Origin of the sequence: Pontibacter silvestris (assembly GCF_020907275.1) — a bacterium.
GTDB classification, from domain to species: Bacteria; Bacteroidota; Bacteroidia; order Cytophagales; family Hymenobacteraceae; genus Pontibacter; species Pontibacter silvestris.
This window is the reverse complement of record NZ_JAJJWI010000009.1, coordinates 57,672-115,342: the sequence shown is the minus strand read 5'-3', so window position 1 is coordinate 115,342 and position 57,671 is coordinate 57,672. Positions and strand designations below refer to the sequence as shown.

The 57,671-nt window shown below is 44.1% G+C and carries 43 protein-coding genes, 1 other RNA gene and 1 pseudogene (1 of these 45 only partly in view); 29 read left to right on the top strand and 16 right to left on the bottom strand.

Annotated features, from left to right (window positions below):
* Together LN995_RS10165 and LN995_RS10160 are read left to right on the top strand one after the other, a co-directional pair.
* Positions 1–622: the 3' portion of a dienelactone hydrolase family protein gene (locus LN995_RS10165; protein ID WP_229960921.1), read on the top strand. It extends 59 nt beyond the left edge of the window; the window shows 622 of its 681 coding nt (coding positions 60–681); its start codon lies beyond the left edge, outside the window; the stop codon is at positions 620–622.
* Positions 623–1,340: 718 nt separating this feature from the next.
* Entirely contained in the window at positions 1,341–3,569 is a 2,229-nt protein-coding gene (locus tag LN995_RS10160) for an NADP-dependent isocitrate dehydrogenase (protein WP_229960919.1), read from the top strand.
* A gap of 352 nt (positions 3,570–3,921) precedes the next feature.
* On the opposite strand, the gene LN995_RS10155 is transcribed toward LN995_RS10160, so the two are convergent.
* From LN995_RS10155 to LN995_RS10135, 5 genes are all read right to left on the bottom strand, one after another.
* On the bottom strand, positions 3,922–6,891 hold the full coding sequence (locus LN995_RS10155; protein ID WP_229960917.1) for a M16 family metallopeptidase: 2,970 nt from the start codon (positions 6,889–6,891) through the stop codon (positions 3,922–3,924).
* Between the two features lie 52 nt (positions 6,892–6,943).
* Positions 6,944–8,833, bottom strand: a complete 1,890-nt coding sequence (locus tag LN995_RS10150) for a DNA polymerase III subunit gamma/tau (RefSeq protein ID WP_229960915.1) — start codon at positions 8,831–8,833, stop codon at positions 6,944–6,946.
* Between the two features lie 321 nt (positions 8,834–9,154).
* A complete protein-coding gene (locus tag LN995_RS22035) occupies positions 9,155–9,919 on the bottom strand; it encodes a sensor histidine kinase (RefSeq protein ID WP_229960913.1) in 765 nt (254 codons plus the stop codon).
* Positions 9,849–10,502 carry a PAS domain-containing protein gene (locus tag LN995_RS10140; RefSeq protein WP_229960911.1) on the bottom strand — a complete coding sequence of 218 codons (654 nt, stop codon included), beginning with the start codon at positions 10,500–10,502 and terminating at the stop codon, positions 9,849–9,851. The genes LN995_RS22035 and LN995_RS10140 overlap by 71 nt, the downstream gene beginning before the upstream one ends.
* 2 nt (positions 10,503–10,504) lie before the next feature.
* On the bottom strand, positions 10,505–10,687 hold the full coding sequence (locus tag LN995_RS10135; RefSeq protein WP_229960909.1) for a helix-turn-helix domain-containing protein: 183 nt from the start codon (positions 10,685–10,687) through the stop codon (positions 10,505–10,507).
* A gap of 20 nt (positions 10,688–10,707) precedes the next feature.
* On the opposite strand from LN995_RS10135, the gene LN995_RS10130 reads away from it, so the two are divergent.
* Both LN995_RS10130 and LN995_RS10125 read left to right on the top strand, forming a co-directional pair.
* Positions 10,708–11,469 carry an ABC transporter permease gene (locus LN995_RS10130; protein WP_229960907.1) on the top strand — a complete coding sequence of 254 codons (762 nt, stop codon included), beginning with the start codon at positions 10,708–10,710 and terminating at the stop codon, positions 11,467–11,469.
* Positions 11,470–11,479: 10 nt separating this feature from the next.
* Positions 11,480–11,869 (top strand): ABC transporter permease, encoded by a 390-nt coding sequence (locus LN995_RS10125; RefSeq protein ID WP_229960905.1) that lies wholly within the window; start codon positions 11,480–11,482, stop codon positions 11,867–11,869.
* A 24-nt stretch (positions 11,870–11,893) separates the two neighbouring features.
* On the opposite strand, the gene LN995_RS10120 is transcribed toward LN995_RS10125, so the two are convergent.
* Entirely contained in the window at positions 11,894–12,142 is a 249-nt protein-coding gene (locus LN995_RS10120; protein ID WP_229960903.1) for a hypothetical protein, read from the bottom strand.
* Between the two features lie 4 nt (positions 12,143–12,146).
* Here LN995_RS10120 and LN995_RS10115 point away from each other — a divergent pair, with 4 nt between their 5' ends.
* From LN995_RS10115 to LN995_RS10090, 6 genes are all read left to right on the top strand, one after another.
* Positions 12,147–12,626, top strand: a complete 480-nt coding sequence (locus tag LN995_RS10115) for an ABC transporter permease (protein ID WP_229960901.1) — start codon at positions 12,147–12,149, stop codon at positions 12,624–12,626.
* Between the two features lie 137 nt (positions 12,627–12,763).
* Positions 12,764–13,045 carry a hypothetical protein gene (locus LN995_RS10110; RefSeq protein WP_229960899.1) on the top strand — a complete coding sequence of 94 codons (282 nt, stop codon included), beginning with the start codon at positions 12,764–12,766 and terminating at the stop codon, positions 13,043–13,045.
* The gene (locus LN995_RS10105) at positions 13,042–13,584 is read left to right on the top strand and encodes a hypothetical protein (RefSeq protein ID WP_229960897.1); all 543 of its coding nucleotides are present in this window, start codon (positions 13,042–13,044) and stop codon (positions 13,582–13,584) included. The genes LN995_RS10110 and LN995_RS10105 overlap by 4 nt, the downstream gene beginning before the upstream one ends.
* Before the next feature lie 159 nt (positions 13,585–13,743).
* Positions 13,744–14,661, top strand: a complete 918-nt coding sequence (locus tag LN995_RS10100) for a retropepsin-like aspartic protease (RefSeq protein WP_229960895.1) — start codon at positions 13,744–13,746, stop codon at positions 14,659–14,661.
* Between the two features lie 221 nt (positions 14,662–14,882).
* Positions 14,883–15,255, top strand: a transfer-messenger RNA (tmRNA) gene (gene ssrA, locus LN995_RS10095).
* Positions 15,256–15,650: 395 nt separating this feature from the next.
* Positions 15,651–15,932: a hypothetical protein gene (locus LN995_RS10090; RefSeq protein ID WP_229960893.1), complete on the top strand. Its 282-nt coding sequence runs from the start codon at positions 15,651–15,653 to the stop codon at positions 15,930–15,932.
* Here LN995_RS10090 and LN995_RS10085 read toward each other — a convergent pair.
* Positions 15,929–19,225 (bottom strand): TonB-dependent receptor, encoded by a 3,297-nt coding sequence (locus LN995_RS10085; RefSeq protein ID WP_229960891.1) that lies wholly within the window; start codon positions 19,223–19,225, stop codon positions 15,929–15,931. The two genes, LN995_RS10090 and LN995_RS10085, sit on opposite strands and share 4 nt — an antisense overlap.
* A gap of 526 nt (positions 19,226–19,751) precedes the next feature.
* Between LN995_RS10085 and LN995_RS10080 the strand changes: the two genes are divergently transcribed.
* Complete coding sequence (locus tag LN995_RS10080) at positions 19,752–20,537, top strand: S1/P1 nuclease (RefSeq protein WP_229960889.1); 786 nt, start codon at positions 19,752–19,754, stop codon at positions 20,535–20,537.
* On the opposite strand, the gene LN995_RS22175 is transcribed toward LN995_RS10080, so the two are convergent.
* From LN995_RS22175 to LN995_RS10070, 4 genes and pseudogenes are all read right to left on the bottom strand, one after another.
* Entirely contained in the window at positions 20,534–20,629 is a 96-nt protein-coding gene (locus LN995_RS22175) for an IS3 family transposase (protein WP_377469786.1), read from the bottom strand. The two genes, LN995_RS10080 and LN995_RS22175, sit on opposite strands and share 4 nt — an antisense overlap.
* Positions 20,616–20,822, bottom strand: coding sequence for a hypothetical protein (locus LN995_RS22170; RefSeq protein WP_394801831.1), 207 nt, complete (start codon positions 20,820–20,822; stop codon positions 20,616–20,618). Before LN995_RS22170 ends, LN995_RS22175 begins: the two co-directional genes overlap by 14 nt.
* Before the next feature lie 10 nt (positions 20,823–20,832).
* Positions 20,833–21,111: pseudogene (locus LN995_RS10075) on the bottom strand (IS3 family transposase); the annotation flags it as partial.
* Positions 21,112–21,399: 288 nt separating this feature from the next.
* Positions 21,400–21,690, bottom strand: coding sequence for a transposase (locus tag LN995_RS10070; RefSeq protein ID WP_229960886.1), 291 nt, complete (start codon positions 21,688–21,690; stop codon positions 21,400–21,402).
* A gap of 447 nt (positions 21,691–22,137) precedes the next feature.
* Here LN995_RS10070 and LN995_RS10065 point away from each other — a divergent pair, with 447 nt between their 5' ends.
* The 4 genes from LN995_RS10065 (at position 22,138) to LN995_RS10050 (ending at position 27,622) form a co-directional block, all read left to right on the top strand.
* Complete coding sequence (locus tag LN995_RS10065; protein WP_229960884.1) at positions 22,138–24,345, top strand: acylase; 2,208 nt, start codon at positions 22,138–22,140, stop codon at positions 24,343–24,345.
* A gap of 108 nt (positions 24,346–24,453) precedes the next feature.
* The gene (locus LN995_RS10060; RefSeq protein WP_229960882.1) at positions 24,454–24,861 is read left to right on the top strand and encodes a GNAT family N-acetyltransferase; all 408 of its coding nucleotides are present in this window, start codon (positions 24,454–24,456) and stop codon (positions 24,859–24,861) included.
* Between the two features lie 1,355 nt (positions 24,862–26,216).
* Positions 26,217–26,609, top strand: coding sequence for a hypothetical protein (locus LN995_RS10055; RefSeq protein WP_229960880.1), 393 nt, complete (start codon positions 26,217–26,219; stop codon positions 26,607–26,609).
* Positions 26,609–27,622 (top strand): CBS domain-containing protein, encoded by a 1,014-nt coding sequence (locus LN995_RS10050; RefSeq protein ID WP_229960878.1) that lies wholly within the window; start codon positions 26,609–26,611, stop codon positions 27,620–27,622. The genes LN995_RS10055 and LN995_RS10050 overlap by 1 nt, the downstream gene beginning before the upstream one ends.
* Positions 27,623–28,051: 429 nt before the next feature.
* Here LN995_RS10050 and LN995_RS10045 read toward each other — a convergent pair whose 3' ends face one another.
* The 3 genes from LN995_RS10045 to LN995_RS10035 all read right to left on the bottom strand — a co-directional run bounded on the left by LN995_RS10045 (position 28,052) and on the right by LN995_RS10035 (position 32,106).
* The gene (locus LN995_RS10045; RefSeq protein ID WP_229960876.1) at positions 28,052–28,735 is read right to left on the bottom strand and encodes a carbonic anhydrase family protein; all 684 of its coding nucleotides are present in this window, start codon (positions 28,733–28,735) and stop codon (positions 28,052–28,054) included.
* A gap of 232 nt (positions 28,736–28,967) precedes the next feature.
* Entirely contained in the window at positions 28,968–31,541 is a 2,574-nt protein-coding gene (gene uvrA / locus LN995_RS10040) for an excinuclease ABC subunit UvrA (RefSeq protein WP_229960874.1), read from the bottom strand.
* A 193-nt stretch (positions 31,542–31,734) separates the two neighbouring features.
* On the bottom strand, positions 31,735–32,106 hold the full coding sequence (locus tag LN995_RS10035; RefSeq protein ID WP_229960872.1) for a spore germination protein GerW family protein: 372 nt from the start codon (positions 32,104–32,106) through the stop codon (positions 31,735–31,737).
* A gap of 415 nt (positions 32,107–32,521) precedes the next feature.
* On the opposite strand from LN995_RS10035, the gene LN995_RS10030 reads away from it, so the two are divergent.
* Positions 32,522–34,270, top strand: coding sequence for an ABC transporter ATP-binding protein (locus tag LN995_RS10030; protein ID WP_229960870.1), 1,749 nt, complete (start codon positions 32,522–32,524; stop codon positions 34,268–34,270).
* A 256-nt stretch (positions 34,271–34,526) separates the two neighbouring features.
* Here LN995_RS10030 and LN995_RS22165 read toward each other — a convergent pair whose 3' ends face one another.
* On the bottom strand, positions 34,527–35,618 hold the full coding sequence (locus LN995_RS22165; protein ID WP_377469756.1) for an acyltransferase family protein: 1,092 nt from the start codon (positions 35,616–35,618) through the stop codon (positions 34,527–34,529).
* 807 nt (positions 35,619–36,425) lie between these two features.
* On the opposite strand from LN995_RS22165, the gene LN995_RS10025 reads away from it, so the two are divergent.
* From LN995_RS10025 to LN995_RS10005, 5 genes are all read left to right on the top strand, one after another.
* Positions 36,426–37,607: a hypothetical protein gene (locus LN995_RS10025; RefSeq protein ID WP_229960868.1), complete on the top strand. Its 1,182-nt coding sequence runs from the start codon at positions 36,426–36,428 to the stop codon at positions 37,605–37,607.
* A gap of 2 nt (positions 37,608–37,609) precedes the next feature.
* Positions 37,610–39,478 carry an OmpA family protein gene (locus tag LN995_RS10020; RefSeq protein ID WP_229960866.1) on the top strand — a complete coding sequence of 623 codons (1,869 nt, stop codon included), beginning with the start codon at positions 37,610–37,612 and terminating at the stop codon, positions 39,476–39,478.
* A gap of 220 nt (positions 39,479–39,698) precedes the next feature.
* Positions 39,699–40,244, top strand: a complete 546-nt coding sequence (gene mug / locus LN995_RS10015) for a G/U mismatch-specific DNA glycosylase (RefSeq protein ID WP_229960864.1) — start codon at positions 39,699–39,701, stop codon at positions 40,242–40,244.
* A gap of 638 nt (positions 40,245–40,882) precedes the next feature.
* Entirely contained in the window at positions 40,883–41,695 is an 813-nt protein-coding gene (gene murQ, locus LN995_RS10010) for an N-acetylmuramic acid 6-phosphate etherase (RefSeq protein WP_229960862.1), read from the top strand.
* Between the two features lie 113 nt (positions 41,696–41,808).
* Positions 41,809–43,332: a sodium:solute symporter gene (locus LN995_RS10005; protein ID WP_229960861.1), complete on the top strand. Its 1,524-nt coding sequence runs from the start codon at positions 41,809–41,811 to the stop codon at positions 43,330–43,332.
* Between the two features lie 51 nt (positions 43,333–43,383).
* On the opposite strand, the gene LN995_RS10000 is transcribed toward LN995_RS10005, so the two are convergent.
* Positions 43,384–44,334 carry an N-acetylmuramoyl-L-alanine amidase gene (locus LN995_RS10000; RefSeq protein ID WP_229960859.1) on the bottom strand — a complete coding sequence of 317 codons (951 nt, stop codon included), beginning with the start codon at positions 44,332–44,334 and terminating at the stop codon, positions 43,384–43,386.
* Positions 44,335–44,607: 273 nt separating this feature from the next.
* Between LN995_RS10000 and LN995_RS09995 the strand changes: the two genes are divergently transcribed.
* The 8 genes from LN995_RS09995 to LN995_RS09960 all read left to right on the top strand — a co-directional run bounded on the left by LN995_RS09995 (position 44,608) and on the right by LN995_RS09960 (position 57,511).
* Positions 44,608–47,658 carry a SusC/RagA family TonB-linked outer membrane protein gene (locus tag LN995_RS09995; protein WP_229960857.1) on the top strand — a complete coding sequence of 1,017 codons (3,051 nt, stop codon included), beginning with the start codon at positions 44,608–44,610 and terminating at the stop codon, positions 47,656–47,658.
* A 14-nt stretch (positions 47,659–47,672) separates the two neighbouring features.
* Positions 47,673–49,235: a SusD/RagB family nutrient-binding outer membrane lipoprotein gene (locus tag LN995_RS09990; protein ID WP_229960855.1), complete on the top strand. Its 1,563-nt coding sequence runs from the start codon at positions 47,673–47,675 to the stop codon at positions 49,233–49,235.
* Between the two features lie 70 nt (positions 49,236–49,305).
* Entirely contained in the window at positions 49,306–50,226 is a 921-nt protein-coding gene (locus tag LN995_RS09985; RefSeq protein ID WP_229960853.1) for a serine hydrolase, read from the top strand.
* A gap of 91 nt (positions 50,227–50,317) precedes the next feature.
* The gene (locus LN995_RS09980; RefSeq protein WP_229960852.1) at positions 50,318–51,316 is read left to right on the top strand and encodes an N-acetylmuramoyl-L-alanine amidase family protein; all 999 of its coding nucleotides are present in this window, start codon (positions 50,318–50,320) and stop codon (positions 51,314–51,316) included.
* A gap of 17 nt (positions 51,317–51,333) precedes the next feature.
* Positions 51,334–52,050: an N-acetylmuramoyl-L-alanine amidase gene (locus LN995_RS09975; protein WP_229960850.1), complete on the top strand. Its 717-nt coding sequence runs from the start codon at positions 51,334–51,336 to the stop codon at positions 52,048–52,050.
* A gap of 154 nt (positions 52,051–52,204) precedes the next feature.
* Positions 52,205–55,231 carry a glycoside hydrolase family 3 N-terminal domain-containing protein gene (locus tag LN995_RS09970; RefSeq protein ID WP_262910458.1) on the top strand — a complete coding sequence of 1,009 codons (3,027 nt, stop codon included), beginning with the start codon at positions 52,205–52,207 and terminating at the stop codon, positions 55,229–55,231.
* Between the two features lie 130 nt (positions 55,232–55,361).
* Positions 55,362–56,537, top strand: a complete 1,176-nt coding sequence (locus LN995_RS09965; RefSeq protein ID WP_229960848.1) for an acyltransferase family protein — start codon at positions 55,362–55,364, stop codon at positions 56,535–56,537.
* A gap of 230 nt (positions 56,538–56,767) precedes the next feature.
* A complete protein-coding gene (locus tag LN995_RS09960) occupies positions 56,768–57,511 on the top strand; it encodes a DeoR/GlpR family DNA-binding transcription regulator (RefSeq protein ID WP_229960847.1) in 744 nt (247 codons plus the stop codon).
* Positions 57,512–57,671: the final 160 nt, after the last annotated feature.

The window sequence follows — 57,671 nt, the reverse complement described above, 5'->3', positions numbered from 1 at the left end:
AGGGGATCTGATGATTCCTGAGAATGCAAAAGGTCTGGTGGTTTTTGCCCACGGTAGCGACAGCCGCAGACTGGGCAAGACAAACCGTTTTGTGGCAGAGCACCTGCATCGCTTTGGTTTCGCCACTTTGCTCTTCGATTTATTGACTGAAGAGGAAGAAGAGGAGTTTAAGAACACCCGCGATATTCCGAAGCTGGCACAGCGCCTGATTGATACCGTGTATTGGATTCAGAAAGATGATGCTACTAAAGACTATAACATCGGTTTCTTAGGGTTTGATACAGGAACTGCCGCCGCGTTAGGGGCGGCTGCAGCGCTTGGAGAAATTGCCGATGCCGTAGTAGGAGTTGGGGGCCGTCCTGACTTATCAGATACAGTGTTGGCCGATGTGCATTCGCCTGTGCTGTTTATAGTTGGCGGCAAAGATGAAAAAGTCCTGGAGATGAACATCCAGGCGCAGAACCAGCTGCTAGGTATAAAAGATGTTGAGATTGTGCCTGATGCCACACACCTTTTCGAAGAGCCAGGCGCTTTAGAAATGGCTGCTCAACTGGCTACGGATTGGTTCAGGAAATACCTTGGCCCTAATAAGCAGCAGCCGCTCAGCCAGGACAAGCCTTAAGTTCTTCTTAATAAAATGATTTCCTGTTAAGCGATTTGTCGGCTGATAGTTCAGTTAATAAATCGCTGTTTACTTCCCTGCGTGCTTATGATGTCATTCTTGGTGTTTATGCGTCAAGCTCCAGAAGAGTTTAACCGAATATATTTTGAGGAGATTATAGCTTCTATAGGAGAAATTGTATGCGGGTTGTTCTAAAATTTGTGTAAAGCTGGAACAGGGTAAATATCACATAAGAGGCTGCTTAACTTAATTGGGCAGCTTCTTCTTTGTGACCCAACTGAATTAATTCCTTTTGGTCTAGTTTCAAAAAGAGTAAGCGTGGCAGGACTGGCAGTTAAGCTAAATCCGATTACATAATTAAAACAAAGGTGCCCTTACGTGTGGTAGGAAAGTTAGACGCTTGATTAGCCTATATCAAAAAGACTCTTATATTTGTTATTTCAACAAGCTGAAATAAGCAATGGGATTTTTAACTTGCTCAACAGGAAGAAGAATATCTCTGTACATGATTAACGTTGAAGCTTGTTAGGGCTGAGTCTTTTGCAGGGTATTGTGTGTTGTTTTTAAGCATTTATTATCTTAAAGATTTACCTTGATCAAAATAAGGACCCTTAAGAACCGGATTATAAAACCACATTACTAAAACTTAAATTAGCAATTATAAATTGTGTTTACTACCTCCGTTGGTAGTGTATAACTCATAAAACTAAAAGAACAAATGGCGACAGAAGCATCAAAAATTGTTTACACCATAACCGATGAAGCCCCTGCGCTGGCAACGTATTCTTTTTTGCCAATCGTACAGACTTTCACGAAAGCAGCAGGTATTGCTGTTGAAACAAGAGATATTTCACTGGCAGGCAGAATTCTGGCAACTTTCCCGGAGAACCTGACAGAAGAGCAAAAGCAAAGCGATGACCTGGCTTACCTAGGAGATTTAGCAAAGACGCCAGAGGCAAACATCATCAAGCTACCTAATATCAGTGCCTCTATTCCGCAATTAACGGCGGCCATTAAAGAACTTAAATCTCAGGGATACAACATTCCCGATTATCCGTCAGAGCCTAAAAACGATGCGGAAAAAGAAACAAAAGCACGTTACGCAAAGGTGCTTGGTAGCGCCGTAAACCCGGTGCTAAGAGAAGGAAACTCTGATCGCCGTGTGGCAGAAGCTGTAAAGCAGTACGCTAAAAAGAACCCGCACTCCATGGGCGAGTGGAGTTCAGACTCTAAAACACACGTAGCGCACATGACGGAAGGCGATTTCTACGGCAGCGAGAAGTCTTTGGTGATGGAGCAGGCTGGCAGTGTGAAGATCGAGTTTGTAGGTGCTGACGGCTCAACAAAAACGCTAAAAGATAACCTGGCGCTGAAAGCAGGTGAAGTGATTGATGCTTCTGTGATGAGCAAAAAAGCCTTGCGCGCCTTCTTCGAGAAGGAAATTGCAGACGCGAAAGAGGAAGGCGTACTGCTGTCGCTGCACCTGAAAGCTACTATGATGAAGGTTTCTGACCCTATCATGTTCGGCCATGCCGTTACTGTTTTCTTCAAAGATGTGTTCGATAAGCACGCCGCTACGTTCAAGGAAATTGGCGTAGACCCTAACAACGGTTTGGGCGATGTTTACAACAAAATCCAAAGCTTACCGGAAGATAAGCGTGCCGAAATTGAAGCTGATATAAAAGCTGAATACGAGAAGCGCCCTGAGTTGGCGATGGTGAATTCTGACAAAGGCATCACCAACCTGCACGTGCCAAGTGATGTGATTATTGATGCCTCTATGCCTGCTGCTATCCGTTCTTCAGGCAAAATGTGGGGACCAGACGGCAAGCTTCACGATACGAAAGCCATTATTCCAGATCGATCTTATGCGGGTATTTATCAGGAAGTAATCAAATTTCACAAAGAGAACGGTGCTTTCGATGTAACGACAATGGGTACTGTACCGAACATCGGTTTGATGGCACAGAAAGCAGAAGAGTATGGCTCGCATGACAAAACTTTCCAGATTGCGGAAAGCGGAACAGTGCGAGTGGTAGATGCTGCTGGCAATGCCCTGATGGAGCATAAAGTAGAAGAAGGCGATATCTGGAGAATGTGCCAGACGAAAGACGTAGCTATTCAGGACTGGGTGAAGCTGGCGGTAACAAGAGCAAGAATCACAGACACGCCTGCTATCTTTTGGCTAGATCCGCAAAGAGCACACGACTCCAACCTGATTAAAAAGGTTGAACGTTACCTGCAGGACCACGATACCAACGGCCTTGAAATTAAAATCATGTCTCCGGTAGAGGCCATGCGCTATACCTGCGAGCGTGCGAAAGCGGGCAAAGACACTATCTCTGTAACTGGTAACGTACTTCGTGATTACCTGACGGACTTGTTCCCGATTATAGAGCTTGGTACTAGCGCCAAAATGCTTTCTATCGTTCCGCTTTTAGATGGTGGTGGCTTGTTTGAAACAGGTGCAGGTGGCTCGGCTCCTAAGCACGTGCAACAGCTGATGGAAGAGAACTACCTGCGTTGGGATTCCCTGGGTGAGTTCCTGGCATTGGCAGTTTCTCTGGAAGACCTGGCATTCAAGACCAACAACGAGAAAGCAAGAGTGCTGGCAGAAGCCTTGAACAAGGCAAACGCAGAGTTCCTGGAGAAAGATAAGTCACCTTCGCGTAAAGTAGGCGGCATCGACAACCGAGGCAGTCATTTCTATCTGGCGCTTTACTGGGCACAGGCGCTGGCTGAGCAAAACGAGGACCATGAGCTGAAAGATAAGTTCACCAAGTTTGCCAAAGAGCTGACTGATAATGAGCAGAAGATTGTAGAAGAGCAGATTGCAGCACAGGGCAAACCAGTTGATTTAGGTGGCTACTACCATCCGGATGCTGACAAAGCAAGCAAAGCTATGCGCCCGAGTGAGACGTTGAACAATGCTTTAGCTAGTTTCTAGCAAGAAGATAAACTGATAAAAGGCAAGGCTGCCCGAGAGATTGGGCAGCCTTTCCTTTTATCAGTTGTACAGGTATAGGCTGTTGCTAATACTAACATTCTTTTGTACTTGTTAGTTATCTAAGCTTGAAGAACATTGTTGCTCCATTTCAGCCTGAAAAGATGCTGTGTCTTATTTTCCTTTCACCATATCTAAGTAAACTGTCTTACTAAATCATGGACAGCAAAACACTAACAGTGGGAAAGGCTACGAGTAAGCTTTTAGATTCTTTTCCTGTAAATAATATCTTAATAAAAAAGGAGCAACTTAACAGCTGCTCCCTCTAAAAACCGGCTTCTGATATCTCTGACTCTTAATAGCCAAATATCTCATTGAGGCTTAATTGCTGCACTTTGCCATATCTTTCCAGTTCTTTAAAATTCAACTTGTTTTTAGAACCAATTACCAGAATGGCTTGTGGCTGGCTCTTTACAAACTTCTGCTGGAACTCGTGTAACTGCGGAAAAGTCATGTCGTTAGTAAGCTGGTAAACATCTTTACGGATATCGTAGTCAAGGCCTAAGCGTTTGGCTCGTTCATAATCGAAAAGAATACCAGCTTTAGTGATGCGTTCAGAAGAGATACTGTTACGAAGAGAGGCTTTTGCTATCTCAAAGTTTGCATCAGCTAAAGGCATATTGTTCAGTAACTCTTCCATGCCTACCATTGCTTCGGGTAACTTGTCTGCCTGTGTACCAATGTAGGAGATAATGTAGTTAGAGCGATCCTTTTTAGTGGCAGTGCTATAGAAAGAGTATGCTGAATAAGCCAAAGCTTTAGACTCGCGCAGTTCCTGAAACACGATGGAACTCATACCGGAGCCAAAGTACTGGTTGTAGAGCCTTACTACTGGTATCATTGTTTTATCGTAAGGCATCGATTTGGTAACAAAAAGTAGTTCTGCCTGCACCATGTCGTAATCTACCCAGTAAACCGAAGGCTGCTTTATATCTAGTTCTGCATAAACTTTCTCTGTAGGCACTGGTTGAAGAATCGCTGGTACATGGTGTCCGGTGTTAAGCGTTGCTACAAGGTTATCCGTTTCACGTGGGCCATAATACAGCACACGGTGCTCATAAGTAGGAATGCTCTTAATAATACTTACTAACTCCTGAGGCTTTACCACTTTCAGTTCTTTTTCAGACAAGTCTGAGGTGAATGGATTTTTAGGACCATACTTTACATAGTTTACCATGGCCTGCTGCAGGATAACGCTCTTGTTGAGCTTGGCATCATTACGGGCTTTCAGTAAGCGGGACACATAATCATTTAGGGCCTGCTGATCTGCTTTCGGGTTCTGAATGACGCTTTCGAATAATGCCAGCGCTGGCTCAAAATTTTCATCAAGGCCTGTCAGGCTTACATATACTTGGTCTCCTGATGAAGAAACACCAAACGAAGTGCCTAGCTTGTAGAATTCTTTTTTCAGTTCTTCAGCTGTATACTTGTCAGTTCCCAAATATTCCAGGTAGTCTACTGCTAACCCTAACTTAGGATTTGTGTCAGAACCTGTATCCAGTATATAGTATAGCTGAAACAAGCCATTGTCTTTGTTCTTCGTATACAGCAGCGGAACATCACTTTTCAGTTTAGCCTCTGTAATATCTTTCTTGTAGTCTATGAATACAGGCTCTAAGGCAGGAGCTTCCTTAGCCATAAAAGCTTTGTAGTATTCTGATTGCACTTCCCTGTTTACAGGAACCGGTGTAATGGCTGGCTTTTCTACTTTCTGTGCATTAGGGTCGGTGCCTGTTTTTTTATAAACAAGGGCATAATTGTTTTGCAGATACTTGTTTGCTATGTCCATTACCTCCTGCTTCGTAATGTTGGCAAACTCATCATCACGCTTCACATAATCTGCCCAGTCTGAACCATAGATAAAAGCACTTACAAAAGCATCGGCACGTCTGGAGTTGTTCTCATAAGCCTTCATTTTACTGATCTTGTAGTCATTAACTACTGCTGATAGCAACCAGTCGTCAAATTTGCCTTGCTTCACCAGTTCTATTTGCGCCAGCAGCATTTCCTTTGCCTGATCTAGTGTCTGACCCTGGCGAGGTGTAGCACTCAGTGTAAAGTCAGAATAGTCTTTCATCTGGTTGTCATAGGCATAAGCGCCTAACACCTTTTGCTGCTGATTCAGGTTCAGATCAATAAGCCCGGCTTGCCCATTGTACAGAATGCCGCTGATCATTTGCAGTACAAGTGCATCATGGTCATTAAAGCCCGGGAAACGATAAGCTACTGTTACGTTCTCTGCATCCGGCCCGATAACCTCTTTAACCACGGGCTTCTCAATAGGCTTTTCCTGTGCTACCTTAAACTCAGGCACTGGCTTACTTTGCAATTTCCCAAAATATTCATCTATCACACGGATTGCCTGGTCAAAATCTATATCACCACTAAGTGCAACGGCCATGTTATTAGGTACATAATAAGTATCAAAATATTTTTTGATCTCCGTGATGGAAGGGTTTTTAAGATGTTCTATGGTGCCGATAGTGGTTTGTGTACCGTACTGATGCGTTGGGTAAAGTGCTGCCCCAACAGCTTCAAAAACTTTCCAGCGGTCGTTGTCTAGCGAACGGTTTTTTTCTTCGTAAACTGCCTCCAGTTCTGTGTGGAATATACGCGGTACCATATCACTGAAACGATCAGCCTCTAAAGCTATCCAACGTTCCAGTTGGTTAGACGGAACGTCGTTAGTGTAAACCGTTTGCTCTACAGATGTGTAGGCATTAGTTCCTTTGGCACCAATAGCTCCTAAAATCTTATCGTATTCATTAGCAACGGCAAAAGTGGCTGCCACACCAGAAATGCTGTCTATCTGGTGATAGATTTTCTTACGTAAAGCTGGGTCAGTAGTGCTGCGGTGCTTTTCATAGAGAGCCTCTATCTTATCCAGTTCAGCCTTTTCTTTCTCCCAGTTCTGCGTACCTAACTTTGTGGTTCCTTTAAACACCATGTGTTCCAGGTAATGTGCAAGTCCGGTAGCATCAGCAGGGTCATTTTTGCTGCCTGCGCGCACAGCAATGTATGTTTGTATGCGTGGGGCGTCTTCGTAATCTGAAAGATAAACTTTCAGGCCATTGTCCAGCGTGTAAACACGTGCATTAAGAGGATCACCAGACACTGTCTCATACTTATATTCTTTTTGAGCAGGCGAGGCTGTAGACGCTGTCGTGTCGGGCACTGACTGCGTCTGATATGCTTCGTTTTTACATTGCGTAAACGTAAAAGCAAACGCAACAAAAAACAGGGACAGGCTCTTTTTCACAGGCATAGTTATGGTTGTTAGTTGATTATAACTATGCTAATATAAAATTTATTGTGGATTAAAAGTCAGTATCCAATCCCAGGCGTTGCTTTAAATCGACCAACAGCGGATATTTCTCTGCTAAATAGTTGAACTTGTCCTGCGAAGTATACAGCTTTTTCTCATCCTGCACTTCCATTACCTCTACTTTTAGCTTGATGTTGCGATTGTTTAGCTGTTGCTTCAGTTCAGCCAGTAGGGCAGGACGAACGCTTGTAAACTGATCTACCAGCACAGGATTTTCTACGTGCAGTGTTATTTCATTTTGCTCATTTATATGGTACTGGCGGTTTAGGAGCGTATACTCCATCATGTTCTCATCCTTTTTGCGTCGCAGAATGTTGTACCACACGGCCTTTAGCCTTGCCTGGTCAACAGGTAGTACAGTGCCGTAAGTAGCGTTTTCATCCTCTTCCTCTACGGTTTCCACAACTGGGGCCTGAGCTTGCTGCTGGAGGTCTTTCAGACTGGGCAGCTTGCTTAACTTCTTTTGAGGAGGTAGCTGCATGCTGGCCCTTGATTTTTCAGGGCTGCCGTCAGGACCAGAGCCGGGAGGAGTTTGAGGGTTGGCCGGCGCTATATGTGCATCTGGTGTTACCTGCTGCGGCATTGGCGGCTGTTGCAACCCCTCAGAAGACACCTGCGCAGATGCCTGTGGTTGCTGCAATCGCTCAGACGGCACCTGCCCTTGACTTTGCGATTGCTGCATGGCTGCTGCTGGTGTGGTAGTGGCACCTGTTGTACTGGTAGCGGCTGGTGCCGATGCTGCTACCTTAGCTTTTTTTGCTACTGCTCCATCCTGGGCAAAACTCAGTGCTGCATTCAGGTGCGCCATTTTCATCAGGCACAGTTCTACATGCAAACGCTGGTTTTTGCTGCTCTTGTAATGCATGTCGCAGGTGCTTACCAGGTTCAGTCCTGACAGCAGGAAAGAAACAGATGCCCTTACCGATTGTTCTGCATACTTCGCTTTTATGTTGTCTGATACCTCTAGCAACTGTACAGTAGCCTGGTCTTTACATACAAGCAGGCTACGGAAGTGCTCGCCAATACCCACTAAAAAGTTATGTGCGTCAAAGCCGTTTTTCAGAATTTCATCGAACAGCAACAGCGAACCAGACAGGTTCTGCTTTAACAGGTGGTCTGTCAGGCGGAAATAATAGTCATAGTCCAGAATGTGCAGGTTCTCGACTGTAGCTTTATAAGTTACATTGCTGCCGGAGAAGGTCACCATCTGGTCGAAGATAGACAAGGCATCACGTAAAGCACCGTCTGCTTTCTGTGAGATCAGATGCAGTGCATCCGGTTCTGCTTCTATACTCTCTTTCTGAGCGATTCCTCCTAGGTGCCGCACCATATCTTCTATTCTAATCCTGTTGAAATCAAAGATCTGGCAACGTGAAAGTATAGTCGGGATAATTTTGTGGCGTTCTGTAGTAGCCAGTATAAATATGGCATAAGAAGGTGGCTCCTCCAGCGTCTTCAGAAATGCATTGAAGGCCTGGTTTGAGAGCATGTGTACCTCATCTATGATATATATTTTATACTTTCCTGTTTGCGGCGCATAACGCACCTGCTCTACCAGGTTCCGGATGTCTTCTACGGAGTTGTTAGAGGCGGCATCGAGTTCATGTATGTTAAATGAACTGTTGCTGTTAAAGCTACGGCACGACTCACACTCGTTACAAGCCTCTATTTCTGGAGTGATGTTCTGGCAATTAATGGTTTTAGCCAGAATACGGGCACAGGTTGTCTTACCTACACCTCTTGGCCCACAGAAAAGAAAAGCCTGCGCCAGGTGTTTACTGCTAATGGCGTTTTTGAGGGTGTTGGTTATATGGTGTTGCCCTACCACGCTGTCGAACGTGGTCGGACGGTACTTACGCGCTGATACTACAAAGTTTTCCATTACTACAAAGATAATCAATCTGAAGCTGAGTTGGGAGTGGTTTTTATCCAGCAGTTATCCATAGAGTTATCCACGATCAAAGCTTCTTTTTAAGAAACAAAACTTATGGTAAAATGGTGGCAGATGAGTGTGTTTGTTAACAATGCGCTGCTTTTTATTAAAGCTGAAAGCTAACTAAAGCATTACTTTCCTCTTCATAGAACACTGGTTCAGGCACTAACTCAACGTTTTCCCATGAAAGCCCTCGTACAGCTCCCGCAGGTACTAATAGAGCCTGTGCTAAAACTACAGGGCTAAGAGACACTGCGCAACAAATCATCTTTAAAGCACCAGCCTGAACAATGTTCCTATACCTTCTTCACTTTCTACCTGTATGCTCCCCTTGTGCAGTAGCATAATGTGCTTAGCAAGGCTTAAACCTATACCAGAGCCATCTTTATGGGAGGTAAAGAAAGGAATAAATATGTTCTCCAGCAGCTCTTCCGGAATGCTGCTACCGTTGTACTGTACCTCAATGACTGTTTTGCCATTTTCTGCGTGGGCGAGAAGTACAATCTGAGGCTTGGGCCGATCTTGTACGGCACGTTTAGCATTTAAAATAAGGTTAATGAGTACCTGCTCCAACAGGTTAACATCGGCATGTAACTGCAGACCTTGTGGTAATACTTTACATATAAGTTCCACACCCTGTTCTTCCAGTTGAGGGCGCATAAGGCCATCGATGCTGTTTAACAGCTCCTGTACATATATTGTAGTTAATAGCAGGTGCTGCGGTTTATTCAGGTTGCGGTAGAAGTGCGCAAAGCGAAGTAAACCATCGCTTCGTTTTTTGATGATCGAAATGCCTTCTTCTATGTCTCGTAGCAACTCAGGGTCTGGTGCTGTTTCAGGCTCCTGTCGATACTTCTCCCGTTCCTGCTGCAGGTGCCTGCCCAATGAGTCGGCCAGCGAGGCAATGGGAGCTACAGAGTTCATGATCTCGTGTGTCATTACCCGGAGAAGTTTTTGCCAGGCCTCAGTTTCGGTTGCATCTACGGTGGCACTTACATTTTTTAAGGCGACTAAGAGCAGAAAGCGCTGCTGCACAGAGAAAGACGTAGCTGTAAGTAATAACTGCGATTGTCCTATAGGCAATTTTAATTTCAGAAGCTTGTTTTCGCCGGCTTTTATATTTTGCAGTGCCTCGTAGAGCAGAGGGTAACGTATTTGAAGACTTGCTATACGGCACGCCAAGTAATTTCTTAAAAGCATCATTCACCCATTCAACTTCTCCTGACTCTTCGTCCACAGCCACAATACCTGTGTCAATCAACTGGAGGATAGTTTGCATGTACAGGAACTGTGCCTCTTTCTCTGTATGTAGCTGTTTATAAGTATTGTTGATGAGGTTAAAAGCAATATGCAACTGCTTTAGCGAACTGTTGGTGGTGTGTTCGTTAAAGCGTTGTGAGAAGTCACGTTGTTTTACAGCCTGTAGAAATTTAGCCAGTTTGTTGTTACTGCGGGTGACGTACACTGCCAGTTCCCAAACCTGAGCCAGCATAACAAGAATGCCGGAGGTTATCTGCAGCCACGTATACTGTACCAGGTAACGCACCGTCAGGAACATCATCACCAGCAGGAGTATAAAACGGACGAGTAACCCGAACTCAAGGCGTTTAAATATCATGCTTATTCAGTCGGCGGTAAAAGGGCTGTGCGGGTTAGGCCAAGTTCTTTGGCTGTTCGGGATATGTTGCCTTTATTTTTCTCTAGAGCCCTGACAATGGTCTCCCGCTCTATTTCACTCAGCGGCATAGGCTTTTCTGTAGAGGTGTAGTGTGTTCCGACAGTGGCAGGTGGTGCTGTTTCCATGGCAGAAAAGCTAAAGTCCTGTGGATGTAGTATGTTGCCTTCGGCAAGTATCAGAGAAAGTAGTCAGACAGTTTTTCGACTCTCCTGAGGAGGCAATGGGCAAAATCTTCAGGATCGACAATAGCAAGAGCTATAAAGTGACTGGCGTGATGCAGGATGTGCCGAGAAATTCATCGATGCAGTTTGATTATGTAACGCCATTAGATGATTGGATTAACAGCCCCGGAGATGATTGGCTGGAGGACTGGGGAAGCAACGCACGAAGGACTTTTCTGCTATTGAAGCCAAATGCCGACATCGCTGCACTGAATCAGAAGATACGGCCAGTGGTTCAGGACCACCATGATGGTTATAAGAAAGAATTGTTTGTACAGCCGGTAGGGGATATGTACCTCTACGATGATTTTCGGGGCGGAGAAGTGGCAACTGGTAGGATCACAAATGTGCGGCTTTTCTCTGTTGTAGCTATTTTTATGTTAGTTATTGCCTGCATCAACTTCATGAACCTAACCACGGCGCGCTCTGCGAAGCGTGCGAAGGAAGTGGGCGTGCGCAAGTCCATAGGCGCCAGCAAACCCGAGTTGATCCGTCAGTTTCTGGTAGAGTCGATGCTGGTTTCTTTCCTAGCTCTGTTCCTGTCGCTGAATTTGGTGAGAATGCTGCTGCCGCAGTTCAACGACCTGACCGGGAAATCTATGCGAATGGACCTGACAGACCCTGTGATGGTGGCGTTAGTTTTGGGTGTAGCCGTGGTAGCTGGTTTTTTTTCTGTCGTCGTTTAGGCCAGCGGTGGTGCTGAAGAGTACCGTGCGGATGGGCACCAGAGGAATGTTGCTTCGGAAAGGCTTGGTGGTGTTTCAGTTCATCCTGTCAGCGCTGCTTATCATCAGCACTTTGGTGGTCTATATGCAGTTACACTATATCCGCACAAAAAACATCGGCATGAACCGGGAGAATCTAATTTATGTGCCGATGGAAGGAGAACTGCAAAACCGCTACGAGGTGGTGAAGCGGGAGCTAGAGAATGTGCCAGGTATCCAGGCTGTCACTTCGGCCAACCAGAACCCGCTGATGATAGGCAATGCGACTGGGGACGTGAACTGGCGGGGGAAAGACCCTGCAGCTGGTATACTGTTCAGTAAGATGACGGTTGGTTATGATTTCGAGAGACAATGGGCGTAACTTTGAAAGAAGGGCGCGACTTTTCTAAGGAATATGGAACTGACACGGAGCATTTTTAGTGAACGAGGAAGCGGTTCGCCGGATGCAGATGCAGGATACAGTAGGGGAGTAGCTGGAGTGGGATGGTGAAGGCCATATAATAGGAGTGATGTACGACTTCCATTCTACCTCCATGCACATCCCGACACCACCATTGGTGGTGCGCTTGATGCCCGATGCTGAAAACCTGATATTCGCACGTGTGGCTCCCGGCAAAACAACGGAGGTGCTCACAGCAATGGAGCAGATACTGAAGCGGCACAATCCGGCCTACCCGTTCGAATACCAATTTCTGGACAACGACTTTAATATAATGTACAAAACAGAGGCGATTATGGGGCAACTCACCAAGTACTTAGCCGGTATTGCCATCTTTATTTCCTGTTTGGGATTATTTGGTCTAGCTTTGTTCACAGCCGAGCAGCGCACTAAGGAGATTGGGGTGAGGAAGGTGCTGGGCGCGTCGGTGTCAAGCATCGTGTTTATGCTGAGCAAAGATTTCCTGAAATTGGTATTGATTGCCAACCTGGTTGCGTTGCCGCTAAGCTGGTACCTGATGAATAACTGGCTGAACGACTATGCCTACCGCACCGAATTCAGCTGGTGGATCTTCGCTTCAGCCTTTCTAGCGACAGTTACCATTGCCATGTTCACGCTGAGTTTCCATGCCGTTAGAACAGCTATTGCCAACCCGGTAACATCACTAAGGACGGAGTAAGTATTGTTGACTCGGTTTTTATGGTCAGTAGTGCGTGTCATGCCGAAAAACAGGCAGGTGGAAATGACAACCACTAGCGAAGACCACTTTTAACCCTTGTCTACTTTACCACAGACAACACTAAACAGAGCATCCAGATGAAGAACCTTTTAATGACTCTTTTTACCCTACTCATCGCGTTCTACTCTTTCGGGCAGCAAAAAGAAACGGAAATAACAGTTATTGGTACCATTCACCAAGCTGCGTCGAATTTCAACCCGGATACTTTATATGAAATTCTTGAGCGGATAAAGCCTGATATCATTTTAATTGAAATAGACTCTTCGTTCTTCACAGAAGACTTCAGGTTTAAAATCCTTCTAATGAGAATGAGCAAGTTACCTCTACTAGCTATGTACAAAGACACCCTGGTACTTTGATCCGGCCTTTTGAATTTGAAGGAAGAAACGAATACAGAAGAGAAAGGGGCATGGTGCCGGCTGATAACCTGACCACCCGGTTAATAGATAGCTTGTATAAAGCAAAAGCGCTTGCCCCAAAGCAGAACGAGATTGTGGCAACATATTATGGCCTTACCGACCAGTTAAAAGTAGTTGCCAGCAAGTCTCCTGAAAATTTCAATAACCCACAGACAGATAGTGTTGCTGAACTGCGTCAATATTTTCAGCATAAAGAGCTGACAAAAATTACGAATAAAAGGAAAGAGTTTGATGAAACGTACCTCACGAAGCCTGATGGGGAGAAGATAAGCTATAGGGAAGGCTATCGGCTTTGGGCAGATTTTTGGGACCTCAGAAATCAAATAATGGCAAAAAACATTATTAGAACTGCAGCACTTAACCCTGGAAAGCGGATCGTGGTGTTAACAGGTTTTTTGCATCGCTACTACATCCTAAGTGAACTCAGGAAGTTGAAAGAAGGAAAACCGATTCAAATCAGAGAGTTTTATGAATATTGAAAAGCAGTATTTGTAGAAACTCTTTTTATTAGTTGCGTCAGCGTTAATTGAATTTGTTGGTAGCAGCTAAACATAATGAGATGTGAAAAGCATTCGTGCTTAAACAAATTTTTACTCTATCAAAAAATGAAAAGCAACTTTATAAACGATACTAAGAATATGAAATTAAGAACAAGCTTACTTACTATATTACTCTTTTTAGCTTGTCTTGCAGTGCAGGCGCAGCAAACTATACCGTTTGAACTAGCACAAAGCGGGCATATAATGTTGAAAGCGCAGGTAAATGGAGTTGAGGGAAATTTTATATTGGACACAGGAGGCGGTTTGACTGTGATTACAGAGAGTTTCGCTTCAAAGCTGAACGGTTTAGTAAAACAGGATGGCGGCTATACCGGCTTTCGTGCCACCGGAGAAAGAATTGACGCCGATTTATATACTGCTCGGGAAGTAACCATTGGAGACCACCCTTCAAAAGAGACTTCTTTGGCTATTGTTGATGCTGATTTTGGACCGATAGACGGACTGATTTCTTTGATGAGTTTCAGAGACCAGCCTTTTACCATTGACTTTGCTGATAAGATTGTATACCTGGAGAACACGAGGAGCCTAGCAAAAAGAAAGAAAAACGGCCAGGTTGTTCCTTTGCAACTGGAAGCGTCCAGAGGTGTAGCTTTAGATATGTTTGCCTATTTTGTAGTAAACGATAAGCTAACACTGCAGTTCTTACTGGATAGCGGAGCCGGTGCAGGTGTCTTTCGCCTGAACTCCAGGTATGCAACAGCGCTTGGAGTAGATATAGCAGACACTACAAAAGTGGAAAAGACATATCGCCGCAGTGAGATTAACGCCGATGTACAGACTGTTATCTATAGAACTGCAATGGACAAATTGGCGGTGAAAGGCCAGCCAGCTATCAAAATCGAAAACTTTAAAGCGCAACTTGTAGAGGGGCTGATTTATGACGGCATTATGTCTGTCAATTGGCTTGGAAAGCAAATTACCATCAACCTTGCACAGCGCGAAATGATAGTAGGGAATAAACCTGCCAGAGGCTCAGGAACACAGACAGGACTGTAAACAGAAGTTGTTTTAGACAAATTGTGCTTTCAGCAACCATAAAGCGAGGGAGAGTTAGTAAGCTTTAGGCTTAGCTCAACTCATAAAGGTGTTTGGGAACTTAAACGGCTTACACAAGGTATAAGTATTATAACTGACTTCTTGCTATTGGTGTTATAAAATCGTAATTTTGTGGCACATTTCTTGATATATAAATAACAAGAATACGTTCTTTAACTTATGGGGATGACTGGAATCGACAGCTTGCGCAGATTGCGTGTAAGCATGCCAGGTGATGAGCGTACCACCTGTCAAAAATTCGTTCGAACAATAACTGGCGAATCTAATTACGCCATGGCTGCTTAATCTAGGTATTAAGTAATATGCCATAGTCTCGTGCAGGTTTCGTAAAACTGCTTGCACATCAGAGGCTTCGATCCGTTTTACTAGTCTGTGTAGAGGTGTGATGCACAGGCGAAACTTAAGCATCTAAGGAGTGCGCATAGGCTTGACCTAGGCCCGCAAGCTCCCGACAATTCAACTAGTGTCTAAGCATGTAGAAGGCACGACGATTTCCTTGTCTGGACCAGGGTTCGAATCCCTGCATCTCCACTTAGTATCAGTACTAAAACTTAATAAAAGCCTGTAAATAATTAATTTGCAGGCTTTTATTGTTTTTAGCCGGAGCTAAATTTTATCACTTTTTCGCACATTTTAGGTGAGCGATCTGCTGAGTAACTCAAGCGACGCAAATGACTCACCAGGATTGATGTAACTAATTGAAAATCAAGATGAATAATAAGTGTACATCTTGTGCTCAAGTGACTGTGAAGCTATATTTGTTTAACTTTTAAAGTCACTTTTTGCGCCTCTGGCCAGGCAGGCGTACCCGGAGGACCACAGTTAGAGATAGATGGCAAAGCCAACACCGGCTTCCTCGGTGACATGGTGGCTTGGTTTGCGCTTCCTTTTGCGGGAGCCGTCCTGTACCAGGCCCCCTGCTGCTAGGCGTGCTGTCCGGACGCAATGACATTCAGGTCGACCTGGAGGTCAACTCCACAGCCAACGGCGGCGGCAACAGAGTCTCCTATACCAAAAAGGTGCTGGGGTTGGTTTCTGTCACCGTGGACATCACCAACAAAAGCTATTCACCCAGCCTATGCCTTAGAAGTATGTCTGGACATAAAGAACTTCCTGCTTTAAGGGGTAAACTACCACTAAAACAGGAGGTCTTTCTTTCTTATTCTTCTAAAGTTCGGGGTGATTCATATTTAAGCTATAAAATGTCTTAGTTGAAAATATAGCGAACGCCAATTTGTGCTCGCCACACATCGTCTATCCCGGCTGAAGTATCAAACGTAGTGGTAATAAGCTGGCCGTTAAGAGTTTGTAACCTATACTGCGGAACACCATCTGCATTCACTCCGGCAGCTGTAAGTGGTGAGGTCTGTATTACTCTATTGTATACACCCCAGTCGCTGTTGATCATGTTACCAACATTAAAGATATCACATCTTAGTTGCAGCGTGTTGCGCTTACCGGCTACGTTAACAAAGAACTCCTGTACAAGGCTCAGGTCAGTCTGGTAAACCCAAGGCATTATCGCGCCGTTTCGTTCTGCATACTGGCCACGGCGGGAGCTTAGATACTCATCCTGCGCAATATAGGCATCGAAAGCGGCCTCTTGTTGGTCCGGTGTATAGATGGTGATAGTGTTGCCATCTGCATCTGTGCCTGTAATAGGCAGGAAGTTCAGGTCGCTACCACTAGTAGGCACATAGAGTAAGTCATTGCCAAAGATGCCGTCACCGTTCATATCGCCATTGTACGTGTAGCTGAAACGGTTTTGGGTGCGGGCTTCGCTGAATAACGAAATTTGAGTGGCACCAAAACCTGCATACTCCTTACGGTAAGAGACAGAGCCGATGACACGGTGGCGCTGATCATTGTCAGAGAAAGCCAATTCAGGATAGTTGTTGCCATTTACGCTTCGGATGCCGTTATAAGACCCCCCGGCTGTGCTGCCGGCTGATATTAAATCCTTAGCCTCGCCGAAGTTGTATGCTAGAAGCGCAAAGAATCCATTGCTGAAAGGCTTCTGCAATTGGGCGGTGAAAGAGTAAGAATACCCTTTGTCTGTATTAGTCAGGTAAGGAGCTGACGTAATAGAAGGGTTAATACGATCCGCTTCGTTGAAGTCATCACCTCCCAGGCCATATCCAGGGTACATCAGGCGGTTATCTGGGCCATTGAAAGTAGAAGTGGGAGCAGCTTGGTTAATGTTGATATAATTGGCACTGTTAATGTTTTTGCTGTAGATAAACTCTACTGTACCTACTATACCAGCGAAGAGAGACTTGTCAACGGCGAGGTTGCTTCTCCAAACCTGTGGGAACTTGAAGTTCCTGTCACTTATATTGATTTCGTATGAGCTTGGCAGCTCCGGGTTGTCAGGTATATAAGCCGTTGGGTCCGGGTTGAACGGATAATTAGTTGTTCTGTCATTCTGGGTAAATCCGGTCAGCACACCGTTGTTGCCAATCTGATTTGAGATCCATACGAAAGGAGGGCGCCCGGAGAAGATACCTGAGCCACCGCGAACCTGCAGCGTTTGGTCATCCAATACATCCCAATTGAAGCCTAAACGGGGAGACCAGAGAATATTCGTTCCCGGAAGCTCTGCGGTGTTTACCTGCAAAGGATTGCCATCAGCATCCCTAAAGGTCATTTCAGCTACGTCAGGGTTATAAAATCCCGTTTCATCAAACGCAGATACATCGGCACGGAGGCCTGCTGTTACTGTCAGGTTGCGCATGGCGGCCCATGAATCCTGAATGTACAGACCACTATAGGTTACCCTTGTTGGCTGTATAGGTTCTGCGCCTCCTGGCAACGCAGAGTAACGCAGCTGGAATCGTCTTAATTCAACAGGTGATGTTTCCAGGTTCGGATCTGCCAAGTATCCGTTTGCAGCAGTATAAAAGTCCTCCAGCGAGTTGTAAACATACACGCTCTGTGAGCCAGGGAAGAATACGTTTTCAAACGAAAGCCGCTCAACGTTAACACCGGCAGTTAGCGTGTGGGCCCCTGCGTAATAAGAGAAGTTGTTCTGAAACTGAAACGTGGAGTAACTGAGTCTGTTATTTGGGGTGAAAGGTTCAAAACCGGCTGTGATGTAGCTGCGACCTTCATTCTGGATCTCGATAAGCGGAAAGAAATCGCCACGAGAGCCTCTGTCTTCGTTTTGGTACGTGTAACCAACAATCAAATTGTTAGAGAACTTTGTGCCAAAGCTTGAGTTTAACTCGCCGATAACGGAGTGGATTTTTTCAAACTGAATATAATTGGAGTTCTGATAGTTAAGAGCATTCAGATTTGTTCTGCGGCTGCCAAAACCAAGAGAAGAGCTATTGCTTGTCAAGGCATCTCTTTCTGAGTCAAGCATGTTGTAACGGATACTGGCTCTGTGGTTGTTGCTAATGTTGTAATCGAGTTTCGCCAGAATCTTATTGCTTCTCGTCTGGTTGTCATAATCTTGGTAGGGACCAGTTTCATAGTCAAACCTGTCTCTCAAAAAGCTGCTCAGCTCATTTAAGTCCGACTCCAGTACGCGGGTAACGTTACCCTCTACTTCCTCATTCCCTCTGTTGGCTCTATAGGTAGTAGCTGGCTCGGTACGACGTTCAATTTCGCCATTTATGAAAAAAAACAGTTTATTCTTGAGAATAGGACCTCCCAAACGAAAGCCTGCCTGCGTGTTGTTGAAGTTTCCCGAAGCGACTTCTCTTCCTTTTGCTTCAGAACCCAAGAATTTCTCATTCTGGATATTATAGAAAACCGATCCGGAGAACTCGTTTGTACCTGAGCGGGTTACCGCATTGATGCCTGCACCGGTGAAGCCGCCTTGTCTAACGTCGTAGGGAGCCATGTTTACCTGCACCTGCTCAATAGCGTCGAGACTGATAGGGGCAGTACCTGTACGGCCTCCTGGCTGACCACTTAGGCCAAAACTGCTGTTCAGAATGGATCCGTCAATCGTTATGTTGTTCAGGCGGTTGTCCTGCCCCCCAAATGAGGTGCCGCTAGCCTGTGGGGTAAGACGGGTAAAGTCGTTGATGGAGCGGCTTATGGTTGGAAGGGATGCAATTGCCTCCCGTGAGATGTTTGTGGCAGTACCTGCACGCTCTGAACTTATAACAGCGTTACGGTCTGAGATAACCTGAACCTCGCTTAGCTCACTTGACTGCTGCACTAATCTTACATTTAGGCTATAGGCCGTACCGAGATTGAGGCTAATGTTGTTGTGTACCTTGTCCTGAAAGCCTATATATTTTATGGTCACCTGGTAAGGTCCGCCAACGCGCATGTTAGGAATTGTAAATCTTCCGTCTTCTAATGTAGCGGTACCATAAGTTGTTCCTGATGGAGTGTGTATAGCCTCGACAGTTGCTCCAGGAAGGCCTTCACCAGTTTGATCCGTCACGACACCTGTCATAGAAGATGTTGTGACCCCCTGTGCCCAAGAAAATTGTATCCAAAGTATCATCGCCAGCAGGAGACATAGTTTACGATAAAAGTTTTTCATAAGAATAAATGGAATTGTTTGGTTTTACTCCAAAGTTAAGTCAAACAGGAATGTTTGCTATGACACTGCCATTAACTCTATGTTAAGTTCTTCAACGCTTTGCTAGCATGACTCGTCCTGATCGTCGAGGTTGATGAAGAGTGAGCCGATGACGATGCGCGCATCCAGCAAAGGTGCTCCCTTGTTGGCGCTCATGCATACCGGCGAGCTTGTCCCAGGGAATGGCTGTCAAGATGCAGTTAGAAGGGAGTCTTGAATTCGGCTATACTTAACTGGTTGCTGGGAGTATAGCGGATCATCAGGTGCAAAGGTTATGACTGTAAGATGCTGAAAACCTTGCATTCAAAAAAACAATCAAGGATGTGACGTACTTAAGAATGAAATAATTAGCGCTTTTTCACCAGGCCCTAACTAAAACATAACATATAGGTAAAGTAGCTGTAATATTTGCGCCTTTACTTTGTTATTATATATGGGACCCACTTTAGGCATCCGGTATATCCTTAACTATTTACTACCTGAAATAATGAAACGTAGACATAACTATATCCTGTTGGCTCTGATAAGCCTGTTGCCTTTTAACACCTTTGCCTGGGGCGTAGACGGCCATCGGGCAATAGGCAGAATGGCCGAGCAGCACCTGAGCTGGAAAGCAAAAAAAGCAGTTAAAAAGTTACTCGGCAACGAATCGCTGGCGATGGTGAGCACCTGGGCCGATGAAATTCGCCCGGAAGCGCAATATCTCTATACTGCACCCTGGCATTATGTAAACGCGCCATCAGGGCTAACCTACGAGCAATTCTCTGCTTCTATTACCAGCGCTGAATCGGCGAATGCTTATACGGCACTGGTACAACTGATCGAGGATATGAAAAATCCTGCCAAGTCAAAAGAGGAGAAAGCTTTTGCACTTAAGTTTATCGTGCATATAATAGGTGACATCCACCAGCCGATGCATGCAGGACATTCAGAAGATCAGGGCGGAAACAAGACAAAAGTAACCTTGAGAGGCAAGGAAACCAATCTGCACAGTGTCTGGGATAGTGGCGTAATAGAGGCCACCCGAATGACTTATTCTGAAATGGCGGAGGAATACAATTATGCCTGCAAAAATCAGGTAAGAGTATGGCAGCGGGATGACATGATGTTATGGCTGTTTGAGTCTTACCAGATCAGCGATAAGCTCTACAAAGAAGTAGCGGAAAATCCTGAACTTGGCTATGCCTATACCCGTAGCCACCGCGATATAGTGAAAGAGCGCATGCAACTGGCCGGCATCAGGCTTGCAGGCATACTGAATGATGCTTTTTAAGAATCTTGTCTGGTGGTGAATTCGAGATGGTAGATCATTTCAGTTTTCAACGTCTTGAAAAAGCTTTCAGCTACCGCGTTATCGAGAGCAATTACCCTTGCGACTCATGCTCCGCAGCACCGGCATCTCCTCTAGCTGCTCTCGGAAGGCACTGCAGGCATACTGCACCCCTCTGTCAGAATGAAACAAAAGGGAATGGAACAGTGGCCTGTTTCTCTCCGCCATCTTAAAGGCCGCCACCGTGGTGGCTTCCGCCTCCAGGGTCTCGCTCAGCGCCCAGCCCACCACTTTCCGGTCAGCCAGGGCCAGCACCACCGTCAGGTACAACCAGCCTTCCCTGGTCCTGAGTTAAATCAGATACCCACTTCTCTGCCGGCCTTACCGCATGAAAATCTCTTGACAGATGGTTCTCCGCCACGGCATGGGTGTGGTTGGAGTCCGTGGTCTGTACCCTGTACTTCTTGCGCACAATGCTTTGTACCCGGTGCTTCTGCATTACTCTGGCTACGCGTGGACGGGACACGCAAATACCCTGCTGCTGCAGCTCCACGGCAATCCTGGGAGAACCATAGCGGCACTTTGCTTTGCTGGTATACCTATTTAATCTGCTCCACGAGCTCCTTCTCTTTTTGCTCCCGCAGGCTCACAGGATTCTTGAGCCAGTAATAGTAGCCACTGGCACTGGACTGGAGTACTTGACACATCCTCTCAACGGGAAACTGGTTGCGGTGCTCCTTTATGAATCCGTATAACGCCCGTCTCCCCTGGAGAAGATGCTCACCGCCTTTTTTAGGATATTANCTGGCACTGGACTGGAGTACTTGACACATCCTCTCAACGGGAAACTGGTTGCGGTGCTCCTTTATGAATCCGTATAACGCCCGTCTCCCCTGGAGAAGATGCTCACCGCCTTTTTTAGGATATTACGCTCCAACTGCGCCTCCTTCAGCTCCTTCTGTAGCCGCTTTATCTCTTTCTGCTCCTCACTCGGCCCTTCGGTGGACCGGACTGGTGAGCTATCCTGCTGCCGCCACTTGCTCAGACGACCGGGATCTATACCCAGCTCATCGGCTACCTCTTTTACTGATCCTCTCGCATAGGAGAGGTCAATAGCCATCCGTTTAAAGGAGGTGTCAAATACGCGTCTATCCATAATAGTCAAATGTAATACTTTACATAATTCTGCCTATCATAAAGCCTCCAGTCAAAGGTGGCAACTCCACTTTTACATTTTCCTGTGTAGCTGTAGGTGCTGATAATCTAGCCGATACTCGCAAAGGAACAATAGCCATTCTGAGTTCGCATAAGTTCACTCCACGCTTTATTTTTGATTATAATTGAGCTATCTATAAAATATCAGTTCATGTAATTTGTTGTTTTGAATTGTTAATGGTGTATCGTCTCTATTGCTGTTAAGCTTTTATGGAATCACCTCGGTTTCACCAAAGCAGGTACGCTTTTGATATAAGAAGTTTTGTTATATTTACAGTCTGTTGTTTGTGAAGTGATAAAACAGGAATATCATAAGTAGAATAGTATTAAAATGTCAATGGCTTGTTCCTCTAGTTCATAATTGACACACTCCTTTTTTCAATAGAACATGAAATACTTTAGAAAAAGCATTACGCTGTTACTCCTCTTTATCACTATTCTTTCCTCCTGCACAGTAGGAGGGCAAACAGCCTCCTCTCCAGAAGTGGTGAAATGGGAGGAGCAGGGTGGGCGTGTTACCATTATCCGGGATGATTTTGGCGTGCCGCACGTCTATGGGAAAACTGATGCAGATGCTGTATTCGGGCTTCTATATGCCCAGTGCGAAGATGATTTTAATCGGGTAGAGCGTAATTATATATGGGCTACAGGCCGACTGGCTGAAGTTGAAGGAGAAGAAATGCTGTATAGCGACCTTCGGGCAAAACTGTTTATGACAGAGGAGGAAGCAGTCGCAAACTATGAGAAAAGCCCGGAGTGGCTCAAGGTTCTATGTCAGGCTTTTGCCGACGGAGTAAACTACTACCTTTACACTCATCCAGAAGTAAAGCCAAAGCTCCTGACACACTTCGAACCATGGATGCCAATGTACTTCAGCGAAGGTTCTATTGGCGGTGATATTGAAAGAGTATCAACAAAAGGAGTAAAGGCTTTCTATGAAGATAACAAGTCGCTGGGGCTTAACAGCTTTGGTGGTGGATTGATGTACCCCGACATACTGGAGGAACCAAAAGGCTCTAATGGTTTTGCCATTTCCGGAGAACATACTGCATCCGGCAATGCCATGCTGCTGATTAATCCACACACCTCCTTCTTCTTTCGAGGAGAGGTGCATGCTGTGAGTGAGGAGGGGCTAAATGCTTATGGTGCCGTTACTTGGGGGCAGTTTTTTATCTACCAAGGCTTTAACGAAAGAAATGGATGGATGCATACCTCTACCTATACAGACGTTATAGATGAGTTTGAAGAAACTATTGTGGAGCAGGATGGTAAGTTGTTTTACCGGTATGGCGATGAGCTGCGACCTGTCACAATATCAAAAGTAACCTTGTCCTATAAAGAAGGTGAAGAAATAAAGCAAAAGACCTTTACAACCTACAGAACGCATCATGGGCCAATTACCCACAAGAATGGTAATAAATGGGTGGCTACTGCCATGATGTGGAAACCCGTTGATGCTTTAATTCAGTCCTATACTCGAACTAAAAAGAGCAATCTGAAGGAGTTCAATGAGATGATGCAAATGCGTACTAACTCTTCCAACAATACTGTTTATGCTGATGCGGATGGCAACATAGCCTACTATCATGGCAACTTTATACCAGTACGGGATACGACCTTTAACTATACAAAACCTGTTGACGGAAGCAATCCGCAAACAGACTGGCAGGGGCTGCACTCAGTTGAAGAGGCAATTAAGGTTATCAACCCCGCTAATGGATGGATTCAGAATTGTAACTCCACACCTTTTACCAGTGCCGGAGCTTATAGCCCGAGGCGGGAAAATTACCCGTCCTATATGTCGCGGGCACCGGAAAACTTCCGTGGGGTACATGCTACACGTCTTCTGAAAAGTGCTGATAATCTTACACTCGATAAACTGATAAATTTGGCTTACGACCCTTACCTGCCAGCGTTTGAAGTGTTGATTCCCGGGCTTATTTCCGCCTATGATAAGCTAAAGCCAAATGACCCGAAGCTACAGGAGGCTATGAAAGTAATGCGCAACTGGGATTTTGCTGTGTCTAAAGAATCAGTAGGCATGTCACTTGCTCATTTCTATGCTACTAACTCTTTGAGAAGCGGTAGTGCCCCGGAAGGTACAAACCTGATGGAACGTTTTGAGTACTATGCAAAGGCCTCGCCTGAAAAAGAGCGTCTGGAGCTGTTCCGCCAAACTATAGCCCAACTGGAAGAGGACTTCGGCCAGTGGAATACCCCGTGGGGTGATATTAACCGCTACCAGCGCATAAATGGTGATATAGAACAGGCTTTTAATGATTCAAAGCCTAGTATCCCGGTAGGGATGGCGTCCGGAAACTGGGGAGCGCTGGCTTCCTTCGGCGCACGATCTTATGATACAAAGCGCCTTTACGGTACATCCGGAAACAGCTTTGTAGCGGTAGTGGAGTTTGGTGATAAGGTTAAAGCAAAGGCCCTCCTTGCAGGCGGGCAAAGCGGTGATCCGAACTCACCTCATTTTGATGACCAGGCACAGCGTTATGCTGATGTAAAATTTAAAGATGTAGCTTATTATCGTGAGGATGTGGAGAAACGGGCTAAAGCAACCTACCATCCAGGTGCTGAGAAGAAGTAGTTGTTTCGGATAAAAAAGAGCGCCCTAGCTATGCATCAATAAGTGAGGGCTTTATAGGAGTAGGTAGAGCCGTTCTGAGGATAAATAAGAGTTATAGATGATTTTACAATGGCAGTTACAATTTCGGAAAGGCGAGATATTGAACCTGGCGATATTATAGCTTTATATGAAGCTAACAAATGGAGCGCTGCTAGTAAACCAACTGAGTTATACAATGCGCTTACGCATTCTCATACACTAATCACAGCCTGGGACAGAGATATATTGATAGGCCTTGGCAATGCTGTCTCCGATGGATACTTAGTTGTTTATTATCCACATTTACTTGTCCACCCAAACTATCAGGGGAAAGGCGTAGGACGATTAATTATTGAAAGAATGCAGGAAAAGTATGGCCACTTTCATATGCAAATGTTAACTGCAGACGGAGGTGCAACGATCTTTTATGAAAAGCTTGGGTTTGTACGGGCTGGACATACGGTGCCCATGTGGATTTATAAGGGAGATGAGCATTAGGATAGGAAAGTTTTGAGAAGGCTTATTAGGAGAGGTATGCGAAATGGCTGACCCAAAAATGAAAAAGTAAAATGCCTATTCATTATACTTTGCTACAGTTCAGATTTTATCAGCCCAGGGAAGCAGGATGAAGCTTTCGTCTTTAGGAAGCTCCAAACAAACAAGGTTATTACTCCTGATGTAATAAAAAGATACTAAATACATCCTACATTACAGCAGTTTCACCTCATCTCAAAGATAAACATGAAAGCAGGCTGTCACTATAAGGTTCGACATTTGCTGAGTGAAAGATTCTGAGTTATCTACGTATTTTGTGTATCAGCCTACTGCTAATGTTTTTGTAAAAGCGGCTGTTCTTATCTGCCCTCATTTTTAGTGATGCAGTCATATATGGAGAATAGAGCAAAATAATTGCATAATACATACAACTCCCAATCTTCTTTTCCATCTAAACCAAGCAGTTTAAGATTATACAGAGTGATTTTTATATTATTTTTATTAGATGTATACTATATATGAGTTATTATTTATTAATAATGTTATAACTTGCATTAATTTAAATAGATTAAATATATATCTACTTAAATAATAAGATTAAGCCTTGTAGTTGTCATTTTATAGCTTGTTTAAATTATAGGTTTAGCTGCTGTAGTTCTGATATATGCAGGCACAATGGGAAGGGATATCATAGCGTTGCTTCATCTGTGAGTATTGTAAAGGCTACTAAGTAATAAAGATATCTGAAGGCAATGTGCCGCACATAGGTAGTATGCAAAGAGACAATAAAATCAGGAAGTTCTGGTTTTATGTTTTGAGGGAGCTATTTGTGAAGCAGGAGCAGGTAAAGAGAGTACGTTTTGCAAAATAGAAATCATCAATAAAGCTTAGTAAGATATTAGTAAATGTTTATAATAATATGCTGAATGACTTTTTGTAGAACTGTATGGTTCATGAATGATGCTCCGGCATCTGGCTTTTTGACAAAGCAAAGCACCCTGCAACATAACCTTTTAAAGGAAGCTCTTTCTTTTATTGCTGTGGAAAATGTATTCTCTTTTTTTAACAAAGGTGAAAACCTGCAATGGGTTTTGCTGCCAGATACTAGTTTGCCGGACGTAAAGGTGCCTGGTCTGGACGGTTGGGGCTTTCTGGGGGCTTCTTGCCGTTTCACTAAAAGTGTAAGAGAAAGTTGTCCTTTATATCCACTTCCCTCCTCAGTAGACTATCACAACATCAACTTATACAAGCCTATTCTCAGGGGAGATATTGAAAGCATAAGTCTTGCTAAACCTAGGTCTCTGCAATTTTCAAGGCTAATCTGAAAGTGTGTGTTATTGAAAACATGATTATTCCCTATGAAGTCAACACCAAGCACTGCCTTTAAAACAAATACCCTGGACGATATCAACAGTTCAAATATCCGTTACTCCATCAGCCTTAGTTTTGAAGAAATCAGACTACCGCCATTCCAGGACATACTTATTCTGAGTAAAAACTGCGCGCAAGGCAGAATTGGTCTTAACAAGTCTTTTGAGTTAATGGCTCCAAATGGGTTTGCCTCGTTTGAAGTAGACGACGATAAAGTAGAGGCAGTGTTCATCAACAAAAAGATTCTGTCTAAAATATCTGCCGAAAAGCTGCTGCGCATCTTAAAGTCCAAAGTGTTTGACTACGTATCGGAAGGAGAGTTGCTGAAAGTAGATCTTAAGGTATCCATGTCATACACCAATATTGAATATGAAATATAATGGCACCAATTTCTAAGTTCATTAGGCACAGTTACCTTACCACCAGCCAGTATGTTGGTATTAATGCAATAAAAGCTGAGTTAGCTCATTCCAATGCTATTGTTGTACTGGATGAGGATACTCAAGCCTTCTTAGGAGTTCTAACGCCGTTTGACCTTATCCAAAAGCCTCATAACCTTGTTGTGGACTGTCTTTCTGATAAGCCTGTACTTGCACCCGATTGTAAAATTGAAGAAGCATTAGAGGTAATGGAGAACGTGCATGCAGAGGTTCTGCCTGTAATCAACAATATGGAATTAGAAGGGCTTATTTATAAAGACGATCTTATCCGGTTCCTTTCCTCTCAAAAGACCATCTTGGAAAAAAGGGCCAACAATAAAAGAATTACCATACAGCGGCAAAATGAAGTAATAGAGAAGGCGTATAGAATTGAGAAGGCACTATATTACAGTACTAAATCTGCCAGGCTCTTGCTTGCTCCTGATGGTACTGTTCTTTTTTTCAATCAAACAGCTTATGAAAGCTCCGGGGCTCCTCCTATAAGTTTACTGCACGTTGGTAGCAACCTGAGGCAGTATGCCAATGATATCCCTCACTTGGTTGGCAGCAACTTTGATCGCGACTTTGAAAAAGCATTACATGGAGAAAGTGTAGTTGTAGAGAGTGAACTTCTCTATAAGGAGGCAGGAGTTTGGCTTAGAACAGAATATAATCCTGTTACTGTAGAGAATCAGATGGTAGGTGTCTCGGTGGTAACTACGGATATTAGTGAAAGGAAACACAATGAGCTTTTTATTAACAGGCAAAATGAAGTGCTACGGGAAATTATACATACGCAGTCGCATGTATTGAGGCGTCCTGTCGCTAACATATTGGGCTTGGTAAACTTGCTGAACAGGAAAGCTCAAATGGAAGGAGAGGATAAAATGGTGTTAAGTATGCTGGAAGTATCCACAAAGGAACTTGACGATATTATTAGGGATATTGTGGAGAAGGCTTCTTTCGTGGAATAATTTACAAGAATCCGAAGACCTGGATTAAAGAACCTTCTTAAGCTTATACATCTACCTGTTTGAGTTAAACAAGAATTTTTGCTATTTGTATTATTACAATCTATCCTTCCAACGCAGGGAAAGCGAGAGAATAGAATATACATTTCCAGCATGTCTGCTTGTGTTGAGCCTGTTCCCTCTCAAGAACAATTATAACTTTTACTAATTGGAGCCTACAAGTTGAAAATTCGAGTTGGCTCAAAAGCAGGTGGTGCATAAAAACATAACTACTCTACTCCTTAAGAGCTTATATACAACCTGCTTTTGAGCCAAAAGAGAACAGATAATGCGCTGTGGTTACTCTGCGTTGGCTCTGCAAAGCATAGAAAATTACTTACATCCCCTTTGCTTGGTTCATGTTCGCCGGCAAAAGTAAAACCTAAGTAAGCTCTATGCAGGTTCTTCCAGAAAATCCACTTGTCCTGTATCCATATCATATAGCCCGCCGATAATCCTGATCCTGCCTTCCTCTTCCATAGTCTTTAATATCGGGCTTTCTTTTCTGATCTGTCGAATTGTCAGCCGTACATTATTCTCAGTTACCTTATGTACAAACGTTTCATTTGTACTTGTTTTTTCTCCCTCAAAGTCAGCAGATAAATCCAGGGCAGGCTTTATCTTAGCTAACATACGGGTAATGTTTCCTATCTCTACCTGGTCAATGGCGCTTTTTATGGCCCCACAATGCTCATGCCCTAACACTACTACCAACTTTGAGCCAGCTACATGGCAGGCGAACTCCATACTTCCCAATATATCTTCATTTACAAAATTTCCTGCAACACGCGCTACAAACATATCTCCGATGCCCCGGTCGAACACGTCTTCCACTGGTACACGGGAGTCAATGCAAGACAGGATAATTGCCTTCGGGTATTGCCCCTGTACAGCCTTGCGCACCTGTTCTTTATGGTTTCTTAAGGTGATGGCGCCTCGTACGAAACGTTGGTTGCCCTCCCTTAATAACTGAATGACGGCATCAGGTGTTAAGCTATCCTGCTCCTCTTTAGTAAGTACATCTTCTACTAAACCTTCTCCTTCTATGTTGATTATAATGTTTTTTTTCTCTGCCATATGTTATTTTTATTTGTGACTCCTACCATAGACAACGCTTGGGCAGGATAGGGTTTGTCCTTCTACTTTCAAGAGCATTAAAAGGATGTTTTGATAACAGTTCAGCTTTAGAGCATGTTTAAATTTTGTTCTTGCAAGCGAAAATGAATCAGGATGAGTTTAGCGAAAAAAGCACAGCCTGATTCCTTTAGTACCATTTGCGGCACAAAGGGTGAAATTAAGCAGCTTTTAACTAAAAAAGCAAGCTAGTCCTGTCACTTACTATGCATTTCCTAAAAAAACGCTTCAGGAAAGGAGCCGTTTTGCTCTCCCGGCTCTCTGATACTCTGGCAGGTGTTCCGGCTGCGATAATCTTGCCGCCTTCCTCACCTGCACCAGGGCCAATATCAATAACCCAATCGCTGCCAGCTACAACGCGCATAGTATGTTCTACTACTATTACTGTGTTTCCAGCTTCTACGAGGTTATCCAATTGCACCATCAGCTTTTCTACGTCAGCAGGGTGGAGGCCGGTAGTGGGTTCATCCAAGATGTAAAGCGTGTTGCCGCGCTGTGCCCGCTGTAGTTCGGTTGCCAGTTTAATTCGCTGCGCCTCTCCACCGGAAAGCTCTGTAGCAGGCTGCCCAAGGCGCAAATAACCCAACCCGACTTCCCGCAAAACCGTAAGCGCCCGGTGCACCAGCGGCTCCTCTTCGAAAAACTCCCAGGCAGTATCTACCGTCATGCCAAGTACATCAGCAATGTTTTTGTCGCGATAGGTAACTTCTAAGGTCTTAGCATTATAGCGGGCGCCGTGGCAAACAGGGCAGGGGGCATATACACTTGGCAGAAAGAGAAGCTCCACCATTACGGAACCTTCTCCGTGGCAGTTTTCGCAACGCCCTTTGGCAACATTAAACGAGAAACGGCCAGCATCATACTTGCGTGCCTTCGCCATTTTTGTGTTGGCGAAAAGCTTACGCACGTGGTCAAACAGCCCGGTATAGGTAGCCATATTAGAGCGCGGCGTACGCCCAATGGCTTTTTGGTCTACCCGCACCAGTCGCTTTATACTTTCCATACCTGCTGTAATGTGCCCACCCGATGGAACAGGTGCTGCACGCTCAAGGGCCTCGCCTTCTTCTTCCTCGGTTGGCAAAGCCTGCCCTAGCTGCTCAGCTACCAACTCTACCAGCACCTGGCTTACCAGACTGGACTTGCCGGAGCCCGATACCCCGGTAACGGTAGTAAAAGCACCCAATGGGAATTCAGTATCCAGGTTCTTTAGGTTATGGCGTGTTATACCGCTTAAACGAAGCCAACCAGCAGGAGTACGTGGCGTATGGGGATGTACTTTTGAATTATTGAAAAGATAGCTTGCTGTTTGGGAGGTCGTAACCTGTTGCAGCCCTTCAGGCGGACCACTGTATAATATTTCGCCTCCTTTTTCTCCTGCCTCCGGACCTACATCTACTAGCCAGTCGGCATGACGGACTACATCCAGATTATGCTCCACCACAAACAGCGAATTGCCTGCTTTTTTTAGTCCTTCCAGAGCAGTTAGCAGTGCTAAAGTATCAGAAGGATGTAGCCCGGCAGAAGGTTCATCGAGTACATACACCACGCCAAACAGGTGGGAGTACAGCTGTGTGGCAAGCCGTAAACGCTGGAGTTCGCCCGGCGATAAGGTCGGTGTGCTACGTTCCGGCGACAGATAACCTAACCCTAGGTCTAACAACACCTTAATGCGTGCTATCAGGTCTTCGGCGATGCGCTGTGCCACAATGGCCTGTTCGGGGTGTGCTACATTTCGCTGTGCTCGGTCTAAAGCTGTTCCTTCGGCATAAGGCTGAAGAGTGTTGGCTATTTGTTTCAGAGGTAGCCGCGAAAGTTCGGTTATATCGTAGCCCGCAAATTTTACAGCGAGCGACTCCGGACGCAGGCGTTTGCCCTGGCAGTTCGGGCAGTCGGTGCTCAACATGTACTGCATCACCCGCTTTTTCATCTGCTGACTGTTGGTGTTGGCAAAAGTATGGAATACATACCGCCTGGCGCTGCTGAAAGTGCCCATATAGCTTGGCTCTTCTTTTCGTTTAAGGGCAAGTTGCGTTTGTTCGGGCGTGTAGCCTGGGTAGACGGGCACCACAGGCTGCTCATCGGTGAACAGAATCCAGTCACGGTCTTTCTGGGGCAATTCCCTCCAGGGGCGGTCTACATCGTAGCCAAGGGTTACCAATATGTCGCGTTGGTTTTGCCCACCCCAGGCAGTAGGCCAGGCGGCAATAGCGCGTTCCCGAATCGTAAGCGAGTCATCGGGCACCATTGATTGCTCTGTTACCTCATAAGTTCGGCCCAGTCCGTGGCAGGTAGGACAGGCACCTTCGGGTGTGTTCGGCGAAAACGCTTCAGCATAGATGATGGACTGCCCCGGCGGGTAGTCTCCTGCACGAGAATACATCATGCGCACCAGGTTCGAAAGCGTGGTTACGCTCCCAACTGAAGAGCGTGTGGTAGGTGTACCTCGCTGCTGTTGTAGTGCCACAGCCGGAGGCAAGCCTTCAATAGAGCCTACCTCCGGCACCGCCATCTGGTGAAACAGCCGTCTGACATAGGGCGAAACAGACTCCAGGTAGCGCCGCTGTGCCTCGGCATAAAGCGTTCCAAAAGCCAGAGACGACTTGCCGGAACCCGACACACCCGTAAACACCACCAGGGCATCGCGAGGTATGGTAAGGTCTATGTTTTTAAGGTTATGCTCCCGTGCACCGCGCACGTTTACGAAGCCTGAGAATTCTTTTTTAATAGTGTTGTGAGAATCTTTTGCCATGTGGCAAGATACGTAGATTTATACTATTGGCTGGGGGAACATCCATGTGTATAGAGCAGAAGCAAGTGTACCTTGAAAGTATGGGAGCCTCTTAATTCATTTAAATGTATCTCAACTATCCTATCCATTAATTAAAATTTAACGCTATAGCTCATAAGAACCAAAACGAAGTTGCAGTCACCAACTGAATATTTCACTTTTTAAAAATTCCAGTGATGCTTCGTGCGATCAGTAGTGTTGTTAGGCCACCAATAGCTACTATTTTTATTATTGTCTGCGGATCGCGTATGGTGCGAAACCGAGTGTTCCCTTCTTTCATCTCGATGTAGCCTACGGGTATAATGGCAATTCCTCCGCCAGCCCCTGAGCCCTCACCATCTGGTTTCGCGCCTGTTCCGCCACCGAAACCATACATAGCTTTGGAGACAGGAATTACCGTAACACCATTCCGCTCTACCGCCTCACCATAGATGGTTGAACTGTTAGCAGCCATACCCAGCTTTTCAGCCAGCCGTTCCACAAACGTAGGCTGCGTAGCACTGCCAGAACTGTTTTCTTTTTCCATCTGCATGCGATAAAATTATGTAAGTATAAATGAATCTGATGTACGGTTGCCACGCATTGAAGTTCAATGCAGTGACAGCAACATTGTTATCTGAGGGACAGTTTTCGGCCTGAATCGATAAAGTATAAAAGTGCAGCAGCGGCACAGACTTTATTCATCCACTTCATGAAAACAAAAAAAGTATAGGTACGCTAATTTTTCGTAAATTTCATGCTTCAGGAAGCATAGGCACCTGCACACGTCTCTGAACCGAGGGGCTACCCTTATGCCTGCCATCAAAAGGCCTTTAGCTTTATAAGGAAATATAAAGGAACAAAAAATCAGCCAAAGCCTCTGCATAGCAAGCACCACCCTATGCATTCTTCAAAGGGGACAAAAAACTTTAACTTCACATAACTACTCTTAAATCCTATAGATGTCGAAATCAAAAAAACTAAATAACGTAACACTGGGGCATGTTTTCAAAACCATTATCTGGCCCAGAAAGAAGTACCTTTCCATCGGGCTTGTCCTGATCGTCATCAGCCGTTTGGCTGGCCTGATATTGCCTGGTGCAAGCAAGTATCTCATTGATGATGTTATTCCGAATGGCGATCTGAGCATGCTGAAATGGCTGATATTAGCTGTAGCCGTCGCCATTGTGATACAGGCCGTCACTTCCTTTGCCTTAACGCAAATACTGAGCGTTGAGGCGCAGTACCTTATTTCCCAGCTACGGGCGAAGGTACAGCGGCATATTATCCAGCTGCCCATCCGCTTCTTCGACAATACTAAAACTGGTGAATTGGTGTCCAGGATTATGACCGATGTGGAGGGTGTGCGGAACCTGGTGGGCACTGGCTTTGCCCAAATGGTGGGAGGGGTGCTGACTTCCCTGATCTGCCTGGTCCTGCTCATCATTATCAGTCCGCTAATGACCTTGTATGTGCTGGTGCCCGTCGCTATTTTCGGTGTGATTTCGCTGAAGGCTTTCGGGAAGATACGGCCTATTTTCAGGGAGCGAGGCGTCATAAATGCAGAGGTAACGGGCAGATTAACGGAAACGTTGGGAGGTGTGCGGGTGATTAAGGGATTTAATGCGGAGGAGCAGGAGATCAAAACCTTTGAAGACGGTGTGAATCGGCTGTTCCTGAATGTGAAACGCAGCCTGATTACCACCAGCCTGGTAACCTCTTCGGCTACGTTGCTTTTGGGCTTTGCTTCGGCAGGGATTATGGGCATAGGCGGTTACCTGATTATGAACGGGGAGCTTACCTTCGGGGATTTTCTGGCTTTCACGCTGTACCTGGGTTTCATGATTGCGCCGATACTGCAGATGAGCAACATCGGGAGCCAGTTTACAGAGGCTTTTGCCGGGCTTGACCGTACGGAAGAAATTCTGAATTCACCTTTGGAAGATGCTGGCGGACTCAGAACCCAGCGACTGGATCATATAAAAGGCGATATCGCTTTCGATAAGGTTTCCTTTGCCTACGAACCGGGAAAAGATGTGGTGAAAGGCATCAGCTTTAAAGCACCTGCAGGTTCCGTGACGGCTTTGGTGGGTACATCGGGCTCTGGTAAAACAACTATAGCGGGGCTGGTGGCTTCCTTCTTAAACCCTGAAAGCGGCACTATAACTGTAGACGGGCACGATCTGCAAACAATCAGCCTGCAGAGCTATAGAAGCCAGTTGGGCGTGGTGCTGCAGGACGACTTTCTGTTTGAGGGCACTATAAGTGAAAACATCCTGTTCCCGCGACCAGGTGCTACAGAAGAACAGGTGCAGCAGGCGGTTAAAGCAGCCCATGTGCAGGAGTTTACCGATCGATTCCCCGATGGTTTAGATACACTGATAGGGGAGCGGGGCGTAAAGCTTTCGGGCGGACAACGGCAGCGCATTGCCATAGCCAGAGCCGTACTGGCCGATCCGCGCATACTGATTCTGGATGAGGCGACCTCAAACCTGGATACGGAGAGCGAGAGTCTGATACAGGCCAGCCTGAAAACGCTGATGCAGGGCCGCACCACATTCGTGATCGCCCACCGCCTAAGCACCATCCGCCAGGCCGATCAGATACTGGTGATAGAGCAAGGCAACATAGCGGAACAAGGCAAACACGAAGAATTGCTGGAGAAGCAGGGGAGATATTACCAGCTGTATACTTACCAGGCAAGGATATAGGGGGGAGATTTTGTTCTGGTGCTAGTGCGGGTGCGAACAACCCATCATGTCCCATAAGCTTTATGAGAAAGGTTTCTTTATGTGTTGAGGCACGCTGGCGAGGGAAGCAAAGAGCTTCTTGAAAACAAGTTTATAATTTGCGAACACAGGTCATCAAAAGTATTTATAGAAGCGGATATGCTGCTCAAGACTTAATGTTGAAGTCCATTTATCAGAGATGAAAGCTTGTAACGTCTTCTCAAGAGGATAATTTTTATTAAGTTGATCTGTTATTTTGCAGGCCATCAGAAACCGTAACTACTATAGGTGAAAGCTTAGAATGGCGATATGTTTTTTTAATTTGTTCATGTAAATAAGTCACAACAAGAGCCGTTGTGAAAATAAAAAGGAACCTGCCTACTAGGTTCCCGGAAACAATAGGAAATGAGGGTCCATAGATTTTAACGACATAAAAGGAGATGATGTGCCAGAAGTACAACCATGCAGATGTTTTGGAAACGAACATCACAAAGCTGTTATCAAATAAATATCTTAGTCTTTTAAGCTCTAGAAAACTATAAAGTAAAAGACTAACAAAAACTCCATAAGATATATAATATAAGCGAGGAGGATATTTGAACTGCTGTGTTGGGGTAAAATTATACTTAAATGCCAGGAACAACAGAACTATCAAAGAAGCCAGGCAATATAGAATTATTTCCTTCCGCCTTAGTTTTACCAGCCTGACTCCTAAAGCTGCAATTAAGATATATGCAAAACTATTGATAATAACAGATGAATAAATTAAACCTGCTTTTGTCGCTTTAGAATACCTGAACACACTATGCACATACTCTTCTGTCAGTAATAGCACTTCATAAAACAAATAGGCAATAGTTATTAAAAAGATATAAATCATGTTATCCTTAATTTGTCTGCTTAGCCTTAATAGAAAAGGGCAAACCAGTGCTATTATGAAAAAGATTCTCATAATCCAAACAAAGCCTATTCCCTCACCGATTGTTGCTAAAGTGTATGATTCAACAACTTCATTGTAGCTGAAATAAAATGGCTCATGGTTTATAAGTGAGAGCAGGTAAAAGATACCAAAGAATATTGTAAGGAAAGTCCAGGTTGGAATTACCAACCGGTTGAAACGTTTTTTAACATAATCAAAATAATTTAGTTTTTTGTTTAAACTACTTATGTAAAAAGAGGCTCCTAACAGGAGCACCATAAGGACAACATCGAAATTTCGGATTTGAAATAGCAGGTCCCCCGGCCCGCTATGTACAAATATGATAGAAATAATGGCTATGAACCTTAAAATATCTATTCTAATATCTCGGTTAAATCTGTTAGAGTTCACTCCTCTATGGTTTTGTATGGAATATTTTGAAAGAACAGTTTTTTTACTTAAGATAACTAAACGCTTAGTTTTGCCGCCTGAATCCAATTTGTTTTACCGATTTTTGAGAGAAAATTGTGTAAGAACAGGTTGATGAAAAACAGCAAAAGTGTGTTATGAAATTTCTAGGCTCAAAGGTATTGGGTGCGGGTTTGTAGCTTGTACTGTTTATGCTAATTTCCCTATTCTATTATTAAACTATGGCTTAGACACTCTTTTCATGCAGATTGCTTCTCATTTATTTTATCTAATTTTAGTAAATTATCAATCAAGATGTTTAGTGAGATCATATATGTTGTTACCTGTTGTTTCAATTTCTATCCGTGTTTCTTGATTCCCTTCCTCCATTAAACCTAAGTATTTCTTAAGCCATTCAGGTGCAGCTGGCTTTAACCTTGCTTACCTTATCTTTGATTACATCGATAAAATCCATATGAATGATTTGGTTTTATAGCTAGTATAAATTTAAATAACAATATATAAAACATAATTAATATAGTTGCTGTGATTATGTCTGTTTTACTAGGATTAATCTGGTAAAATTTTTTGAAGTACCAATGGAAAGAGAAATACTAACAGGAGACATGCTGCAGGAACACATCTTGGTGCGATTTCCCTTTTTTTAAACATTATTCTTAAAACCTTGTTCTCATAACATAGGTTAAAGTATTACAGCGTACTTCAAGATGCTGAAGCGCATAAATGCTCACCTGACTTTTGTGGCGCCATGCTGCCTTTTTTGTTAACCCAAATAACCAAACCAACCTGATGAAAAACATCTACATATTATTTATTACTTTGTTGTTCAGTTATCCTTTGTTTGCTCAATACGAGACAGTCGTTTTTGACTATGACAGAGCCTACTTCAACGAAGGGAAAGCCTTACCTGCCGAAAGCAATTTTCTGCTTACTGGTGAGGCGGGGCAAAGAGTAGGGCTGGTAGAGGTCGTTGTTTATGGCTCTTCTGATACCAATAAAGAACCTCTTTACAAGAATGTCTGGAAAAAACGTGCCACAGGTACTGATAGCAGGTTTACACTTCCTGTAAATTTCCCCCTGCGCGGAAACGAGAAATATACTTTCGTTCTTAACTATTACGAGCCCGCCTCGACACAGCAGCAAGAGCAACTCCTAAACCAACTCAGTTCGGCTTTAGATTCTTATATAGACCAATCGTTTGTGGTAAGCAGAAGCAGCGTGGAGTTGCGGAAGCATCCAAAAAACATGCGCAGCGACATGAATACCATCGTAAACCAAGGGTTAGGGCTTTATAAGAATCAGATTAACTATCAGTTCAGGGGCTTTTCTGATATCGTGCTCGATAAACTGGAACAAATTAATGACCTGAGGTTAAAAAAAGCCAAAAGAAATATTCTGGCAACAGAAGGGGACGATAGCCGGACACTCCGCCTGAAATATGCGCAGGAGCAGATAGCTGCCCTAAAAATGATGGTAAACCGGGAAGTGGCGCAATACGCTAACACACAGTTACTCGTTTTAACAGACAGTAAAAGGATAACCGATTATGCGACTGAGAAAACCAGGAACATAATTGCAATTAACGTTGGCTATGGCGGTGTGTATTACTCTGGTGATTTTGATAATTTTACTTCGGCTACCGCTCCTTATGCCGGTATCTCTATTCCGTTGGGAAGGGAGCCATTCTCTTCTGCCTTCTGGGCCAGGTCCAGCATCTCGGCAGGCGTGTTTTTTAAGAATCTGGAGTTCAATGAAGACAATGTAGCCACGGGGCCTATAGTGAAGCGGCCTGTTTACGTGGCACTGGGGTACAGAGTCCTCCCTTTTGTCCGCATTAATGCGGGAGCCACTGTGCTGCAAAGCGACCAGGAGTCCAATACTATCTCTGATTTTAATGTGGACCGGGTGTTTGTGAGGCCATTTATAGGCTTAAGCCTGGAACTTAATTTTTGGGCCGACTTAAACCGATAGTCATGAGAAGTTTTATAATTATATGTGTGCTCCTGTTTAGTAGCAAGGTGGCATCTGCCCAGCATGACCTGTACAAATGGCAGCTAAGCGGTTATACAGGTATCGCCAACTATATTAACGAAAATAACAGTACATCTGACTATTTCAATGTAAATGACAACTTGGTTTACCGGGTAGAGCTAAGCCGCAACATTGGGCATAGTATCGGGTTATCGCTAGGCTACTCCTTTGGCAATGTAAGAGGACACGATCAGCTACATAATTCCTTTACGACAGGCGTGCGCATGTCGGCACTGCGTGCTTATTTTTATACTGATAATGGTTGGCTGCTGAACACCTCTGCCTGGGTTGCTCCTTATTTTTTCGGTGGATATGGCCTTAGCACGTTTGAAACTTCTAGTGGCGTCATAAAGGAAGAATCGACAAATGTACCCGCTATACCCTTTGGCTTAGGCTTGAAGTTCAGAATAGCAGAAAGATGGCAACTGGCGGTGCAAGCAGAAGCCGTTTACCTGACGAAGTCGCATCTGCAGGTGCCTGCACTTGAGCAGAACGATCATAATAACACGTACCTGCATACGGGTATAAGGCTTGGCTACAGCTTCGGCTTTAAGGAATCGACATTTAAAGCACCGCGTTTCTATGCTGGAAACTTACCTGTGCTCCAGTCGGTGGAAGGGCTAAACCAGCCGAGGCAGAATGTACTGGAAATGATGCTGAAACTAGAGCCTAAAGAGGTGCAGATAAACAACATACCAGATTCAGCGAATCTGGTGCAGCCGGTAAGCCCTAAAAGAGTAGTTATTCTGCCTGCTGACACACTTACAGCTTCAAACAGAATAGATGTGGATAGCAGCAGTTCAGAAGGGGAGATCAGCGAGGCTAATGTAGTGTCTTCTGAGCCAGTGCAAATACAAGGTAGCACTACAAGGCCTATCAGAACGATATCTTCTGCCGGAACCATGATTCGTTTAGATTCAGTTGTAGTTAAAAGTAATATACCGCCTGCCCCTACTGTGCAAAGAAGAATAGTGGTTGCTGAAGAACCCGTTTCCCAAAGGCAAGGCGAGGTGGTAACATCTGAACAAGTAGAGGTGCAGGAAGCTACGGCAGTTCGGGAAAATAAACCTGTAAGAGTTCAGGAAACCTACTCGCTCAGAACTGAGGAGGCAGTGCCTGCCAGAGCTTCAGAAACGGAGCGTGTAGTAGAGCGGGTTGTTTACGTACCGGCAGAAAGCAGCACTGAACGTGTCAGGAGCGTAGACGCAGACATAACGCAGCTCCGTGAGGAGCGGCTTCGCCTGGCTGCCCTAAATGCGGAAGTAAGCAGGAGTCAGGCCAGGATTAATGCACTGCAGGCAGAGCGGCAGACAGATACTGTCATGCTGATAAAGGAGGCTGCCGCAGATACCAGTATGGTGCAGTACCTTCAGCAGCAAGCTGCTCTTAATGATAGCATGTTGCAGCGTCTGAATCAATACGAACAGGAACTGGCCTTGCTAAGAAACAAAACTGCGGCCCCGGTTAGCGAACCAACTGCAGTTACGCCTAAGGAAAATGTCACCACAGTCTTTTATCCCATCAACTCATACCGCGTTCCTTCTGAAAGCCTTCGGGATTTAAACCAGGTATTACAAGTACTGCAACAGAACTCTGATCTGAACGTGAAGCTCACCGGCTATACCTCTCAGTCTGGGAACGCTGCTTATAATATGGCACTTAGCCGCAAGCGGGTAGAGGCACTGGATAGTTTTCTGACTGATCAGGGAATAGCGAAGAAACGCATCCGGACAGAATACCTGGGCGATGAAAAATCTTCTCAAAAAGAAAATCCGTTAGACCGAAAAGTAGAGATCGAAATTATAGAATAGAAGGCGTAGAAAGAGAAGTGTTATTAGTAAGTACATAAGGAACCTGTAAGCAGGTGGGCGTTACAAAGAACTCATAAACGGACATCCGTCAATAACAGGTATCTCTTGAAATAATTCCCGGTCAGAAACTCCCCAGGCAGGTACACTATAAGTAGTGTGCCTGCCTGGGGAGTTTCTATAACGCTAAAGCTTGAAGAAGAGTAGCAAACCAATAAACTTAATGGCACATAAACCTACTAAAGAAGAGTTAATCGCTGCCGTGGGGCAAACAGTACCCGATGTAATTGCCCCTCATCTGAAAGTTTTGTTCTGTGGCATTAACCCGAGTGTGTACACAGCTGTAGTGGGGCATAACTTTGCGCGACCAGGTAACAGGTTCTGGCCTGCGCTTTTTGCTGCTGGTTTTACACCAAAGCTATTCCTGCCAGAAGAGCAGCAGGAGTTATTGCCTTTAGGCTTCGGCATTACGAATGTGGTAGATCGCGCCACGGTAGCCGCCGCCGATTTGAGCAAAGAGGAACTGAGGCTGGGAGGAGAGCAACTGGTGCAGAAAGTGCTTATGTATAAACCGCAAGTGTTGGCCCTGTTGGGAATTTCAGTTTACCAGGCTGCTTTCGGCCAGAAAGGCAGTGGTGTGGGGTTACAAGGCCTAATGATTGGCCCGACACAAGTATGGGTATTACCTAACCCAAGTGGCCTCAACGCACATTTCCCTCCCAAGCGTTTGGCCGAAGTATACCGTGAGTTGCGGGCGTATGTGGGGTGACTGCTGGTTCCGGTCACTAACTTAATTTTCTTGCTCAAACGGCTCTATTTTTTTCTGTAAACAAAACAAACTCCTTGTAATAATTCAGAAGAAATAAACCTGCTTTTAATATATCTACCACTTGTTGAATGCAGTATTTTACAGGTTTTTTAAAAAAGTTGCATATATTGGTATTTATTTGCTTGGTTTTTATTAGATTTAGTCTGAGTTCTATAACATGCTGATAAAGTATAGTTATCAATGTTGTGCCATTCTTTGTTGAATAGAAAGTTAAGGTACAGTTAGCCTCTTTATTTACTGAGTAATAGTTAACAACCTCTTACTTAAGAACAGAGATGTTCTGTATGAGAGACATCAGCTATAAAGCACTTGTGAAATGCCTGAGGAACATATGGGACTCTTTGCTTTTTCAGAAAAGTGATAGGTGCAGGGTTTGTGGTAATGCGGGTTTATGCGTATATTGAATATTCTGGTTAGTGCTTCTGCTGCTAAGATTTGTCTATTTAAGATAGTTGATTACCCGGTTGTACTGCTTTACAAATAAAAAGACTTATGTTATTATTACTAAACACTGCTCTGAATAGTTATATAAAGTCTGCTCATAGTAAGCAAAGCTTGCCAAACTTAATTCAAACAGAATGGAGATAGTTACCGAGAAAGATTCAAACTATAATAATCTTGAGAAGATGTCTGTCAGGGAAATACTGGAAAACATCAACAAGGAAGATAAAACTGTACCTAATGCTGTGGAGAAAGCACTTCCACAGCTAGAAAAGCTGGCCACTGTAGCATCTGAAAGAATGAAAGAAGGAGGCAGATTATTTTACATTGGGGCAGGTACCAGTGGCAGGCTTGGTGTGCTGGACGCTTCGGAATGCTCTCCTACGTTTGGAGTGCCTTTTGATTGGGTGGTGGGGCTGATAGCAGGAGGAGATGGAGCTATACGAAAAGCTGTAGAGTTTGCCGAAGATGACTTGGAGCAGGCGTGGAAAGATCTGCAGGAATATAATGTAGGTGCGCTTGACATAGTGGTAGGTATTGCTGCCTCCGGCACTACACCTTATGTGATCGGAGGACTCAGGAAGGCTAATGAAGAGGGTATTGCAACAGGCTGTATAGTGTGTAACTCAGGAAGCCCTGTGGCTGCAGAGGCACAATACCCGGTAGAGGTGGTGGTAGGGCCTGAGTTTATTTCAGGGTCAACACGAATGAAATCGGGAACAGCTCAGAAGTTAGTGCTGAACATGCTTAGTACAACCGTTATGATTCAGCTTGGCAGAGTAAAGGGAAACAAGATGGTTGATATGCAACTGACGAACCATAAGCTATACAACCGTGGAGTCCGGATGATTATGGATGAAACCGGTAAGGATGAAAAGGCAGCAGCTGAACTTCTGGAGAAACATGGCAGTGTCCGGCAAGCGATCAACAGTGTTTTAATTTCTTCTTAGGGAGTTATGGCTTCCTTAAGTAAGGCGAAAGGAAGCTCAGTATTTGAATAAGTATACAGGAATGAGATAAGCCACACCTGTTACTTTTATAAACTATTTTTAATCATCAAGCCATGCCTCCAATAGTACTTCTGTCCTTCTTGATAGGTTATTTCGCCGTACTGATAGGCATTTCTTATTTAACTTCGAAAGGCTCCTCAGATAATTCCAGTTTCTTTATTGCAAACCGGAACTCGAAGTGGTACTTCGTTGCTTTCGGCATGATCGGTACCGCTTTATCAGGTGTTACCTTTATATCGGTGCCCGGAGCAGTCAGCAACAATAGCTTTGGATACTTTCAGTTTGTGTTGGGCAATGCGGTAGGCTTTGTGCTTATAGCCACTGTTTTACTGCCTCTGTACTACCGCATGAACCTGATCTCTATCTATACTTACCTGGAGAAACGGATGGGGTTCTGGAGTTACAAGTCGGGGGCAATGATCTTTTTGGTTTCCCGCATTATAGGCTCTGCTTTTAGGCTGTACCTGGTGGCTATTGTGTTGCAGAAGTTTATTTTTGATGCCTGGCATGTGCCGTTTGGAGTAACCGTTACTATCTGCCTTGTCTTAATCTGGGCTTACACATTTAAAGGTGGTTTAAAGACTATTGTTATTACCGATACGCTTCAAACCGTTTTTCTGCTATCGTCTGTTCTGCTGTCTATCTGGTTTATATCCAGAAGCCTGAATTTGGACCTGGGACAAACTTTTGAAGCAGTAAAGAGCAGCTCCTATTCCAAAATATTCTTTTGGGAGGATTTTATGGGTAGCAAGAGCCACTTTTTGAAGCAGTTCTTAGGAGGTATTTTCGTTACTGTGGCCATGACAGGGCTTGACCAGGACCTGATGCAGAAGAACCTGAGCTGTAAAAACATTAAAGAGGCCCAAACTAACATGTTATCTTTTACGGTCGTGTTTGTGGGTATCAATATCTTCTTTCTGAGTGTCGGAGCTTTACTTTACCAGTATGCTGATGCAAACCAGATAAATGTTGCCGCCCTGCGAACGCCAGACCACCTTTTCCCTGAAATTGCCTTGAATCATTTAAATGTGATTCCGGCTGTCGTTTTTATGCTGGGTTTAACTGCCGCCACCTTTGCTACCACAGACTCAGCACTCACGGCGCTTACGACTTCTTTTTGTGTAGACTTTTTAGGGTTTGATAAGAAGCCGGATCAGGATAGTAAGCGCCTTGTGCGCACACGACATATAGTGCATGTGGTTTTCTCTTTAATTATGCTCCTGGTTATACTTGTTTTCAGGGTTATTAATGATGATTCTGTAGTAAATGCCATTTTTAAAGCAGCAGGTTATACCTATGGCCCCTTGCTTGGCTTATTTGCTTTCGGTATGATAAGTAAACGTTTGGTTGCAGACAGGCTGGTACCGTTTATCTGCCTTATTTCTCCGATTATCACTTATTTGATAGAGACTAGTTCGCTTAAGTGGTTGGGTTACTCTATGGGGTTTGAACTGATAGTGGTAAATGGGCTGATTACCTATTTGCTTTTGCTTCTTACAAGTAAACCTGACAGAGGCAAAACTCCTAGCATGATGGCGGCTTCAGGTATTCTAAAGTCAAAACAGCCAACATACTAAGCAGGAACTTATTCTAATACATACATAAAGATGGCAATGAGTGAAAAATAACTATAAATACTTTTTGTACAGGTTGTAAAGCACTCGTTTGTCTTCTTCTGTTAAAGTGGCGCTTAGGTCGCTCTGAATGAAGTGAAGTTTAAAAGCTTTAATAGCAGCTTCTAAATCTTGTGTGTCATAACCGATAATGCGCAAAGCCTCCTGAGGGTTGAATGAAGCCGGAATACTGTCGTTTAAAATAGATTTATTAACTACTATAGTTCTTTTAAAAATGATGACACTATCAAGAGAAACAGTACTATCAAGAACAGCGGCACTGTCCAGTATAATGTCTCTGTCAAGAATGGCTGTTCTGTTAAGAACATCTTCGTCATACCATAATCCAAAGCCATTTTCTGCGAGCTTTTTCCAGGGAAAAGTAGGGTTAGGATCTACTTTACGGGTAGGGGCAATGTCTGAGTGCCCTATAAAATTGGCGGTAGGTATTCCATAGGTCTTTTTCAGTACAGCTAATACCTGCAGTAAACTGTTAATCTGAGCATCAGAAAAAGGTTCGGAACCATTATTATCCAGTTCAATACCAATAGAAGATGAATTTAAGTCCGTGTTACTTCCCCACTTGCCAATGCCGCCATGCCAGGCACGCAGATAGTCATTCAGCATGTGGTAAACTTTGCCATCGCTCCCAATTACATAATGGGCACTTACTACAGTGGATGGTGTGGTAAAGGTCTGTAATGTTTTCTCTGTTGAGTTTTGAGCTGTATGATGAATAACTACATAGTTGGCTTTACGCATGTTAAAGTTTGTAGTGCCGACCCAGTAGTCGCCCATTTGCAGAAGCTCCTCATCGGGCGCTGCCGACGGAACAGCTTTTAATGACTTAGTATAAGCTTTTATTTTTTTCTTATGAGCTCTGTTAGTGGATGCATACGGGTTAGAAGAGCAAGAATAAAGGAAAGTAATTGCTACAAAAGCTAGAAGAGTTAAACTGTATCTCATAGGGAAGGTGAATTGGGTGTAGGTGTCAGAATAAATAAAGTTAAAGGAAATAGAATTTAATACGCTGATGATTATGATGTTTTTGAAACTACTTGTTTATGATACTGCTCCTGTTTTATACAGCCTCTAAAGTTGGTCTCCTTTTTTGTAATAAAGAAAATTAAAGATGTTCTATTTTTCTAATTCTTGATTGAAGTGTGGGTAAAGTGGTATTGTCTTAAATAAATATATAACAGTTCTTAATCTTTCTAATCTAAATTAAACCACCTTATTATGAAAAAAGTCTTGTTACTGCTACTCCTTGTAGGCTTTAGTTTAACTACCTGGCAAGGATGGGCACAAACTGTTACTGTTACCGGGCAGGTAACATCGGCTGCTGATAATACTCCACTGCCTGGTGTGGGTGTGGTTGTTAAAGGCACAACAAGAGGTACATTTACAGATGTATCTGGGCAATACACCATTCAGGCATCAGAAGGAAGTACTTTAGTGTTCAGGTTTATTGGATACACTACAAAAGAAATGCCTGTAGGATCTTCCTCCACTATTAATGTGGCGCTGCAGGAAGATGCCAGAAGTTTAGAAGAGGTTGTTGTTACAGCTTTTGGTATTGAGCAGGAGAAAAGAGCCTTAGGTTACTCTGTGCAGGAGTTGCAGTCAAGAGACATAACCGAAACACAACAGCCTAACATTGTAAATACCATGCAGGGTAAAGTGGCCGGGGTGCAGATTACAAATTCAGGTGGTGCGCCAGGGGCTTCGGCTATTATGCTAATACGGGGCGGTACGTCGTTGAGCGGAAATAACCAGCCATTGTATGTAGTAGATGGTATTCCTGTAGATAATACAACTGCTGTAGGCCAAGGTGGTCTGGACGCTGGAACAGCTCCTGCATCGAACAGAGCAATAGACATAAACCCGGAAGATATTGAGAGTATTTCGGTGTTGAAAGGGCCATCAGCAGCGGCGTTGTATGGTTTAAGGGCTGCAGAAGGTGTAGTAGTTATCACAACAAAGAGAGGGACAGGTGGAAGAGCAAGGATTAACTACTCTAATAGCTTTTCTTTTGATGTAGTGAACAAGCTGCCCGAGCTTCAGTCTGTGTATAAACAAGGTGAACAAGGTGATTTCGATCCTTCGGCTATGGGCTCCTGGGGACCGCAGTTTGAAGCAGGAGAAACGATTTATGATAACCTGGAAAGCATTTTTCAAACAGCTTTTACACAAAAGCACGACCTGTCGGTTAGCGGGGGAAACGACCGCTCTACTTTCTACGGTTCTGCGTCACATTACGACCAAGGTGGTATTGTAGATAACACTAGTTTAGAGCGTAATTCTTTCCGTGTATCAGCTGATACAAAGGTGGGTGAAAAACTAAAAGTTGGCGGAAGTGCCAACTATATTAAAACAGGCAGAACATATGTTTCACAGGGTAGTGCCAATGGCGTAATGGGTGCTGTGTATTGGCCCCGAAACGATGATATGAATAACTATCTTAATCCGGATGGCACTCAGCGGACTATTGCCACCAATGATAACCCTGTTTGGGGTATTTATAATAAGCCTATCTCCAGTGATGTAGATCGTTTGATAGCCATTGGAAATGTTGTTTACGATCCGTTTGAGTTTCTGAACATTACTTATCGCTTAGGTACTGACTACTATACTGATAACTTTAAGAGTGTAAGAATGCCTGGAACTACTATAACAGGCGAAGAAAAAGGAGCTCTTTCACAATCTACTACTAACAACCAGATTACTACTTCTACTTTGTTGGTTACAGCCAAAAAAACGTTCGGGGAGACAATCAACACAAGCTTAACCTTAGGGCACAACGTTGAAAGTCGCCATAGGCAAGCAGCAACATGGTATGGGCGCAATTTTATTGCTCCGGATTTTGTTGGTATTAACAATGTTGTCGAATCAGATCGTACAGTTTCGCAAGCTACAGAACGGCAGAGAATAGTAGGTGTATTTGCTGACTTAAATCTAGACTGGAAAGGCATTGCTTTTCTTAACTTCCGTGGGCGAAATGACTGGTCCTCAACTTTGCCAGTAAAAGACCAGTCATTCTTTTATCCGGCAGTTAGTACCTCCATCATTGTAACTGATTTACTGGAGGATATCGGTGCTACTTCAGGAGATAATTTCTTATCGTTTGCAAAAGTACGTGCGTCCTGGGCCAGAGTGGGTAAAGATGCACTTCCTCATGTATTGGAAACTACTCTTGCTACTTCTACCAACTCGTTTACAATTGCTCCACGTGGTTTTATTTCCAACGCTAATGATTACTATGGTAATCCAGAATTAAAGCCAGAATTTACTAACTCTTTTGAGGTTGGTGCTGATCTTCGCTTTTTACGAAACAGACTTGGGCTGGATGTTACCTATTACAAAACAAGCACCGACGAGCAAATATTAGGTACACGTTTGCCTCCTTCTTCCGGAGGGTTTCTGGCATATCTGAATGGTGGCCAGATTGATAATGAAGGAGTAGAGATTATGGTGAATACCCAGCTGGTAACGAGCGAAAACTTTACATGGGCATTAGACTTAAACTTTGCAAAGAATAAATCTACAGTAACAAGCTTGCCTGGTACATTAGATCGCGTTGAACTGTCTGATGCATGGGCTGCTGGTCAGGTGGCACAGGGGGCGGCCTTCCTGGGAGGGACCTTGTTTGGTATTAATGGTAATGTCTGGAAACGTAATGAAGAAGGACAACTGTTGTTAAACAACGAAGGATACCCACAGGTGCAGTCTACCCTGCAATACATCGGTGACCGTAACCCAGACTGGACAGGAGGTATTACGAACACCTTTACTTATAAGAATGCTTTGTCTCTTTCCTTTTTATGGGATGTGCGCATAGGTGGTGATATTTATAATGCCACTGAAAATGTGCTGGTTCGCTCCGGCTTAAGCACAAAGACACTTAACAGAGGAGAGACAAAAGTGTTTGAAGGTATTATTGAATCTACAGGAGAGCCTAACACGCAAAGTGTAGTATTGGACCAGGATTATTACCAGACAATTTATCCATTCCAGGGTTATGATTTTGTGGAAGACGGAAGCTGGTGGAGATTACGCTATGTAACGCTAACTTACACGTTACCAAAAAGACTGCTAGAGAAAACACCAATTAACAGCCTGCAGTTTTTTGGTACGGCACGCAACCTTATTTTGATTACTGACTACTCCGGCGTGGATCCTGAAGTTTCCGGAAGCGGTGCGGGTGTAGGAGGTTCCGGATCGTTCGGCTTTGATAACCTTGGTGTTCCTGCCACCCGTGGCTTTGACCTCGGATTAAGATTAACCCTATAAACTGTGTACAGATCATGAAAAAAAGATATTTTAAGATAAAGCTTCTCTTTATTGCTTCCCTACTGTTTAACACTTCCTGCGAAAGCTACCTGGACATTAATGATGATCCTAATCTGCCAACGTCAGTACCGGCACATAGCAGGTTAGTAGGTGCTATTACTACCTCAAATGGTGCTTCTATGTGGCGTGGCTCACGTGAAGTTGCTGGTGTAACACAATATGTAGCCACTGCTCTAACAACAGGAACCAACAGAAATGCAGAAACCTGGCGGTTTACGGCTAGCTATTTCTTCTGGCAAAACGCCTATGTTTTTACCATGCCTAACTGTGTAGATTTGATCGTGCTGGGTGAGGAAGAAGGAAATCCACATTTTGTAGGAGCTGGGAAAACCCTGCTAGCTCTGAACTATGGCATGCTGACTGATCAGTATGGAGCTATAGTAGTAGATGATTATTACAGTGGAACATCTCAGCTGAACCTTACACCTACCTTCAACACTCAAGAGGAAGTTTACCAGAGAATTAATCAATTGTTAGATGAGGCAATTGTTGCCTTTGATGACCCGAATAATGTTACGCCGCTGAACTTTAGTGGAGGCGACATTATGTATCAGGGGGATGTAGATAAGTGGCGACGTTTTGCATGGTCACTGAAAGCCCGATACTTGAACCATCTTTCTAAGAAGAGTGACTTATATGACCCTCAGGCAATTATTGAAGCCTGCCAGAATGGGTTTAATGCTGATGGTATGGATGCTGAATTTGCTTACATGGAGGGTGGGCAGCAAACAGACGAAAATCCATGGTATAGCTGGGGTGGATTCACAAATGAAGATCCGCTTCAGCACCGTTACTTCACCTGGAACCAGTTTTTTGTAAACCTGCTGCAGAACATACCAGTCACTGAAACAGACTATCAGGACCCACGCATCAGTCACATTATGAATCCCGCACCATCTGATGGAGTTTACCGCGGTCTTAAATCTGGCTTAGGGCTGGCAGGCGGCCAGAATGGTTCCGGGGAGTTTACTTCTGTTGAAGACTATGGATTGTTTAAGAATAGCGGCTTTTATACTAGGCCAACTTCACCTTTCCCATTTATTACTTACTCGGAAGTTAAATTGATTGAGGCAGAGGCACGCCTGCGTTCTAATGATGCAGCCGGAGCTTTAGTGGCCTATGAAGAAGGCGTGAGAGCTAATATGCGCAAGCTAGGTGTTCCTTCTGATGAGATAAATGCTTACTGGAATGCACTGGTTGAAGATGGCGTGACGGACCATTTCAATAACCTGACACAAGGCCTGAGCCACATTATGAGACAGAAGTATATTACGCAGTGCCTAAACCCGGAAACCTGGGTAGATATGCGCCGCATGGACTACAGCCAGGAAATATATGGCCCTTACCTGGAAAGACCTGCTAACATTAATACAGTAGTATTCGATGTAAATGACCCTAACCAGTGGATACAGGCAATGGTTTATGAGACAAATGAGCAGAACCGTAATGGTGAGCAAATTGGCGACAACTCTGAGCAATACCGTTTATTAACGCCATTGTGGTGGAACCGCCCTTAAACCTATTTTGGAAACTGGAAACAAAGAATCCTCCGGCAAGGAGGATTCTTTGTTTTATTAAGCCTTATTCATGAAAAAGCTTGTTTTGGTATTCATACTCTTGCCCTTGTACCTGATAACCTTATGCACATTGGCTCAAACTTCCCCTAAAGAAATTCTTCGGCAGAAAGTCGAAAAGCAACTAAGTAGCATTGTAGAAGCTTCACCGGCCGTTACCGGGCTTGTGACTATTGACCTTATAAGCGGTGAAAGATTTGCTTTTAACGCCGATGTGGTTTTCCCTCAGGCTAGTGCCATCAAAATTCCTATTCTGATGGAAGTTTACAAGCAGGCGCATCAGGGCAAGTTTAAGCTATCTGATGTTAGGGGCATTAAGCAGGAGAATATAGTTGGAGGTACAGGCATCATAAAAGATTTGGCGGACCCGGCACCTTTCAGCATAAGGAATTTAAGTATATTGATGATCGCCTTAAGCGACAACACTGCGACAAATTCATTGCTTGACCTTGTTGGGCTATCTAATGTTAATGCCTCTTTACAGTTACTGGGGCTGGAGCAAACTCGTGTACAGCGAAAGATGATTAATGCAGCGGCTTCAGGTAGAGGTGATGAGAATATCTCAACTCCTGCTGAGGCTGCCCGAATTCTACAGATGCTGTACAAAGGAGAATTTGTAGACAAAACTATATCAGACGAAATTTTAAGAATACTACAAAAGACGAACCGCAACGATAGTCGTTTGGCGGCAGGCATTCCAGAGCATGTTCCGATTGCCTTTAAGCCTGGTGTACTGAACGGTGTTTCAACAGAGTGGGCTGTTGTTCTACTGCCGGAGCGCCCCTATGCTGTAGCCATCATGGAGAATTATAAAGTAAGAGGTAAAGCAGAAGGTGTAATGGAAGAGGCATCAGCAGTATTGTACCAGTATTTTTGGCGGTTAGGTAATGCTACCCGCTATGGCACCTATATAGATCCTGCCTTGATAAGATAGCATTTAAAGTTACTGTTGGAGGCTCTGGTAAAGTTTTATCAGTAATCAAAAGTAAAATGTGTATTGCTCACTCAAATAAAAAGTGCTGATTATGAGAAACTACCTATTAGTTTTAATCTTGATTTTTCCTGCCTTTTTTTGTTCTGCTGTAGGTGTTAGCAAGCAAGGCAGCCCATTAACCGGAAAAACAATTTGTGTAGATGCAGGACATGGCGGCACTGCTCAGACAGATAGCTATCGCGTAGGACCTGCTGGAGAAAGAGAAGAATGGATAAACCTGCGGGTAGCTCTCTTGTTACAGAAAATGCTGGAGAAGAAAGGCGCAAAGGTTTTAATGACCCGCGTGGCAGATGATAATGTTCCGTTCGATGAGCGGGTTGCCTTAGCTACTGACAATAGAGCAGATGTGTTTGTGTCTATTCATCATAATGCTACAGCTGACCCTACGGTAAATTTTCCTATTATCTACCTTCATGGCAGCGCTACAGAGAATGCAGCCAGTGTAGCTTTGGGTAAACAATTGGCTAAGTCTCTCACAAAACATTTATATCAAAATAAAACACCTGTAAGCCTGGTTTCAGATCATACTATTTTCCCAACAGCGGGAGCCAAAGTGCTGCGCGATACCTATGGCATTCCGGGAGTAATTGCAGAAGCCTCTTTCTTTACAAACCCAGCAGAGGAGACACGGTTGCAGCAAAACAAACATAACAGGCAGGAAGCGTTGGCCTATGCTACAGCGTTGGAGGCCTTTTTCAGAAAGCCTCATGCTCCCGTTGTAGTCAAAGGTTCAAAGATAAATATTCCACCTTTCAAAGCCTTTCAGGAAGCTGAACGCATGAATGAAACAGCACTTCGCTGGCATCAGGATTTTATGGAAGCAAAGGCGCTTATGGAGCATAAGGATACTGCTTCAATGCATAAAGCCTATGAATTATTTACACAGTCTGCCTGCTCTTTCCCCGACTCATATGTAGCTGCACAATGCCACCAGAACAGGGCTGCATTGCTGGTAAGCTTAGGTAAAGCAAACGAGGCAAAGCAAGAGAAACTGCGGGCGGAAGAATATTATGTAGAACTCTCACATTAATATAAAGCTGCCCTCCTGTGAAACAACCAACTGAACAGAAGAAAAACATGAACCTTAACTCCAGACTCTCAAAGAATATACTTTTTGTAGCTCATTTCTTAGGACTTTTACTTCTTGGAGCCTGTGCTTCTCCAACTTTCCGGACTTTCCATAAACCAATTGTTTTTGACGCAGAAAGGAAAAAGCTTTCGCTGGAATATATGGAGAACAGGCACAATATACAGCAGGACTCTCCTTATATAAAACCTAAAATGATTGTGCTGCACTGGACAGCAATACCGACTTTTGAGCAAACATTCGATGCTTTCAATTCTCCTGTTCTACCTGGAGCGCGTAGCGGAATTGCCTCAGCAAGTAATTTAAATGTTTCTTCTCAGTATTTAATTGATCGCGATGGTGCTATTTTTCAGCTACTTCCTGATACAGCGTTTGCCCGCCATGTAATTGGTCTGAACTATTGTGCTATTGGAGTTGAAAATGTCGGAAGTGAAAAAGAGCCCCTTACAAAAGCACAGCTAAAAGCCAATGAAGCCTTGGTGAGGTACCTTGCCCATCGGTACGATATTGAGTACCTGATTGGGCACTATGAGTACAAAAACTTTAGAAACCATGCCCTGTGGCGCGAAACGAACCCAGATTACCTGACAGAAAAAATTGACCCTGGCGTGTCTTTTATGAGAAAAATAAGGAGCAGAGTGAAAGACTTGAATTTAAAAGGTGCGCCACAAAGTTAATTTTATTTAAGCTAATGGATCCATAAGAATAGCAATATCAGCTTGTGCTAGTACTGTTTCCAATATTCAAATTATGCCTGCAAACACAAGTATTCCTAAGCTAAAATCTTTTAAATTGCAATCTATCTACTTCATATATAACTCCTTAATTGCCTTGAAAAAACAAGTTTTTGTACCTTTCGTCTTACTGCTGCTGTTCGTGCTTGGAGCAAGCGAGCTGCTTGCTCAGAATAGTCGTGCTAAATTCCGAAAGCCAGCCACCTCAGCATTTAATCCAGAAAAAGATCCTCCCTTTCTGAATGCAAAGCAGCAGTGGGTAGACTCGGTGTTCAACACTCTAACACCAGAAGAAAGAATAGCCCAACTAATTATGATACCAGTGTACTCGAACAGAGATCAGGCACATATTGATTCTATTAGTAACCTGATAAAGACTTACAAGGTTGGTGGCGTAATCTTTTTTCAGGGAGGGCCGGTAAGGCAGGCGAAAATGACCAACCGCTACCAGCGCGAAAGCAGAGTGCCGTTGATGGTGTCTATTGATGGAGAATGGGGTTTGTCTATGCGATTGGACAGCACCACTCGCTTCCCTTATCAGATGTCGATGGGAGGTGTAGAAGATGAGAAGCTTATTTATGATATGGGAGCCGAGATAGCCCGCCAGTGCCGCCGTATGGGCATCAATATAAATTTTGCACCTACCGTAGATATCAACAACAATGCTAATAATCCTGTTATTGGTTTTCGCTCTTTCGGGGAAGACAAGTATAATGTAGCACGTAAGTCCATTGCTTATATGAAGGGGATGCAGGACCAGCATGTGTTGGCAAGCGCAAAACACTTTCCTGGCCACGGCGATACCAACGTAGACTCCCATGTGGGGCTGCCGGTAATTAATTTTTCCCGCATCCGTTTAGACTCCACTGAGCTATACCCTTTCCGCCAGCTGATGGCCAATGGCCTCGGTAGTGTAATGGTTGCTCACATGAATATTCCGGTGCTGGATAATACGCCGAATCTTGCTTCTACACTTTCCAAATCTATTGTAAGCGATTTGCTAAAGGAGGAGTTAGGCTTTAAAGGCTTGGTGTTTACAGATGCGCTGAACATGCAGGGAGTGGCTAAGTTTTATGCACCAGGCATTGTGGATGTAAAAGCTTTGCTGGCAGGCAATGATGTGCTCCTGAATACGATGGATGTGAAAACGACTATAGAAGAAGTAAAGAAAGCCATCAAAAGTAAAGAAATTACGCAGGACGAAGTAGATGCCCGTTGCCGTAAGGTACTGGCGGCTAAACAGTGGATGGGGCTTGATGAATGGAAGCCAATCGAAACGGCTCACCTTATAGAAGATTTAAACAATCCGCATGCAGTATACTTGAACCGCCAGTTAACAGAGTCGTCTCTTACGCTGTTGCGCAACAAGCAGAACATTTTACCCATCCGGACGCTGGATACGCTAAAAGTTGCCGCCTTAGCCATTGGTACTACAAAAGAGACTGATTTCCAGCGTAGCTTAGCAAAGTACATTAAAGTTGATACTTTTTTTCTTTCTCCTAATAGCTCTATTGCAGAATTGCAGCAGATGAAAGAGCAACTACAAAGTTATAATTTGGTTATTGCCGGGGTGCATAAACTACAACTTAAGGCCGGAGCCAGCAACTTTGGGGTTACAGCAGAAATGAACCTGTTTCTGAAAGACCTGATCCGCTCTAAGCCTACCATTGTAAGCGTATTTGGGAATGTGTACAGCTTAGCAAAGTTCGAAGGTATTGATAAAGCGAATGCTGTGCTGGCTGCTTACCAGGAAAATGAGACAGCACAGGACATAGCTGCTCAGATTATATTCGGTGGTTTAGGAGCCAAGGGCAAGCTTCCTGTCACTGTTTCAAACGCTTTTCGAATTGGTGATGGCCTGGTAACACAAGGTGACTTACGACTTGCGTACTCAGCTCCGGAAGCTGTTGGTTTGAATACAAAAGACTTAGCCGGTATAGATTCGCTTGTAGCACAAGCCATAAAAGAGAAGGCTACGCCAGGCGCACAGGTGTTGGTAGCTAAAAATGGAAAAGTTATTTACTACAAATCATTTGGCTATCATACCTACGATAATCAGCGGCCTGTGCAGAATACAGACCTTTACGATTTGGCTTCTGTAACCAAAGTTAGTACTTCCTTAGCTGCCTTTATGAAACTGAAAGGAGAAGGCCGCTTTGATGTAGACAAAACCTTAGGTGATTATCTGCCTATGATGCAGGGAACAAACAAAGAAAGCCTGCGTTACCGCGACATTCTAACACACCAGGCCCGCCTGCAGGCATGGATTCCTTTTTGGAAAGAGACAGTGAAGAAGAATGGTAAATTCAAATGGTTTACGTTTAAGGCTGATTCTTCCAGGCGCTTCCCTATCAAGGTGGCTGATAACTTGTATATCCATCGGAAATATGCTAAGAAAATATATAAGGAGATAGCAGCGTCTCCGCTAAACGAAAAAGGTGGCTACGTATACAGTGATCTTTCTTTTATTCTGGCCCCTCTTGTAGTCAAGAATATCACTGGGCAGGATTTTGAGTCTTATCTGAAGGAAAATATTTATAAACCTATAGGGGCTACTACCTTAACGTTTAACCCTTACAAGTACTACCCGGCCTCCCAAATTGTGCCTACGGAGTATGATCAGGAGTTTCGGAAGCAGTTGCTGCATGGCACTGTTCACGATGAGGGAGCAGCCATGTTGGGTGGTATAAGTGGCCATGCCGGCCTGTTCGGCAATGCGAATGACCTGGCTAAGCTAATGCAACTATACCTTAACGATGGCACCTACGCCCAGCAAACATATATTGGAGGTAACACTGTAAGCGAGTTTAGTAAGTGCCAGTTTTGTGAGCAGGGCAACTACAGAGCCCTTGGCTTTGACCGGTCTTCCAGGCCAGGTGCAGAGAACAGTAATGCGGCAAAAAGCGCTCCGGTAGAAAGTTTTGGACATTCAGGCTTTACAGGCACTTACACCTGGATAGATCCTGTAAACGATATTGTATATGTGTTTCTTTCTAACCGTGTAAATCCAACCCGCGAAAACAACAAGCTCAGTAAACTTAACATCCGTACAAAAGCGCTGCAGGTGGTATATGATGCTATGGAAAAAGCGAAGAAGTCAGATACAGTTTCAGTAAAACAGTAATATTGAAAGTCCGTCCCAAGTAACCGGGACGGACTTCTTTTTTAGAAGGTCATTCAGAAGTAAAAGCTTAATTAACAGAAGAACTGACGGTAGTTGTATTAGTCTTTTCAGGTTTAATGGATTATTCTCTATGAACAAGCTCATTACAGTACAGGGAACTGCAGTTACTGGGCTGCTAAAAGCGAAAACGTCAGAAAGATATCAGGCACTAGATGTGCTCAGAGGACTGACAATTGCTTTGATGGTTGTGGTGAACACCCCTGGCAGTTGGGATAATATCTATGCTCCCTTCCGGCATGCGGCCTGGCATGGCTTTACCCTTACAGATCTGGTATTCCCGTCTTTTCTTTTTGTAGTTGGCAATGCCATGAGCTTTAGCATGCGAAAATTTAATGCACAGCCGGATAGCCTGTTCCTGAAAAAAGTTTTTAAAAGAACGGCTCTTATATTCCTGATAGGTTTGTTCCTTAACTTGTTTCCCTTCGTTATCCGCACAGATGAAGGCCAGGTTATACTGAAAGACTTTACTGCTGTGCGTGTAATGGGAGTGCTGCAGCGGATTGCACTTTGCTATTTTATTGCCTCTTTGGCTGTTCGCTACTTAAAGTCTGCAGGCGCACTTATTTTTAGTTTTGTTACTTTGCTTGCTTACTGGGCAATTCTGTACTTCTTTGGAGACTCTCAGGCGCCTTACAGCCTGACAGGTAATGCAGCTCTTAAGTTTGATCGTTGGCTATTACCGGAACAAAATTTATACAAAGGCTTTGGAATACCCTTTGACCCGGAAGGACTGTTGAGTACTTTACCTGCTGTTGTAAACGTGATAGCCGGTTACTTTGCCGGGATGTTCATCCAGAAAAACGGAAGTGGGCTAGGTACATTCTCAAAGCTTAATGCAATAGGTGCTGTTTTAATTGTCGCTGCTTTTGTGTGGGACCTATACTTTCCAATCAATAAACCGCTCTGGACAAGCTCCTATGTTTTGCATGCTGTGGGACTGAGCCTGATAATATTAGGCACTTTACTGTTCATTATAAAAGTGGCAGGCTTTGTTAGGTGGGCGTACTTTTTTGAAGTGTTTGGGAAAAACCCGCTGTTCATTTTTGCATTGGCTACGCTGCTAATCAAAATACTGGGCTTTGTGCAGATGAATGGCGTCAGTTTGCAAGGGTGGATATATGAGAACCTGTTCCTAAGCTGGTCAGAAGGTAAAATAGCTTCACTGCTGTTTGCGTTAAGCTATATGCTCGTTATGTGGCTGGTAAGCTTCTGGATGGATAAGAGAAAGATATACATTAAAGTGTAAACTTAGAGTTAGAAAATGTTCTGCCGCTCTTGTTCAAATATTACTACCTCTTATTATTGTGGCCAATATAGTTTTACAGCTTTTATAGTAACAGGAGTAAAGCTAATATAGCTGTCATCACTTCATATAAACCATAATAAACATAAAGGAGTTATGCTAAAACGTGGTTCAGGGGCTGTTGTGTTTATATAAATTAAACTATATTTGGAAAGATTACAACTATCAATATAATGCTAAAGGAAGAACGGCAGGCTTTTATTATTAAGCAGATTAATTTGCATAACAAGGTGCTTTCATCAGATCTAAGTACGCAACTTAATGTTTCTGAAGACACAATCAGAAGAGATTTACATGAGTTGGCTGAAGGCGGAAAAATCTTAAAAGTACATGGGGGAGCGTTGTCAAAGTCCTTTCATTATCCTTTCCAGCAAAGTGAGGTATACGCCAAGGAGTCTAAAAAAGAAATTGCGAAGAAAGCCTTACAACTTATCCAGGAAGAGATGGTGCTGTTGGTAGGGGGAGGAACCACTATGATCGAGGTGGCTCGCATGATACCTGAAAGCTTGAAGTGTACCTTTTTTACAGTAAGCCCCTTAGTGGCGCTGGAATTGGCAGAACGTTCTAATATTAACGTAATACTTATTGGAGGACAACTATCTAAGAACTCTCACATAAATATAGGAGCGCAGGTAATTAACCAGCTTTCTGAGATAAGAGTAGATTTGTGCTTTTTAGGTACTAACGGGCTTTCTCTGGCTGATGGGGTAACAGATTCTGACTGGGAGGTTGTGCAGGTGAAGAAAGCAATGATAAAATCTGCCAAAAGAACAGCCATTATGAGTATTGCTGAAAAGCTTAATTCTATTCAGAATATGAGAGTATGCAACCTAAATGCTATTCATTATTTAATCACTGATCTTAAGCCATCTGATCCTGCATTAGCAGAGTATGCAGCATCTGTAACAGTGCTCTAACAAAACGGATCTTTACATCTATCTATACAGGTGTTTGCTTCTTTAGTTAAAGTTCCTTTGGCGCTTAAACAGTCTCCTGAGGCTAACTCATGAAGCTCTATCGCTCATCTTAGTATCTGTAAACTCTATTATGAGGCTAAAGATGTAGAGAAATAAAAAT

Excerpts from the sequence above, each read along its gene's own strand:
- LN995_RS10135 (WP_229960909.1), bottom strand. The coding sequence starts at position 10,687 with ATGGAAACAGCACCACCTGCCACTGTCGGAACACACTACACCTCTACA.
- LN995_RS10005 (WP_229960861.1), top strand. The coding sequence starts at position 41,809 with ATGCCTCCAATAGTACTTCTGTCCTTCTTGATAGGTTATTTCGCCGTA.
- LN995_RS10155 (WP_229960917.1), bottom strand. The coding sequence starts at position 6,891 with ATGCCTGTGAAAAAGAGCCTGTCCCTGTTTTTTGTTGCGTTTGCTTTT.
- LN995_RS10025 (WP_229960868.1), top strand. The coding sequence starts at position 36,426 with ATGAAAAACATCTACATATTATTTATTACTTTGTTGTTCAGTTATCCT.
- LN995_RS09980 (WP_229960852.1), top strand. The coding sequence starts at position 50,318 with ATGAGAAACTACCTATTAGTTTTAATCTTGATTTTTCCTGCCTTTTTT.
- LN995_RS10085 (WP_229960891.1), bottom strand. The coding sequence starts at position 19,225 with ATGAAAAACTTTTATCGTAAACTATGTCTCCTGCTGGCGATGATACTT.
- LN995_RS10140 (WP_229960911.1), bottom strand. The coding sequence starts at position 10,502 with ATGATATTTAAACGCCTTGAGTTCGGGTTACTCGTCCGTTTTATACTC.
- LN995_RS10050 (WP_229960878.1), top strand. The coding sequence starts at position 26,609 with ATGGCACCAATTTCTAAGTTCATTAGGCACAGTTACCTTACCACCAGC.
- LN995_RS10060 (WP_229960882.1), top strand. The coding sequence starts at position 24,454 with ATGGCAGTTACAATTTCGGAAAGGCGAGATATTGAACCTGGCGATATT.
- LN995_RS10035 (WP_229960872.1), bottom strand. The coding sequence starts at position 32,106 with ATGGAAAAAGAAAACAGTTCTGGCAGTGCTACGCAGCCTACGTTTGTG.
- LN995_RS09990 (WP_229960855.1), top strand. The coding sequence starts at position 47,673 with ATGAAAAAAAGATATTTTAAGATAAAGCTTCTCTTTATTGCTTCCCTA.
- LN995_RS10065 (WP_229960884.1), top strand. The coding sequence starts at position 22,138 with ATGAAATACTTTAGAAAAAGCATTACGCTGTTACTCCTCTTTATCACT.
- mug (WP_229960864.1), top strand. The coding sequence starts at position 39,699 with ATGGCACATAAACCTACTAAAGAAGAGTTAATCGCTGCCGTGGGGCAA.
- LN995_RS10110 (WP_229960899.1), top strand. The coding sequence starts at position 12,764 with ATGAAGAACCTTTTAATGACTCTTTTTACCCTACTCATCGCGTTCTAC.
- LN995_RS10150 (WP_229960915.1), bottom strand. The coding sequence starts at position 8,833 with ATGGAAAACTTTGTAGTATCAGCGCGTAAGTACCGTCCGACCACGTTC.
- LN995_RS10045 (WP_229960876.1), bottom strand. The coding sequence starts at position 28,735 with ATGGCAGAGAAAAAAAACATTATAATCAACATAGAAGGAGAAGGTTTA.
- LN995_RS10000 (WP_229960859.1), bottom strand. The coding sequence starts at position 44,334 with ATGAGATACAGTTTAACTCTTCTAGCTTTTGTAGCAATTACTTTCCTT.
- LN995_RS09965 (WP_229960848.1), top strand. The coding sequence starts at position 55,362 with ATGAACAAGCTCATTACAGTACAGGGAACTGCAGTTACTGGGCTGCTA.
- LN995_RS10080 (WP_229960889.1), top strand. The coding sequence starts at position 19,752 with ATGAAACGTAGACATAACTATATCCTGTTGGCTCTGATAAGCCTGTTG.
- LN995_RS10160 (WP_229960919.1), top strand. The coding sequence starts at position 1,341 with ATGGCGACAGAAGCATCAAAAATTGTTTACACCATAACCGATGAAGCC.
- LN995_RS10030 (WP_229960870.1), top strand. The coding sequence starts at position 32,522 with ATGTCGAAATCAAAAAAACTAAATAACGTAACACTGGGGCATGTTTTC.
- LN995_RS10020 (WP_229960866.1), top strand. The coding sequence starts at position 37,610 with ATGAGAAGTTTTATAATTATATGTGTGCTCCTGTTTAGTAGCAAGGTG.
- LN995_RS10115 (WP_229960901.1), top strand. The coding sequence starts at position 12,147 with ATGGAGCAGATACTGAAGCGGCACAATCCGGCCTACCCGTTCGAATAC.
- LN995_RS09960 (WP_229960847.1), top strand. The coding sequence starts at position 56,768 with ATGCTAAAGGAAGAACGGCAGGCTTTTATTATTAAGCAGATTAATTTG.
- LN995_RS10055 (WP_229960880.1), top strand. The coding sequence starts at position 26,217 with ATGAAGTCAACACCAAGCACTGCCTTTAAAACAAATACCCTGGACGAT.
- uvrA (WP_229960874.1), bottom strand. The coding sequence starts at position 31,541 with ATGGCAAAAGATTCTCACAACACTATTAAAAAAGAATTCTCAGGCTTC.
- LN995_RS09995 (WP_229960857.1), top strand. The coding sequence starts at position 44,608 with ATGAAAAAAGTCTTGTTACTGCTACTCCTTGTAGGCTTTAGTTTAACT.
- LN995_RS09985 (WP_229960853.1), top strand. The coding sequence starts at position 49,306 with ATGAAAAAGCTTGTTTTGGTATTCATACTCTTGCCCTTGTACCTGATA.
- murQ (WP_229960862.1), top strand. The coding sequence starts at position 40,883 with ATGGAGATAGTTACCGAGAAAGATTCAAACTATAATAATCTTGAGAAG.
- LN995_RS10100 (WP_229960895.1), top strand. The coding sequence starts at position 13,744 with ATGAAATTAAGAACAAGCTTACTTACTATATTACTCTTTTTAGCTTGT.
- LN995_RS10070 (WP_229960886.1), bottom strand. The coding sequence starts at position 21,690 with ATGGATAGACGCGTATTTGACACCTCCTTTAAACGGATGGCTATTGAC.